Origin of the sequence: Clostridium aciditolerans, assembly GCF_016316925.1 — a bacterium.
GTDB lineage: Bacteria > Bacillota > Clostridia > Clostridiales > Clostridiaceae > Clostridium_AM > Clostridium_AM aciditolerans.
On the sequence record NZ_JAEEGB010000011.1, the window covers coordinates 1 to 57,671 of the forward strand.

The following is a 57,671-nucleotide window of genomic DNA, read 5'->3' on the forward strand; positions in this document are numbered from 1 at the left end:
TTTTGCCTATTTCCTCTAAGGTTGTAGCAAAATCAATATTACTATTGCCCCAACCATCTATAGATACAATAGCTCCATCAGCTCTCATTCCTTCTATCCAAGCAGCTGCTCTTTGAGCAACAAAAACCTTATCTTCATTTTCCTGCGGCGTTCCTGCCACTATAATTCCAAGAAGGTCTACATCTCCATCATTGGATACAATTTCAACTAGCGGGTCCCTAAAATGATGAATAGTTGTTTCCTTAGTGGATGGTCCGATTCCCACACTTATCACCTCTGATTAGCAGATTAGTGCATAGCTCTCAATGCACCATCTCTATACTCATTAGGACTTAATAATATAGGCATATTACCCATATCAATTATCGATCTGCATCCTAAGAAACCACCTGGCTCTTTTCCTAGAAGCCCTGTATCATACATACAGCCTTGTCCTGCTACTTGTTTTAAAATAACAACTTTCTTCTTATCAGGTTTTACTTTATCAAAATATTCGAACTTTTCATCGCATAGTCTTCCATTTAACTTTTTTAGAACTTCTCTTATTTCTTGTATTATGACATCACATGCTCTATGAGCTGCCATAGGACCAGGTCTCCTACTGCCCTCTCCATCTTTTAAAATAACATCCACATGTATTATAATGTCATTCTCCGAAGGTGTACCTCTTCGACCAAACTTAACTTGTTCCTTTAATATTCCTTCAGAAGATCCAAACTCCGCAACCTGTACTCCTTTTTCATCAACACCTGTTAACATTACCGTTACTCCTGTTAAAACATGAGTAATCCCTTCACCTAATTTTCCCAATACCTTTGTAGCTATTGGAGAAAAATCCATTATTGAATTCACAAATATGTTATGGTTGTCTGGATACAAAATATTTATTTTTAGCTTATCAATTAAATCTTCTTCTTTTATTGAGTCTATTGATGCGTTATTTCTTATATATAGTACCCCATCTTTTATATAGGTTTTTTCTGCAAGTTCAACCTTTTCAATATGAAAAGTTTTTATTACCAGACGTCTTATTTCCTTTTCCAAGCAAAACCACCACACTTTTATTTAGTACCCAGAAACCAGCACTAGATGCTGATTTCTGGCTTATAAATTAAACTTTAGCTATATATTCATATGGAAGTGGAACTATTGTTCCTGCTGTAGTTATCTTTGTTAATTGGATCAACGAATCCTTTACTATACCTGTTTGCATTTCTATATCATGTGGCTTTCCTGCATTAGCGCCCATTGGAACTCTTGGAGCAACTGCTCTTGGAGTACCTGTTTGTTTAACTACTGGAGGTAACGCTGCTATTATTATAGTAGGTATTCCAGCTTCTTCTATTGCTCTCTGCACCAATACTGCAGAGCGGTGGCAAGTTCCTCATCCAGCAGTCATTAAAACTGCATCCACGCCTTCGTCTTTTAATATCTTAGCGATAGCTGGACCTGTTTCTTCTCTAAATTTTTGTTGGTTTCCGCCGCCGCCCATGAATCCTACATGAGTTTCAGCAACTTCTTTTATAAATCCTTCTGCTGCAAGTTCTCTTAATCTATCTATTGGGAACATACTGTTGATGTCTTTATTAACATCGCCATTATCATATCCACCGTGTGACACCATAAGCTCTCCTGATGGAGTATCACCTGGTACTGTTCTAAATGTAAAATCTCCTGCTAGGTTAAATCTCTTGTCTGACTTCAAGTGTACCCCTGCTGCTGTAGCCAATGCTATTTTCATATCTTTAAGTTCTTTTGTCACAGGAGTCCAAACTGGTGGAGGTGTTATAGGAACAAATATTTCTGATTGTAATCCCTTAACAACAGTTAAACTCATTATAAATTACCTTCCTTCCGATTTTTTATATCTATATTACTAACGTATTTTTCGTTAGCTTCTTCTGATAAAACTTCTAAAAAGCTCATTTTAAAGCCAACCTCCTGACCAACCTTTAACGGATAGTCAGTTATTAACATCCTCATAGGTACTTTTAAGTAACCCAATCTTCCTTTAAGATCTAATGCTACGCATCCATCATGTATTTCGACGATAATACCTTGCATTTCTATAATCTTGTCACCATATTTTAAATCCATTCTATCTCCTACTTTGTTGAGTATTTTTCTAATCTCTTTTGACTCATAGGGACAGCTGTTTCGTTTTCAACTCTTTCAATTGATTTTCCTGCAGCCTTTTCTAATAACTCAAGATTGCTTTCCTTAACGTTTGGATTCCATTTTCTTTCTGAAGCCTTAACTTCTTCTCCAGACATAGCTGTCTTTAACATTCCTAATGCTCTTACAGCATCTTCTGGGCATAAAGTGTTGCATGATAAAACTTCGTTTTCTATACCAGCTTCTGATTTGTTGTTATCAACCATATATTTCATGTATGGGTTACCAACAACTAGAGCTCCTTGAACTGCACAGAATGACATACCTACGCAAGGTATTCCTCTCATACCGATTTGCTCAATGTGGCTTGCAAAATCGATGTGGTTGTTTCCAAATCCTTCTGTTGTAACAACTGCTCCATCAACGTCCATAGCTTCTACAGTCATACCTAGTCTTTCTGATACATAGAACTTTTCGCTGTTTATTTGAGGACTTCCTACGAATATAACTCCGCAAAGGTCTACTTCTGGATCATTCATAGCTTCTATTACTAATGGCTCTCTCCAGTAGTGTCTTGAACACTCTTTTGATGCAGGTCCTATACAAGTTAATGCGTGGATACCTCCATCTAATACTTCAAGTGGTGATAAAACTACTGGAACGTTTCCTAAGTCAACGTTTGGTTTTCCACCAAGTACTCCAACTGGTTCAACTGGTAGTATTAAGTTATCGTGCATAGCACCTTGACCCATTATTTCCTTAACAACTACAACTTTTTTCTTTCCTGGTCTTCTCTTTTGCTCAAATACTTCTGTTCTTACTACTAAAGAGTCATCAAGTTTCTTTAACGCTTCTCTGATTTCTTGAGTAATAAAATCAGTTGCAGTATGAGCAGCAAGTGGACCTGGTCTTTCCATGTTTGTTCCAGCTGCAATTATAACTTCAGTCTTTATGAATATTTCTCCTTTGTCTGGAGCTCCTGGTCTACCAAATTGGATGTTTTCTTCTAAAATACCTTCTGATGAACCGAACTCACCTATTTGAACTCCATTTTCATCAGTACCTGTAACTACTACTATAACACCATCAATTACTCTAGTGTTTCCTACACCTAGTTTGCTATCTGCTTCTTTAGTTGCTATTGGCTGAACATCCATTATTGTTTCACTGTATGTGTTGTACTTATCTGGAGTTATAATATCAATCTTTATAGATTTAACTAAGTCTCTTACTTTTACAGCATCATCACAAATATTTTCTCTTATATAAAGAGTTGTACCTTCAATCTTTGTTTCTGGTCCAAATTCTACTTTGTCAATTTTATAATGTTTTCTTGTAAGAGTTCTTAAAACTTTTTCTTCAAGCTTTACTTCACTAACAGCATCTGCTGCAGCAGCTTTTTCTACTTTTACAGCTTTATCAGCCTTTACAGAAACTGGTGCTGCACATTGTGCTGGTGGTGTGCTTATAGAATTTAAAGGTACTTCGATATCTATACCCTTACCTTCTGCTATCTTAATTCTTAAGATACCATTGGTTACACTTGATGTTGCTTTTTGTGCTTCTCCCATATCAACTTCCTCCTCATATCCTTCTAGCAATTCAGGCTTCACAGGTGTTAGAGCTGGAGTGTCAAATTTTAATGCTTGTCCAACAACTTCTCCTCTGCTTAGAACCCTATCAGTTAATTCTATCAGTAATGAGTCCTCAAGTTTTTCAAAATTAATTGGATTTTCTAAATCCTCTATCCCTATAATCTGACCTGCTTTTTTATTATATTTTAAAACTGCCTTTTCCTCCGCCTCAGTTAACTCCTCTACTTTTTCTTCTTGAGCTGTAACTTTAATGCCTTCTAAAATATCTGGAGTTAATGGAGTAAGAGAATCGATAGTTTTTAAAAGCTTTGCTCCTAAAACCTCTCCTATTTTAAAACAATTATCTGGTATAGTTAAAAGTCCCGAATCAACCATATCTGGAAATATAGCCGGATCTTCTAAATTAGCTGCTGATATTATTGTTCCTTCTTCAGTTCTACAGCATACTACAGCTAATTCATTTTTAAGCTGTTCTGCATGTTCAGCACTCATTGACATAAGTACATTACCTCCTTCTATTCTTCTAATCTTCTTGTTAATTTATGGTCAACTGTCCTAAAAATGTGGTCTGTATGGTGATATACTCCAAGACCAGCTTTTGGGGCACAACTCATAACTGTATTTGTGCAATCACTACAATTAGATATTAATATTCTTTCTGATCCTGCCTTCTTTAACTGCAAAACTGCAGCTGTTTGGCCCGGTCATTCTCCCGGAGTTTTACACTTTAGAGCACCTTTAACATGTTCTACATTCTTACATTCAACAGCGGTAACTATATCTGAGTTCATTTTTTCTGCTATTTCTCGCAATCTTTCTTCGTTAGCACCACAAGCACAAACTAACAGTCCTAACTTTCCTTTGTATTCTGGTAATGATATAGTTACTATAACTCCGCCTGAAATCTTTGTTACGGTTGAATTTTCTAATTCTCCTGATTTTCCTGTATATGGTCCACCTATTACAATTTCACCATACTCTCCATCTATGCCACCACACTTTTCTATAAGGCTCTTTATACTACTTCCCACAGGCACATCAAAGAATACATTTGGTTCTTTTCCTGATTTAAGTTTTCCTATTACAGTTATATCTTTATCTATTACTGGCTTTCTTTCCTCAACAGCCATAGTTATATTTGCTAAAGTTTCTCCATTCAAAACTACACACTTGGCATCAAGTGGTAATTGAGTAGGCTCTAGCCACATCCCAAATATTTCATGTATAATAGCTCTTTCTTCCCCCATTGGATACATATCTCTTAGCTTTTTAATTTCTATTGAACTATCACCATTTAAGCATTTTTCCAACGATGCTATAGCTTCTGGATGTTTGGCCTTTATAGCTATGTATGCTTTTTTAGCTCCAGTAGTCTGCATGGCATATCTTATACCTTTAACTACTAACTCTGGATTTTCTTCTATTCTTTTTATGTTATGATGAAGTACAGGTTCACACTCAACACAATTAGCAACAATATATCCATCAGGTATTTGTGCCTTTAATTTAACATGAGTTGGGAAGCCTGCTCCTCCAGCTCCAACAATTCCAGCTTCGTATACTGAATCTACGATGCTTTCACACTGTTTTATTTTTACATAATCTTCTGATTGAGCTTCATCAGCTTGTATAACGATTTCATTAGCTGTAATCTTAGATACTGTTCCAGAAATACTGCTGTGAATCTTTGCTCCTAGCCCATTTGGATCTGCAATGCATTCCCCTCTTTTAACCAGCTGACCTTCTTTAACCGTAGGGACATCTGGTGCACCTACATGCATTTTGAGAGGGAAATAATAATAAGCTCCCATGTCATCCCTCCTAGTAATTTATATTTCATAGTAATTTATATTTCATAATTAATAGCCAGCATATTCCATGCCAATTATATGTACATTGTTTAAAATTTTTATAAGTATTACAAATACTGTATTTGAAAGCTATAAGCAAATCTTATAATTTTTATCCATAATATACTTTTTTCAAAATATTGACACAATTCTATCTGTAATTTATTTACAGATAGCTATATTGCTGGGATAAGAATAAAAAAACAGCTATGTCCAAAAATAGACACAACTGTCAAAAACTTAACAAATTAGGTGTATAATTTATCCTATGTTATATTTTCCTAATTTATAATATAGAGTACTTCTTTTAATATTTAATATTTTAGCAGCTTGTTGTTTATTACCATTAACCATACTCATTACATCTTTAATGGTCCTTTTTTCAACATTCTCAACAATTCTTTCAAGGTCATGTTGATTTTCTCCCATATCTTCACTATCAGATGCACTTTCTAAAATATATTCGGGAATAGAGTCTACTGTTATTTTTCCGTCATTGGACAGTACAACCATTCTTTGAATTACATTTTTTAGTTCTCGTATATTGCCATCCCACTTATAACTAGTTAATATTTTGTATGCTTTTTCATCTATATCATTTATTTTAATGTCTTCTTGTTTTGAGACTTGTTCTAAAAATAGATTGCACAAATCCTTTATATCTTCTTTTCTATCTTTAAGATCTGGGAGATGGATTTGAACCACTGCTAGTCTATAAAATAAGTCTTCTCTAAATTTATCTTCAGATATTAATTTTTTTAAATCTCTATTAGTTGCGGCTATTATTCTAGTATCCGTAGTTACAGACTTTTCACTTCCAAGCCTATATATAATCCCATCCTGTAAAACTCTCAAAATTTTTGCCTGCATTTCCAGAGGCATGTCTCCTATTTCATCAAGAAATAAGGTTCCTCCATTAGCAAATTCAAATTTACCTATCTTCCCTTTTCTTATAGCTCCAGTAAATGCACCTTCCACGTATCCAAAAAGTTCACTTTCAAACAAACTCTCAGGTATTGCACTACAGTTAATTGCTACAAAATTGCCAGTTCTACCACTGGCCTCGTGAATGGATCTAGCAAAAACTTCTTTACCAGTTCCGCTTTTACCAGTGATAAGAACACTAGTTGATGTTGGTGCTACCTTCTCTGCAATAGCAATAGACTCTATTATCTTCTTATTTTTCCCAATAATAGATGGGAAATTATATTTAGATGCTATTTCCTTTTTGTATGCATGTTCTAAAAGTTCTACCTTTTTCTTCTCATACTCCAGCTGCTTTGTTAAATTTTCAGCATCAGTGATATCTCTATCTGTAGATACCACGGCAATTAAATTACCCTTCGAATTATATAGCGGAACCGCACTTAAGGCCACTAATTTCCCTTCTACCGGCTGATGACACACGTTATCTACTCTTTTTTCTGTTTTTAGCACTTGTATGCTTAATGCATTTGGAAAAAAATCCTCTAAATTCTTGTCTATTATATCCTCAACAGTTACTCCGTAGAGCTTCTCTGCACTTTTATTCCAATATCTTACTATTCCATTTTCATCGCATATACACACAGCTTCATGTAAGTTATCAAACACATTACTTTGAAGATTAAACAACTCATCCATCTTTAAGTAAAAGGTGTCTCTTATATTATTACTAGTTACAATTCCCACTACTCTTTCATCTTCTATTACAGGTAGTCTACCTATATTATTTTCTAGCATAATATCTCTAGCTTCTCTTGCAGATGAGTCTAAATCAATGGTTATTACATTCTTATGCGCAAAATCAACTATAGGTGAGTCAAAGGATATATTTTTCTTTTTAATTTTTGCCATATCATTCATAGTAAAAATCCCTTGTAACTTATGTCCTTCGTCTGTAATGACAACTTCTTCTTTATATCCTTCTATCATCATATACAGTGCCTCTTTTACACTTGTATCAACATCAACTTTTATAAAGTCTTTTGTCATTATATCCTTAACTCTATATATTAACTCAGCTATGCTCACTTCTTCACCTACTTTTTTTACTTATATGATTTAATTATATTAATAACTGTTATATAATACAATTAAAATTTTATTCTGTAGCTGTATCACTTAACTTAGTTTCTATTTCGAGTTTTTCATTATGATAAATGTGCCTTAATATATGTTTGATATTTATTCTTTTATTATTCATATATATATTAGCATGATATTTTGAATAAAGCTCAAAAATTTTTCCTACTTTAATTAAAGTCTTATCTAATAGGCCTAGATTTCCATCATTTAGTTCTAAGTAAGTTCTCTTAAATTCTAATTCCACTACTTCCATAAACTCATTTATGCTTATACTTCCTAAACCAAGACTATTTTGGGACCTTGCAACTATAACTAGGTCATAATTCATCTTATCTCTTCTATTATCTATAAGCCCTGCTCGCAGCTCTGTATGGATTGGGTAGGTTTTTTCTACTAAAAAACCTGATTCAATTAAAGCTTCTATTAATACTTGCCATCCTTCTACAGTACTATTATTGTAAGTAAGTATTAATGGAGATTCATCTTTTAGTACTCTTCTGGTTTCCTTAAAGCATTTAGTTAATTTGAATTGAAATTGCTGCATAGTTATCCCTCTTACATCGTTTACAGTAACTTCATTATTAAATAGTATATGCTCCTGACCAAAAAAATTATATTTGTTCTTTAGTATCATTCTATCCCAAACATAAAAAAACTCACTTATTTCACTATAGTTTATAGCCGAATAGTATGGGGGATCTGTAACTACAGCATCTATAGATTTATCTGGTAAAAAAGATAAATCATCTGCACTGCCGCACTCTAGCATAGTATTTTTATCAGAACTTATCAACTCTTGGAAATTATCAGTAAATTTCGAATAAAATTTTTCATCTTCTAATATTACATTCTTATTCTTTCCACCTATACTTTCTCTTTCGTAAGGACAATAATTGAACTTTTTACTTTGAATAAAAGATTTGAAATATTTCACAAAACTTCCTCTGCCAAGTTTTGTACCCCATATATTATTTTCTACGGGATTCATTACCGGAGCCATATGGTGGTCGCCAAATAATGGTTCTATCTTACCGCATTGCGAGTTATATATGCAGAACATATTATTGGCATTTATAGCGTTTGAAAATACGCATAAAAATAACTCCTTAATTTTTTCATCTTCAATTTTATCTATTTCTTCTATAAGCCTAGATAAGTAATAGAGTTGCCTATAGTTAAACATCTGATTCCAGTAATTATAATTATGATTTCTAATTTGCTTCGTATTATATCCATCTGGTATTTGAGCATCGGGAATAAATCTACCTATCCTATAACTTAAACTTTCATATTTCGTTTTAATATCCCTATATTTATTAAAATCATTTTTATCAGGTATTTTAAAGCCTTTCTCTCCTGTTTTAGGATCATAGTATTGAATTGCGTAGATCTCCGCTGAAAGTGGATCTTTTCTTTTTTTCATTATATCTTTCATCAAGTTCCACTTTCCACCACAATTATCACATATAAAGTTTCTACCTTTATAAACGCCTGTATCCTTATCAAATTTATAGTTACAGTCTTTACATATTAGAATCTTTTCATTTCCTCTTACTATTTTTCCACACTTAGGACATATATTATAGTTATCAAAATTTTTTTTAATTAGCTTTGTAATAGAATAGGATGGAAACAACTTAACGTATCTACCACAGCTAGGGCACTTAGCTTTCTTTACCCAAAGTACATACATTATATCAACTTTTCGATTTATATTTTCATTGTAATCATATATTTCAGTGGTGTATTCATCTTTTATTTCATTACCTATATTATTTTCTATCCTAGTAAACTCAACCTGCAGCTTCTTTATCATTTCCTGCTGCCAATTGTCTTTATCTAGTTCTGGTATTTGAAGTTCATTTTTTGTTATAAACCAAGCAACCGGATTGATATCTATGCCTATGGCTTTCCCACCAAGTCTAAGAGTATTTGCTAGTGTAACACCTCCCCCCATAAATGGATCCAGTATTACCTTTCCTTCTAGTAGCTTTGGATTATTCCTATAATATATTTTGTGAAAATCACTCACATTCTCTTTATCTAATTCCAATGATAAGAGAATGCTTCGAAATATAGCATCTGTTTTTCTGCCAAACCACTTATGTATTTGATATATGGGTTTCTTACTATTTGCTTCTTTTTTAGATATTTTTGATATAAATTCTATGGGAATATTACTATCTATAGACTTTAACATATCCAATCACCCTTATATAAAATAATAAAACACATTGAAATCACATATTGCTTTTCATGCAGAAACATGTCTGCACAAAAAGCAATATCATAAATTAATATATTCAGCAGTATATTTTGTCTACTTTTAATTATAAATGCAATAGCCATTATTTTAAATACAATTTATACGACTTTTAATTGTTCTGCTATTAAATTTTTATTTTTGTATTGTTCCATATCGTTATTCTTTAGCTTTTGCCATAACTTATCCATAGTCTTTTCAGGATTATAGTAAAACTCACTTGGTCTTATTCTTAAGAATGTCCACCCTATTCTTTCCAACTCCATCTGTACTTCCAACCTCGCCTCCCAGTCATAATTTTCGTTAAGCATCTCTCCCTCACATATGATAGCTACTTTATTTGTTGAGCCTTCTACTACAAAATCTATTTTGTATCTTCCTATTTTAACTTGAGAGGCTAATTCAATTCCTTTATCACTAATCATATTATATACGTCTTTTTGAAATCTCGTTTGAAAAGCATAATTAATATTTGTGTTATGACAATTAACTTTATCATAGTTTAGACAATAATTTAAAAGAGAATATCTAATACATTCTGGATTAAGCTCCTCTAAATCTATTGAATAAATTAGCCACATCTGATTTCTAGCCCTACTCGCTGCTACATTAAACCTTCTAATATCTGATTCCTTAGTCAGAGCTGTAAATTTTACGTTATTTGAAATAACCATTGATAAAAACATTATGTCTCTTTCATCACCTTGGAAGGAATAAGCATCTCCACATATAAGTTTTCTTTTTATCATCTCCTCTTCACCTATTTTTTCTCTTATCATACTTTCAATTAGTTCACCTTGAGATTCTCCAAGAAGAGATATAGCACCCATTGTCATTCCTTCATATCGCCTATCTCTGCAGCATTCCGCTACTTTATTTGCTATAAACTCTGCCTCCGGAATATTAATTGGCTTACCTTGCTCTCTGAATCCGTTGTCAATCTTTACTGGCACCACAGGAGGATAGAATGCCTCATAGGATTTAAGATATCTTAAAGGCTTTATATCTCCAGCGTAGCAGTTATCATTACTAAACTTAATTATTTCTGGTACACATCTAAAATGTTCTCTAAGCATTAATCTATTAGGGAAAACTCTTAGTGCAGTATCGTAAAGACTAGTCTGAAGATCAAACCATTCGTTTTGAGGTATATCCCTTAAATGTTTGTTAATCAACCCCTGTATAAACCCTTGATCTATTCCTACAACTTCTGGGCTTATCTGTTTATCATCTCCTACTATAATAGCTTTCTTTGCCCTCATTAATGCACATATTGAAAATATATCGCTTTGACTACTTTCATCAAATATAATTACATCAAATAAGTCTCTTGATAGTTTTATATTTTCAACTACTCTATTTAAAGGCATAATCCATACTGGAATTATTCTTTTACACTTCTCCATCTCATCCTGAGCTATTCTTCTATAGTTTGAGGCCATTTTCCCAGTACCTTTGCCAATCCTCTTTACCGCTTGCATCCATGCAAATAGACTTCTCTTTTCACTTTCTGTAGTTTTTAATATTTGATTATACCAAGTTCTTTTTGCTACTAGTTCTTTTATCAACATCTTCTCTCTTCTTTTTTCCTCAGATATGGCTGCTTCAATAGAGTCAATATTTAATTTATGAACATCTTTTAATAAAGAACTCCACTCCGCCCATTTCCATGCGCTAGCCCAATTTTTAAAGAGCAACCCAGCATTTTCCCACTGATTAAGTATCTTTTGGGTTGTATTCGGACAGGCTTCTTCTAATTTTCCTATAAGATTATCAAGCTCTATGAACTTGCTTTTTATAATTTTAAAATTATCGATTTCCTTTAGCGCATCATTAATCTTAACTAAATTCATCTCTTCAACAGCATCGTATAATTGTTCTAGCTTTCCTGTAGCCAAAATAAGCTTTTTCAAAACATCAATATATGCTTTTAGATTGTTATACTCATCTATTTTCTTTATACATTTAACACCTTCGATTAAGTATTCATAAGTTTCTTTTTTATACCAATCTATATTTATTGATATAGAGATTTTACCTAATGCTGCTATTACTTCTTTTTTGTAATTTTTATCCCACTGAACAATACTATTCAAGTGTTTTATATGCTGTTCTATTTTAATCATTTGAAGATTATTCTTATCATCTCCTGATACTTCACTTTCATATTCCTTAATCGTATTATTCCAAAGCGTTGTTAGCTCTCTAACTATAAGCTTTTCTTGAATATACAGTTTTAATATAAAAGCTTGATCTAAAGTCTCTAGAGGTTTGTAATCCACTATACATTCATTAATTATATAATTAAATTCAGGATGAATAATTCTAAAAAGCTTACCTACTTTTTTCTTTGAATTTATATTTTCATATAGGATATCAAAATCCTTATTAAGTTTATCTATATCAACCTTATCAGGTAATTCCACACTATGATTTCTTAATTCATTTCTTATTTTTCCCAGCACTAGCATATAATCATTAGATTTATGCCATAAATCAATCATAGAATCATGCACTATTTTACTTTCATAATACTTTGTAAATATATTGCTAAATATGCTATTTTCTAGATGACATATTGAATTTTTACATTGCACTAATAACTGTAATAATCTGTCATAGTTACATCTGTCTTTATCAGGTATACGCCAGTCCTTTATATATTTTATACAGTTCTCATATTCATTACTTATTTCTTTAAACCTGATTATTTTTTGGCATATTTCTTTGCTTTTAGGCAACTTATCTACCATAACCTTTAATGTATCAAAGTTGCTTTTTTCATCTTTACTAATTCTGCTCAATAAAAAAGTTAATCTTTCAAACTCTAATTCTGATATAGGCATTTTTTTCTCAAAGCTAACTTTATCTTCTATCCAAGAGCATTTTTCTTTGTTTCTTTTAACCCAAGCTGCAATATCTATAATCTTATATTTTTCATTGTTATAATTTATAGCTTCATTTTCTATATGCTGAATCTCCTTAAATTGGTCATACAGAAGTTCTTGATTTTTTTTACATTTGTCTAATTCTAACTTTAAGTCTTGGATTTCTTCATATAAATTTTTAGGATTTACAGAAAGATTGTCAGATATTTTTTTAACCGACTCATTAAGCTTTTTTAATGAAGCAGTATCATTCCCTAAAACACTCATGCATAATGGCTGAACCTGTTCAGGTATCTTATCTGTCAGAACCTTTAGTGCTCTATCCGTTTGGCTAGTTACGAGCACTCTCTTCCCATGAGCTAATAAATGGCATATTAGGTTTGCTATTGTGTGACTTTTCCCTGTTCCTGGAGGACCTTGTACTACTACTCCATAATTTTCACATATTCTTTTCACTACCTCTCTTTGCTCCGAATTAGATGGCAATGGAAATAGCACATCTTTATGTACTTCACTCCACTCCTTTAAATCTTCTTTACTTTGTTCTATTTTCTCATCACTGACTAAAGACTTAATAGTTTTAGGTATTGGTTGTCCATTATCTACCTCATTTATAATATTATTGAGTTCCAGCTGCCATAATCTCATATTGTTTTTTCTAATTATAATTACAGGTATATTATAAATTACAGGATCGCTTGATAAAGCTATTTTATCTATTGGAACTCTTAGCTTTTCAAATCTTCCATTAGGACTTAAGTATGATACTATTTCTGTCAAAATGTCTTCTATTTCATTCATATTTCGTGGATCAAAATTTATATCTTTTAATTTTCTTTCTATGTCAAGTATGCTGTATGAATTAGGTATGTCTATCCCATCGAATATGTTGGCTTCCATAATTGTTTTATTATCTGGAACCAATCTAAATATATTGCTGTTAGCATTAAAATCTAGTTTCATTCTTGTTGTTAGGACAGGATGCATTATTTTCTCATTGTTAAAATTCCAAGCTATGAGTCCATGGCCCCACACAATCTCTACACTTTCTCCTTTTTTCTGAAACTCCAGAAAAAGTTTAAAAAATTGTTCATATATACTTTTACACTTTTTACTTATTTCAAGCCACCAGTCTTTGTCATCACCTTTATTTATGTTACATCCAATAGTTTTGCAAAGCTCTTCCTCCCAGTATATCTTTTCATAATCCCAAACAGTTCTTATTATTTTCTCATTTAAATTCTTTACATTTAATAGATAAGAAAATAACTGTATTACTTTGTCTTTGTAGTCCATTATTTTCCCTCCCGTAATAATAACCTATAAGCATATTTGCCTTCTTGTAAAATTATACCATTTATAGTAATGTTATTCAAAATTTTCGTTAAACATATTTCAAATCTAACTGACAGCTTTTTTAGACTTATTTCTAAAAAAAATAGCTCAATGAACTATAAAGTTCATTGAGCTATTTTTATTCAGTAACATTTTTAAATTTTCCTATACCTATATATATTATGTATCCAACTATAGCAATTGCTACAACTATGTCTGCAATATGGAACCAAGGACGTATTGCAACCCAATTCTCTCCCATTTTATATCCAGCATATCCAAGAACTATACTCCATATTAATGATCCTAAAAATGTGTATATAGTAAACTTCTTAAAGTCCATCTTGCTTATACCTGCTGGTAAAGATATAAAGGTTCTTATTATAGGTAGTAATCTAGAATAAAAAACAATTTTTTCACCATATTTGTTGAAATATTCGTCACTTTTCTCTATTTTAGATTTAGATAGTCTTAATTTATCTGCGTATTTTTCAACTAATGGCCTTCCACCGTATTTTCCTAAGTAGTATGCTCCAATTGATCCTACTGTACCTCCTAAAGTTCCCATCATTATCATCCAGAATAAATTTAGTCTTCCGGTATAACTTAGATAACCTCCAAAGGGAAGTATGGCTTCGCTTGGTATTGGAATACATGCACTTTCTAATGCCATTCCAAAAAATATCCCTAAATACCCTAACTTATCTAGAACTAAAATAACTACATTTATTAAACTTTCTATCATATACAGCTTCCTTTCTTAAGGCACATGAAAATATACTGTCATGCTGGCTTGTCATTTGTTTGAGTGTGCCTAACTTTAGCATATTAAAATCTATATTAAACACCAATAACTTTCCAAATTGCTTATAGATTTACTCAATTATTAACCGTAAGATTATTTTTACAAATAACCTTACGGTTAAAACATACTTCTCAAATAAAATATTTTGTTATTTTTTACATGAGTTTCTTTCTACTAATTCATGATTTAAAACATAATTTTTAAGTTCTATCTCCTGCTTATTTATGATTTTTATAAGCATTCTCATACCTACTGAACCCATATCATACATAGGTTGAGCTATAGTTGTAAGTTTTGGATAGAAAACAGAAGCTGAGTAAATATCATCAAAACCTATAACATCTACTTCTTCAGGAACTTTTACATCCTTATCTCTCAATGCATTTATTGCTCCCATTGCGATTTCATCACTAGCACAAAATACAGCATCTAAGCTTTCGCTTTGAAGGATGTTATTCATACCTTCATATCCATCTTGTGCCTTTAATCCTCCAAAATATACAATTTTCTCATTTAATTCAATATTATTTTGCTCTAAAGCTTTCTTGTATCCTATGTACCTTAAGGCACTAGCATGCTCTGCATCTTCATGAGTTCCTATATAAGCTATCCTTTTGTTGCCCTTTCTAATTAGATAATCTACGCCATCAAAAGCAGCCTTTTCATTATCTATAGTTACACTTGGAATATCCCCTTCTCTACTTGTAGTTTCAACTAAAACCATTGGAAGTTCTAGTTGATTTATAAGTTCTAAAATATTCGGTTCAAGGGAAGTACTCATATATAGAACTCCATCTACCATCTTTTCTTTTAAAACTCTTAGATACTCTATTTCTTTTTCTGGATCTAAATCTGTATTACATAGCATTATATTATAGTTATATATATTAGCTACATCTTCTGCCCCTCTCACTATTTCAGGGTAAAACTGACTTGATATATCTGGTATTATTATACCTATTGTTCTTGTTCTCTGGGTCTTTAGACTCCTAGCTACTATATTTGGTCTATACCCTAACTTATTTATAGCTTCTAAAACCTTTTTTTTAGTTTCTTCATTTACTACATCTACATCATTTAGTACTCTTGAGACTGTAGCGATTGATACACCTGCTTCTTTTGCTACATCCTTAATTGATGCTGCCATTTTATCAACTCCCGATATATTTTCTTTTAAATATTATACTTATAAAACGTTTTTATTACAAGTTAGTTTGTGTTAATTCTGCAAATCGATGTTTCGACTTAGTGAAACTAGCTTAAAAATATGATAGTTTTCTGATGTAAGAAAGAAAACTCACCTTCACTGTCCTATGTCAATTGTCCTCTGTTCTCTAATAAAAATGTGTATAAGATACTATTATCTTATACACATTTTTTTGAATTATTACTTAACTACTTCTACTGATATATTAAAGTCTTCTCCGTTTATCTTGCATTGATTATACTCTACATCTGCATTATAAATAACTTCCGCTGCAAGAGTATCCCTTTTAATTTCTTCCTCATGCTTTTTAACTACTTCTTCAAGAGATTTATTTCCTGAAACATATAGTTTTATCTTATCAGCAACTTCAAATCCACTTTCTTTTCTCATATTTTGTACTTTGCTTAATATTTCTCTAAGATTTCCTTCTTCTTTTAATTCTTCTGTAATATGAGTATCTAATACTACACCAACTTCACCTTCACCAGCAAATGCAAATCCTTCTAATCCTTGCATTGTTACTAGTAAGCTTTCACTTGTTAACTCAATGTCCTCTTCATCTATTGTTATATAAACAATTTCTCCAGCTAGTATTCTTTGAGCTAAATCCATTTGATTCATTGATGAAATTTCTTTTCTTATAGCTGGTATTAGCTTACCATATGTTTTACCAAGCACAGGTAAATTTGGTTTTATGTCAAAATTAACATACTTTGAAAGATCCGCTCCAAACTTAACATCTTTTATATTAAGCTCTTCCTTTATTATATCTCCATAGTATTCTGGAAGTGACTTAGTACTTACAAGCATTTCCGAAAGTGGCTGTCTGTTCTTTATGTTAGCTGAGTTTCTTGCACTTCTTCCTAGTTTAACTATTCTATAAGCATCTTCCATGTCTTCTTCTAAATCTTTATCAACTAAAGCTTCATTGTATTGTGGCCAGTTGCATAAATGAAGACTTTCTGGAGCTGATGAATCAAGACCTACAACTAGGTTTTGATAAATTTCTTCTGTCATAAATGGTACAAATGGAGCTGCTATTAAACTTAGGGTATTTAACACTCTATATAGAGTTACATATGCACCTACCTTATCATCTGTTAATTCCTCACTCCAGAATCTAGCTCTATTTCTTCTTACATACCAGTTAGATAATTCATCTACAAACTCTGCTATATTCTTAGCAGCTTCTGTTATTTTATATCCATCTAGATAGTTTTCTGTTTCTTTAATTAAAGAATTCAGTCTTGACATAATCCATTTATCCATTACATTTCCACTTACAAAATCATTGTAATCTAATGGATTAAAGTTATCTAACTTTGCATATAAAACATAGAATGAGTATACATTCCATAGTGTTCCTAGGAACTTTCTTTGAGTTTCTCCAACATCATCAACTGAGAATCTTGTTGGTAACCAAGGTGCACTTGCAGTATAGAAATGCCATCTTGTAGCATCTGCTCCTTGAGCTTCTAAAACTTCAAATGGGTCAACAACATTTCCTTTTGACTTTGACATCTTTAATCCATGCTTATCTAAAACGTGTCCTAATACAATACAGTTTTCAAATGGATTTGTATCAAATATAGCTGTTGATACAGCAAGTAATGTATAGAACCAACCTCTTGTTTGGTCAACCGCTTCTGATATAAATTGACCTGGGAAGTTCTTTTCAAATACTTCTTTATTTTCAAATGGATAGTGATGTTGTGCAAAAGGCATTGAACCTGAGTCAAACCAGCAATCTATAACTTCTGCAGTTCTAGTCATTTCTTTTCCGCAATGTGGACATTTTAGCTTAACATTATCTATAAATGGCTTATGAAGTTCTACATCTTCAACATTACCAACAGATTTTTCTTTTAACTCTTCTTTACTTCCTATACATTCTCTGTGACCACATTCACATTCCCAAATTGGAAGTGGTGTCCCCCAGTATCTATCTCTTGAAATACCCCAATCGATAACATTTTCCAAGAACTTACCAAATCTTCCTGTCCTTATGTTATCTGGATACCAATTAATTTTATTATTATTTTCAAGAAGCTTATCTCTTAATGATGTCATTCTTACAAACCAGCTATCCTTTGGATAGTACAGAAGTGGAGTATTACATCTCCAACAATGTGGATATGAGTGAGTAAATTTCTCTGATTTATAAAGCATATTGTTTTCTTTCATATATTCTAGAATCTTAGGATCTGCTTTTTTAACAAACATTCCAGCCCAAGGCTCTACTGACTCTACAAATTTACCTTCTGCATCAACAAGATTTATTAATGGTATATTATGTTTTTTACATACTAGGTTGTCATCTTCACCATAAGCTGGTGCAGTGTGAACTATTCCTGTACCATCTGATAAAGTTACAAAATCACCATGAATTACAAAGAAAGCTTTTTCTTGTGGCGTTTCGAACTTGAATAATTGCTCGTATTCCGTTCCTAGTAATTCTTCACCTTTAAATTCTTTTACAATTTCGTAATCTCCTTCTATAACCTTTGAAGCTAAATCCTTTGCAACAATGTAAGTTTCTCCGTTATTTAAAACTTCAACATAGGTATAAGCCTTATTTATAGTTAAAGCCATGTTTGAAGGCAATGTCCAAGGCGTTGTTGTCCACGCTAGTATATATTTATTTTCTTCACCTTTAACCTTAAATTTAACAAATGCTGTAGCTTCTTTAACATCTTTATATCCTTGAGCAACTTCGTGTGATGATAAAGCTGTTCCACATCTGGAACAGTAAGGAATTACCTTATGTCCTTTATAAAGTAAGTCTTTATTCCACATTTGTTTTAAAGCCCACCATACTGACTCAATATAGTTATCATGATATGTTACATATGGATTTTCCATGTCAACCCAAAAACCTATTTGTTTTGTCATCTCTTCCCATTTGCTTACATAAGTAAATACGCTTTCTTTACATTCTTTAACGAATTTTTCCACGCCATATTCCTCTATTTGAGGTTTTCCTGAAATCCCAAGTTTCTTTTCTATTTCTAATTCAACCGGTAATCCATGTGTATCCCATCCAGCTTTTCTTAAAACTTTATACCCTCTCATAACTTTATATCTTGGAATTATATCTTTCATAACCCTTGTAAGAATATGTCCTACATGTGGTTTTCCGTTTGCTGTAGGTGGTCCATCATAGAAAGTAAAATATTCTCCATCCTTATTTGAATCAAAGCTTTTCTTTATTACGTCTCTTTCTTCCCATAGTTTCATTACATCTTTCTCCATTTGCACGAAACTTCTGGAGTTATCAATTTTTTTGTACATAATCTAAGCCCCTTTCTATTCATATTGTAATTTTTAACTATTTTTCTAGTTTTATACTAAAAGTAACCATTTTATAAATAAAAAAACTTCATCCAAAATAGGACGAAGTTAAATTCGCTATACCACCTATGGGTAACAATAATTCAAGCACAGACATACTCTATTCTCTAACGCAGAATTACGAAGAAACTTACTAAAGATTTAATCTTATTCAGCTACTTAACTCCCAGGTGATTTTCTTTAAATCTTTCCTGTGGATTTTCACCATTCTCCACTCTCTGTAAGTAACACAGATTTAAATACTTTTCCTGCTCAACATTTTTAATCTTATAATTTACATTATGTTTTTAATTTGTTTTTATTATAGTATAAGGTTTTTTCATTGTCAATTTATTTATATAAAAATTTGATATGAATTTTGCCTATTTTCCTAAACATTCTAAAATTCCATTAGCTATAGCCTCAGCATACTTTTGTCTGTAAGAATCACTTGCTAATTTTTCAGCATCATTAGGATTTGTTAAAAATCCTAGCTCTGTAAGCACTGCTGGCGAATTTGTATTCTTTACAACATAAAGCCAGTTTCCGTCTTTAAGACCTCTATTATACGTACCTACTCCACTAATTATGTTCTTTTGTATGGCTGTTGCTAACCTTTCAGATTCTGAATTTGATTCATTTCTTAGAGTTTCTGTACCATTTGCACTATCAACCTCAAAGGAATTACAGTGTATAGATACGAAATACTTTGCATTTGCATTATTAGATATATCACAACGTTTTTGAAGACTTTCTGTAACACTCATAGGTACTGATCTTTGATCTTCTGTTCTTGTATATACTACCTTTACACCTCTATCTTCAAGTATCTTTCCTACTTTTAAGCCTACAGATAATGTAACATCATCTTCTTGTAATCCACTTATACCTGTTGCACCTGTATCTTTACCTATTCCATGCCCCGGATCAATACACACTACGTTATTATCTGATGTATCTGGTTTTGAGAAAACAGTCAATATAAGACTTACGCTCCCACTATATCCAGCTACAGTACCTTTATATGTAAATGTACCTTCTTTGGATGTATCTACATCTTTTGAATCCCATATTACATTAACCTTTTTAGTACTTCCATCGCTCATAGTCGCAGTTACAGCCAACGGAAGCGTATAATTACTCCCAACAGCTACACTAACAGGAGTATCTGCTATTGAGCTTATTTTCAGGTTGCTTTGATTCTTTAAAGAAAGAGATTTAATTATTCCATTAGCTATAGCTGATGCACTTTTATTTTGAAAATCTGAAGTTCCAAGCAGGTCTCCTTCTTGCTGATTACTCATAAATCCTAACTGCACCATTACTGCATTCCCTGAAGCTCCTCTTAATATTTCATGTTGTGCAAGTCCAACTTTTATTCCTCTATTAGTAAGTCCAGTATCCTTTACCAATCCATCTTGAATAGCTTGAGCTAACTTTTGTCCTATAGCATCAGAATCATTATAATATGTTTCTACTCCATTTGCTGATGAGTTATTAGGAACTGAATTACAATGTATACTTACAAAGAAATCTGCTTTACCATTGTTAGCTATATCAAAGCGAGGTTTTAAATCATTATCTTTGCTCCATGTAATGCTGTCACTTTGTCTTGTATATATTACATTTACACCATTATCCTGAAGAATCTTCCCTACTTTTAAAGCTACAGATAGATCTACATCCTTTTCTTTTATTCCTGACACACTTACATTTCCTGAATCGTTTCCACCATGTCCTGCATCAATGCAAACAGTAAGCTTTTGATCATTGTTTACCGTACTGCTCTTAGTGGAAAATTTCATTTTAGCTGGTTTTGCTAAATTACTTTTATTTATACCCTTTATACCATCCTTAATAACTAAATCATAGTTTTTACCATAGGTATACTGACCCTTAGGTGATACTATAATAGAACTCTCATCACTTCCCAATTTCAGATCAACTGGTATCTGCTGTCCACTTTCATCCGTTACCATTATAAGAGAGCTATCAATTGTATTTTTATCTAGTTTTTGATTAAACCTTATTGTCCATGACTTATCTAGTTCTATATTTGTTTTAGTTCCTTTGTCGTTATAAACACCGTCAGCATGTACAACATTTGCTTTTATGAAAAAACTAAATATAAGTAATAACATTGAGATGAAAACAGCATATCTCCTTTTACTTTTCAAGTGACCACCCCACATTTACTAAAAATCATCATCATTTACTGTATATTTGAATATTCTTATATAATATTCACTAAATACTATTATAATATAAATTAACCAAATTTTATACAAAAAATCAAATATACTTTCATATTAAATTAAATTTCATTTCAATTTTTCACCATATAAGACATATGGATATTTAGATAAAACTTTATCCGATGACTTACCCGCTCTAATACTCCCACCTTCTCAAAGTGGGAGTAAAAAGCGGCTATGTCCCTGGATAACGACTTCTAAGCTTCAGATGGAGTCAAAACTCCACCTGAAGCCAAGAATTCTGTTTATAAAAACTAAGCTTGCTCAAGGACTTTATTTTTAATTTTTATGATTGCTAGGTTGGTGACAGGTACTAGATATAAGTAAAATAAATATGGAATACAACTGTTATCAGCATTTAAGTTCACCATAGGCAATAGTAGAGCTATATTCCATGGAATAATCGCTGATACTACTATAGCTGAGTTCTCTAAATCTACAGCCATATAACTTTTTCCTGACTTTTTATTCTCATAAGCTTTGCTATTAAGCATATGAGTTAAAATAACTGACAATGCTTGGCTACACCCAAAAATAGATGTAAATATACTAGTTATAACTGTATTCTTAAATAGATCAAATCTAGACTTGGACTTTTTAGTATAGTTCTCAATTTTACTCAGCATACCCGTTCCTTCAAATATTCCTGAAAATGCAGAGGAAATAAAAATAACTAGGGATGTTTTAAGCATAGAAATAATTCCGCCACCTTTAATTATGTGACTTAAGCTACTATTTTGCTTTATACTATATCCCCAAATGATATACTTCATATTTTCAACAAAACTATTATGCTGAACGAATATACTTAAAAATACTGCACATATTATGCTAAAAAACATTGAAGTCTTAACATTTATCTTAAGTAAAGATAAAATAAAAATTATAAACGCAGGTAAAAGAACAAAGATATTAATATTAAATACCTTAATTATCTCATTGTTTATTCCACTTCCTCCTGTACTTACAGGAAATTTCATAGATACTATAGTATATAAGATTATGGATAAAATAAAAGGTACTATGCTAGTCTTAATCATATTTTTTATATTGTCATATATATCTGTATCCGTTAAAAATGCTACTAAATTAGCACTTGAAGACATAGGCGAACATCTATCACCAAAGTAAGCCCCAGCAATTATTGCACCAGCAGCAGCTCCGATATTTTCTCCGCCGCCTCTTGCTACAACCATAAGCGCTATTCCAACTGTTCCTACTGTTCCAAAGGAAGTTCCTATAAGAAAGGATACAATACAACTTATTAAAAATGCCGATAGAATAAATAGATGAGGATTTAAAAATTCTACTCCATAGAATACAATAGCCGATACAGTTCCTGACGCCATCCAAATAGCAGTAATCGCTCCTATCAAAACAAAAATTTGTAATATCGTAACTGATTTTTTACCGCCATTATAAGCCATTCTAAGGGTTTCCTTTAGTTTATATCCCCTTTTTAGAGCACAAAATATAAATATTATTAATCCTACCGCAAGAGGATAACCTACAAATATCCCTCTATATACACTTGTAATTAACATAAAAAAACAAATTATAAAAGAAACTAAAATATCCATCATACTCACCGCCTTATAAAAAAATAATAACAAAAAATCTTCTATAGTTAAATAACAACAGTTGTATATTTTAATATATTCTAATAAGGATATAATATTAAATGAATAATAATGAAAGAGGTGCTTTTATGGAAATAACTTGGCTTGGACATTCATCTTTTTTGCTAGAGGATTCAAAGGGACGAAAAGTTTTGATGGATCCCTTTGATGAAAGTGTGGGATATCCTGTTTTTGAGGGCGAAGTAGATATAGTTACAATAAGCCATTATCATTTTGATCATAGTTACACTGAAAAAGTAAAATTTAGTCATATTGCAGACAAATCAGGTTTTTTCTATCTCTGCGATATACCTGTAGCAGGAATTCCGTCTTACCATGACAAAATGCAGGGTGCTAAGCGCGGAGAGAATATGATTTTTATCGTAGAAATGGATGGTTACAGAATTTGCCACTTAGGAGATCTCGGATATATACTATCTGCAGAGGAAATAAAAAGTCTGGGCAAGGTAGATATATTACTCATACCTATAGGTGGAAATTACACTATTGATGGAAAAGAAGCATCAAAACTAGCTCATAGTATAAATAGCTCCCTAATTATTCCTATGCATTACAATACCCCTATGCTTTCTTTTCAATTGGATGGTTTGGAAAACTTTTTAACCTATATGAAAAATGGTGAAAAAGTAGGCAGCAATAAGCTATCTATAGATGGGCCTTTAGAAGGAGAAAAACAAGTTAAAATACTTAATTATAAATAGTATTAAAGCAGCTAGTTTAAACTGGCTGCTCTCTAACTTATGATATTCAAAATCACAGCTTTCTTTAAATTAATGCTTCTCTTTACATCAATGATTCGCTGATTACTTGAACCTCTAAATTTTAGCTTAGAATCTTTTTTGTCCTCATCAAACTTTCCATCAACTAGAACATCTACACTATTTAGAAGCTCACTCCACTTATTGTCACTGTTCATAGATTCTAAAATATATTCAAAAGTATATCCTGTGTAACACCACACATTAAGTCCTAGATCTTTTACCCTTTTGGCAATTATACTAAATTCTTCTGCCTGCTCAAAAGGATCTCCTCCTGAAAAAGTAACTCCCTTTATCATGGTGTTGCTTTTAATATCATCCACAAGTTCATCTATATTTTTAAGTTCTCCCCCATCAAGATCATGAGTACTTGGATTAAAGCAGCCTTTGCAATTATGCTTACACCCTTGGGCAAAGAACACTCTTCTTAATCCTGGTCCATTAACTAAACTTTCATATGCTATTCCAGCTAACCTTACTAGATTAGTTCCCATAGACAACATCTCCTATACATAATTTCTATTAAGTTTTAAAAGACAGAGAATTTACTCTGCCTTTTAAAATATATAACTTATGTCAAGTTTTAAATTGTATATACGTGTTTACTAGTTCCCTGAGATATTCTATCTGATCTTTCCGCTACTTTTCCTGAACCAAATCGTTCATCTAGTGAAAGATATCCTGTTACTCTTGATATCCCTTGTATATTATTACTTTCACAGTTAGGACACTTTTCTTCTCCATGAAGATATGTTCCGCACTCTCTACAATATCTTATGTGAAAGTTAATACCTATATAATTAATATTTGTATTGTTATATGCATAGTTCAGTATATCCATAATCGTTTCTGCTGATGGGTAGTCATCTAACTCTATATAGCTTATATGCCCACCATTACACAACTTATGGTATGGTGCTTCTATATCTATTTTATCTTTTATTGATATAGCATGCCCTACAGGTACGTGATATGAATTTGTATAATAATCCTTATCAGTTACTCCTGGTAATTCACCAAATACTTTTTTATCTTGAACAATAAATCTGCCGCTCAATCCTTCTGCTGGCGTTGCATAACAACTCCAGTTTAAGTGAGTCTCTTCAACTAATCTATCTGTATACTGTCTCATATGAGAGACTATCTTAAGCCCAAGCTCTCTAGATTGTTCATCTTCACCATGGTGCTTTCCTGTTAATGCTATCAAAGTTTCTGCTAATCCTATGAATCCTATAACCCAAGTTCCTTGTAGTAAAATTGACTCTATTGAGTCATCAGCTTTTAAATTCTCTGACCCTTTCATAAGGCCTTGTCCAGCTACAAATGGCAAATCTTTTACTCTTAATCTTTTTAATACATCATATCTATGCATTAATGATTCTTTAGCTAATTCCAACTTGCTATCTAAAAGCTTAAAAAATTTATTTATATCTTTCTTCGCTAAAATACCAATTCTAGGTAAATTTATAGTAGTTGGAGCTATATTTCCTCTTCCTTTTGTTCCAGGCTCACCATTTACGTTAGAACATATATAAGTTCTACATCCCATTGTAGCAGGTACTACACCTTTGTCATAATAAACCTTATTAAAATCAGCATCTAAATTCATAAATGTTGGATTCATTCTCTTAGCTGCTACTCTACAAGCTAACTCAAATAAATAATAGTATGGATCTCCAACCTCTTTGTTAACTCCCTTTTTAACTCTAAATATTATATTTGGGAATATAGGTTGTTCTTCATTACCTAATCCTTTTTCATACTCAAGTAAAAATATTTCACATATTAGTGCCGCATCTTTTGAATCTGGTATTCCAAGATTTATAGATGAAAATGGTACCTGGCTTCCAGCACGGCTGTGCATTGTATTTAAGTTATATACAATCCCCTGCATAGACTGTTCTATACATCTTCTGAGCTTCTTCTCTGTAGCTTCCCTTATCTTTTCATCTTCAATACCTAGTTCTGTTAATTCTTTTATTATTTCTTTCCTAGTTGGGTTAACAAACACTCCCATGTCATTATCAAAATCCGGATGCGATTGTCCTCCGAACATATCATTTTGGGTTGATTGCAATAAAATACATGAAAGTTCTGCAGCAGACTCTATTCTCTTTGGTCTTCTTATAGTACCATATCCTGTATTAAATCCTCTTTCAAGTATTTCTCTGGTAGGTATATGTAAACAATTTGTAGTTAAATTGTAACTATCTAAATCGTGATAATATATATCTCCATTTTCATGAGCTTTAGCTAAATATTTAGGCATAGCAGATAAATTATGCCACTTATTTGACTCACTCGCTATTCTTAGTAGTTTTGAACTAAAGTTGTTTCCAACATTAGCATTATCTCTATCTGTTTCTACACCTATTTTTTCTATTGCTTTCATTAAATCTGATTTTATTTCTCTTATTTTAGTTCTTTCTCTTCTATAATTTGAATATGTAACCCCTATTTCTCTATAGTTATTTTCCAAAAGGGTATTTTCAACTATGTTTTGTACTTGTTCAACATTAAGCTGTTCTACGTTAATTTCTTCTATTTTTTTAATTACTTTTTGAGTTAGTTCTATAAACTCACTTTCTTTTAGATCATATCCTATCTCTTCAGTGGCGCCTTTAATAGCATTGGTTATTTTAATAGAGTCAAACTCTACTTTTCTACCATCCCTCTTCACAACATGTAGCATACTACATACCTCCAACCTACCATATATTGTGCTAAATACTTTGCTATTATACTATGAGAAAATTTTTTAATCAATTTTTAAATTAATGTTAAGAGTATATTATCACTGTTTACTTTAACTTACCTTCATATTCTTTTATTTTTTATTATAGTATATGACTTGATATTTAATATTAATGAATAATTGGTATATAAAATAGTCAAACTATGGTAGAGGTGATACTAAATGATTGGTAAGATACTTGATATGAGCGTTACAGATGCTTTCATAAGTTTCCAGGATGGCACTACTATGGATGTTGGAGTTTCTCATCTTCCTCCTGGTTCTAAAGTGGGAGATACTATAAATATTGAACCTAGGCCAACAAGAATGACAAATGATAAATTAGTAGATTTCTTCTAAGGGTTCTGTCAACACATCATTGCTTAAAATAAGTTAAAATACTGATTAGCTATTTTTGTAAAGATGCCTAAAATAAAAAACTAAGAAAGCGCTGACACCTTCTTAGTTTTTTTATTTTATTCTACTGATATTGCACTAACTGGACAACTATCTGCTCCTTCTTGTGCGCTATCTTCAACTCCTTGTGGAACATCTTCAGATATTGCAACTGCTTTTCCATCATCATCCATTTGATAAACTTCAGGACATATTGATGGACATAGTCCACAGCCTATACAAGTATCTTTATCAACTACTGCTTTCATTTGTATTCCTCCTGTACATTATTTAATTATAACTTATACAATTAATATTCTTTTCCAAAATACTTCTATTTATGCTAAAACAAAAAGATTGCTTAAGTAAAATTAAATACCTATTTTATTTTTAAAATTATCCAATAAAACTTCATATTCTTCAGATTTGCTTACATAATCCTCAACATTTCCATTTTCCATACTTTCTACAAGATCAAGATTTATTGGCATTTCAGCAAGAAGCGGTAATCCTAAATATTCAGCTTGTTCTTCTGCTGTTTTTTTACTAAAGACTCTAATTTTCTCGCCACACTTGCCACATATAACATAGGACATATTCTCTACTACGCCTACTATATTTACATTCATTTTTTTCGCCATTATAACCACTTTTTTAACTATCATAGATACCATCTCTTGTGGAGTTGAAACTATTACCATTCCCTCTAACGGAACTTCTTGCATTATAGTTAAGGCTATATCACCAGTTCCCGGAGGCATATCTATGAGAAGGTAATCTAGTTCACCCCACTCTGTATCACTGTACATTTGTTTTAAAACTCCGGTAATTACTGGACCTCTCCATATAACTGGAGCTTCTTCTTCCTCTGTTAACAGGTTTAAAGACATAACTTTAATTCCCATAGAAGTCTCTACCGGAGCAAATTTTACTTCACCACCATCGCCAACTTGAGAAATATCTGATCTCTTATCATTTATTCCAAAAAATCTTGGTATTGATGGACCAGTTATATCTCCATCTAATACGCCTACTGTATATCCTAATTTTCTCAATTGAACCGCTAATATCCCTGTAACTGTGGATTTTCCAACTCCACCTTTTCCACTTATAATACCAATTATGTGTTTTATCTTCCCATACTTAGGTACTAATCCTGAGCATCCACTATCACTATTGCAATTTCCTTTACTTGGGCAGCTATTACAATTTCCCATTTCAATTCCTCCTTTATACATCTTGCTAAAAGTGTTGTACAAACATTAATTCTTCCACATTATTCAATTTCAATACAATTATACCACTTCTTTTATTATTTTTACCATTTAAGCATAAAAAAAATACTATAGAATTAAATTCTATAGTACTTTAGAATTCAGAAGGTTTTTCTGATGATATTTTTACATTCCATCTGCCATTTTCATATTTATCATAAATATAGTACTTCTTTTCGCTTTTTTCAGCTTTATCCCAAAAGACCACTGTCGCTTTATATAAGGTTGATTTATATCCTTGAGTTTTCACTGTTACCCAAATATCATAGTTTTCTTTACCTTTATCTGCAACACTTGTATTATTAAACTTATCTTTCAATTCTCCTTTAAAATCTTCCAAGTCTGTAGACAATATAAACTTTGCTGCATCCACATCATCTTTCAGACTTACTCCTACACTCTTATTTTTGTCCTTACCTTTTAAATATTCGCTTAAGGTATCTATTATTGAGCCATAATATACCTCTTTAAAGTCTTTTGGCTTCCTTATTGTCCAAAAACTTTTTATTATATCATTGTCAATTCTTTTAGAAACAACATAAATTTTATTATCACTATAAAGATTTCCGGAATCTGACTTGTCAAGTCCTGCTACATAATTAAACTTATGTACTTTGTTGTTTCCTTCTACCATCTCAAAGACATAATCTGGTTCAAGAGAGGATTTTTGTGTCGCAGTTTTTGCAGCTGATAATATGTCATATAGCTCTCCTATTGTATTTGGGTCGGTAACTGTAAATCTAAACCCTTGATCTCTAGTACTTTGTATTACAATTTTCTGTATTTTACCCTGCTTTATATATTCAAAATCATTATTTTTAAGCCCAGATTTAATTTTTATATTATCTAAACTTGAACAACCAGTAGAGAATACACAAATTATAATAGAAATAATTAAGAAGAATCTTTTTATATTTAATGATTTATTAATTCTTTTTGTCAACTAATATTACCTCCTAGACTTCAATACTTACTTAAAGTTTTACTTTAGGCACCTGAAAGAAAATAGACTAGCATATTGGCTAGTTATTTTTTGAAGTTGCTTTATACATTATAACATATTTAATATAAAAAAACTCTCTTGTAATATATGTCACAAGAGAGTTTATTCTTACTTATTATTCTTTATAATTTAATGTTTGAACTATAGTTTTAAAAATAGTTGGCATATTCTCCTTAAAATTATTTTCCCTTACAAAAAAGGAGAACCTGAAAAATTTATCCTTATTTCTCAAAAAATATTCATATCCTTTAACACTTTCATTTGAGGGAGTAACTATAGTATAAGAGACTAAATAACCATCTCTATTATTTATAATTATAGGATTCATACTATAATCCTTATACAAATTTTGTTCACTAGATATTTTTTTACTTTCTTCTAAAAATGTTCTTAAATCCTTATTTAGATTCCAAACCTCTACAAAACCATAAATTTTAGAATCCTTTGCTATAAAATCATTATGATATATTATTTCTCCTCCTGAAAAGTTTCTTTGCTCCGTAGTCCATTCCGCTGGAAGTTTATAGCTCAATTTCTTATCTAAAGCTTCATACTTTTGCAGAGAACTTATATTGTTTTGTATAAGAGCAGTAAACTTAAGTCCTGCATCAAATTTTTTTTCCAATCCCAATAAAACAAACATAAGACCTATTATTATTACTGTAACCCCTAATCTTTTTCTATTTATTATTATAAGTTTCATATGCGTACCACCTTAAATAAAATATAGGTTTCATTTTCACCTCCTATGTTCTTACCAACTTGATTTAGTTAATTATATGAAAACAGCACCAAAAATATTAGATATTTTTGGTGCTACAATAATAAATCACGTTCTACTTTTTTACTGGCACAACGATAGTTGAGGTTCTAAAATCATAAAACATAAGCCAGTACCCAAAGTCGCTACGATCACCATATGCTGATTTTGCAGGTACCCAAGTAACAAATCCAGTCTTACCACCATAAGGTTGATGCTCTTTACCCCTTGTTCCTGGTATTCCATAAACCAGATATTTTACTTTTCCTTGCTTATCACACTTATAACCTATTACATAGTGTCCATGCTTTCTAAAATAAGGATAGTAACTTATCATAGGGTAATATAATATAGTATATCTATTATAATTTGATGCATCATACATATCTTCCACTTGATCTACTGAAACTCTATACCACTTAGCTCTTTTTATATCTGAAGCCATATCTGTAATTTCTTCAAATCCATCAATTAAGTTTCTAAAAAAGTCTCCTGTTGATCCTCTTGGATAATCGTAGGCTTCATCTTTACTTTCTCTTAAAAGCTCTTCACTTGAATCTTCTCTATTTTTTTCTTCTCTATTTGCTACTTGTACATCTTCATTTTCCAATTTTATGTTCTCTTCTTTAATATCTTGTTGTCTTTCTTCTTCACGAGTAAGCTCCTCAGCTTCAACATCTTGTTGTTTTTCTTCTTCACGAGTAAACTCCTCAACTTTAACATCCTGTTGTTTTTCTTCTTCATGAGCATGCTCTTCAACTTGATCATTTTTATTCTCTCTAGGCTGCTCAGCACACTCTTCTAATACCACGCTCTCAACTTCTTCACTTTCATCCTGTCTTATAGCTTCATTGTTTTCAATAATGCTTTCTTTATTCTCACTTAATTTTACTGCCTCTATACTCTCCTCATACTTATCGAATATACTTTTCGGTTCTTCCACTACCTCTTCTCTGGACTCTCTAGCCTTATCTTCAACAACAGCAAATGATTTCCAATTCGGTATTTCAGTACTTGCAAATCCACTCATAACACCTAGTATATTATTGTCTAATAATTTAACTATAGCTGCTCCTGAAACCTTGTCAACGGATATACCACTACCTGATACATTATCCATAGGATACTCGTAACAAATATCTGCTCTACCGTAATCATCTATGTTCATTTCTCCAATTTTAATTATTTTTTTTACTTCTTTTTTATTACATATTAACATCATATAATAAGGCGCTAGTTCTTTTTTGAGGTTTTGCACATAATAAGATATTTTACACTTTTCGTTTTTTACTTCTAACTTGGCATATCCTGAAACTACTTTATCAGATGATATAGAGTATCCTTTTTCATCTTCCTGTAATATTATGAAATACCTACTATAGCTCTTTTTTTGTACCAACTCCGTGTACCTCCATATATTTTATTCATTATAATATATGAGGTAACATGCAAAAAGTGAACAAATAGTACAAAAGTTGTAAAAAAGATTATAATAAATCATGTATAGAATCTGCTAATTTAGCAAATTCAGCTATAGATAATGTTTCTCCTCTTCTCTTTGGATCTATATTTGCGTTATTAAAGGCTCTTTCCATTGTCTCACTAGGTAACTTTAAACCTTTTAAAGCATTCCACATAGTTTTTCTTCTCATATTAAAACAATGTCTTACAACCTTAAAAAATAAATTCCTATCTTTAACCTCCGCTCTAGGAGAATCTAGCCTATTTAACCTTAAAACTATAGAATCTACTTTTGGCCTCGGTATAAATGAAGCTGGACTTACTCTTCTAACTATATCTATATCACAATAGTATTGTACGAGAATTGAAAGAGCTCCATATTCTTTTGTATTAGGCTTTGCTGCAATTCGCTCTCCAACTTCTTTTTGTATCATTATAGTTAATGACTTAAATTTATAATGTTCATTTAAAAGTCTTGAAATTATAGGCGTAGTTACATAATAAGGTAAATTAGCTACAACCTTAACGCTATTTTCTTCACCTATAATTTCATTAAAATCTACTTTTAGTGCATCTTTATGTATAAGTTGAAAGTTATCAAATTCTTTAAGCTCTTCATTTAAAATAGGTATCAAGTCTGAATCTAATTCTATTGCACATACCTTTTTAGCTTTTGTTAATAACTCTTTAGTTAAAGTACCAACTCCTGGTCCAATTTCTATTACAAAATCATCTTTATTAACCTCAGCACCGCATACTATATCTTCTAGGACAGAATTATCTATTAAAAAATTTTGTCCTAGACTTTTTGAAAATTTAAATTCATATTTTTTTACTATATCTTTAGTGGATAAGTTCTCCATACTATTTCTCCTTATCTATTTTATTTATAGCTTCTATAAACTCTTCTCTAGTAATTCCGTAATTATTAAGACGCATTAAAAATTGAGCTGTATTACAATATCCTATACCCAATTCTTTTCCTAGTATATCTCTTCTTCTCTTTGAATTATTGTTTCCTGTAAGACCAAAGAAAATCATATCTTCAACATTAAATTCTTCTCTTTTCTCCTTATTCTCACACTTAGCACACTCTAATGCTTTAATTATGGTATCTGGTTCTGCATTTTCTACACCAATGTCTCCATCTTTTATACCGTCTTTTTGAGAGATATATGCATGTTTAATTCCTTGTACTCTCTTAGATATTATTCTTCTTATTTTTTCACCAGCAAAATCGGGATCAGTGAGAACTATTACTCCCTGTCTTTTTTGAGCTTCTTTTATTCTATCAATTACTTTTTTGTTTATTCCAAATCCGCCAACAGCTATAACTTCGGCATCTACAGCTTTTTTAACTGCAGTAATATCATCTCTTCCTTCAACTACAATGACTTCTTTAATCATAGTTTTCCTCCTTTTAGTCGGAACACTGGGTAGTTTTGCTTGTTTCCCTTCGGGTACCGGGTAACTTAAGATTTTCGCTTCCGCTCACAAGTTACCCGTAAAAGTTCATTTAGAACTTTTACCTAGCAAAACTACCCGTTAAAGTCCATTTAGGACTTTAACCTCCATAAAAAAATAAAACACTTATAATATAATTATTCTCATAATATTATAATAACATAACTTCAATAAAACATTTGAAAAAAATAATAAGTCAAATAGACTACTATACTAACTAGTTATTTTTTAAAGATACCTAAACAATTTGCAGAAAAAAATAGGAGCATATGCTCCTATTTTACCACATAAACATTGACCCACTTTACACCCCAGTTCTCTGCTTCTGAACTTGAATTAAAATATACATCTATACGGTTACCCTTTATAGCACCACCAGTATCTTCCGCAACCGCGTATCCATATCCTTCAATGTAGAGTTTAGTGCCAAGTGGGATAACCCTCGGGTCAACTGCTACTGAACTATAACTATTGCTATTTCTTTTAGCCACAGTTCCAGTTGCTGTAATTCCAAACGCTGCATCACCAGGTCCTTTGCCTGTATCTGCATAACTTGAAGTATAAGCTGTAGCTCTCATTCTAATGGAGTCTTTATAAGTAACCTTTCCTCCACGTGAAGGAGTGTACACACCTACTGTGCCCATAGCTACAATTTTTTCAACAGGGTTCTTTTTTACAGTTTCACTTACTAATTTTCTTGAAATTTCTTTACCATTTTCATAAACTACTTTTGAAATAGTTTCTTTCTCTCCTGGTTGTCCTTCTTGTACAGTCTTTTTAGTCCCTTGTTCCATATCGTCGTCTTTTTTAACAACTGTTGCATAATCTATTGGTTTAGTTTCTTTTATTTCTTTTGTCTCAACTCTTACTACTGCTACTTTTAATCCGTCCTTAAGCGCTGCATCCTTTGATGGAGTTACCTTGTCAAACTCCTTAAGCCCTATACCCTCTTTTTCTAGCATTTTTTCAACACTATCTTCTGCAGATTGTATAGTTAATTGTTTTCCATCAGCATCCACATTAACATTTACTGCTTTCTTAATGGAAAGTTTAGCGCCTTTTTCAACTTTACTGTCTAAACTTGGAATTGCCTTGTCCTTAGGTCCTACAATTATGTTGTTGTTACTTAATGCACTCTTATAAGTACTACTTAAAGTAGTAATTTTCTGTTCTTTTCCGTCTATTGAAACTATAATTGTTTTTCTCATGCTGCAAATTACTACTGTTAAAATAGCTAAAACTAGCATTACTGCTGAAATAGCCTTAGGACCACTTGACAAATGTTTTTTAAAGTAATCTTTTAACTTTTCCACCATTACAATACCTCCTTCAGGCAAGAACGACAATACTGCTACAAATGCATACTTTATTTTTCTAAATATCGTTCATGCTTTTTAGACTGTTTACAATGCAACTCTGTGCATAAATCTTAAGAATATAAAAAATTATGATTGCTGTTTTCCAAAACAGTCTACGCTTATTTTTAGGTGGAACTTATAAAATTTATTATAGTGGAATTTATAAAATTTATTATAATTATATGCCTTAAAAAAGCATTTAATCACCTAAATATGGAAACGCAATTGAAGTTTAAAAATTGCATACCCATTTTACACTATTTTTTTATATTTAGCAAGTGTTTAATATTGGAAATGGTTAATTCGCTTACTTCATCAGCCTCTACACCCTTGATTTCAGCTACTTTTTCTATTATATATTTAATATAGTCTGATTTATTTCTTTTTCCCCTATACGGAACTGGAGCCATATACGGACAATCTGTTTCTACTAAAATTTTATCTAAAGGTATTTCTTTTACAACCTCAATTATCTTTTTAGCATTTTTAAAAGTCACAACACCAGTAATACCTATATAATATCCTAACTTTAAGCATTCTCTTGCAAACTCTAAGCTTCCCGAAAAGCAATGTATTTCTCCTGTAACCTCCGGAAACTGTTTTATTATATTTAATGTATCTTCGTGTGCATCTCTGTCATGTATAATTACAGGTAGATTAAGCTCTTTTGCAAGCTCCATTTGCCTTATAAATGCCCTTTTTTGTATTTCTCTTTCTGGATTTTCATCGTAATAATAATCAAGTCCTATTTCCCCTATAGCCTTAACCTTATCATTTTTCGCTAACCTTTTAAGTTCATCTATAGCAGCTTCATCTAATTTATCTGCATATTCTGGGTGTATCCCTACTGCTGCATAAAAAAAATCATATTTATCAGCAAGGGAAACTGAATCTATGCTACCTTTTAAGGATGCACCGCAATTTAGTACTCCAATTACATTGTTTTTTCTTAGTTCCTCAATAATCAACTCCCTATCTTCATCAAATTGCTCATCATCATAATGAGCGTGTGCATCAAATATATTTATTTTCTTATCTATTATTTTTATTTCTTCCATTGTAATTCTCCATTCAACTCATCTAGTAATTGTTGAACATATTACCATTTTATTACAATTAGGTATATAGTCAACTTTGTTTTTTTTATTTATTTAGCTAATTTCTTTATAAAGCTTTAATATTCTTTAATATTTTTCATTTTAATATAGCACTTGTCCATTGATAAAAAAATAAAAAATAGGTAACATTAAACTTTTATATATTAAAACCATTTTATAAGTATTTTATATCACAAACTTATTTTTTACAACTTTTATACTTATTATTCAAAGTTTACACTTTTATGGTATATTATATAGCTTTAAAAATATAAAGTCTCATCTGTACTGTAAAGTAAAGATGAGACTTTAAACAAATTAAATATTATCTAACTATACTTCCTGTTGGAAGTTCACCTGGAATACTCACCGTGAATAATTTACTATCATCATCTGTGGATGCGGCTAGAATCATTCCCTGTGATAATTCCCCTCTGAGTGTTACAGGCTTTAAGTTTGCTACAAGTACAACATATTTTCCAATTAGATCCTCCGGTTTGTAATACTTAGCTATTCCAGAAACTACCTGTCTTTCTTCTCCACCTAAATCTACCTTTAGTTTAAGCAATTTCTTCGCGCCTTTTACAGGTTCACACTCTATAACCTTTACTACTCTTAAATCAACCTTTTCGAAATCCTCTATAGTTATTTCATCTTTAATTGGTTGAATTTCAACTTTTTTAACAGCTGCCATTTGTTCTTCTTTAAGCTTATTTAATTCAGCTATTTTTTCTTCTACATCTATTCTCGGGAATAATAATTCTCCTTTGTTGACCTTATTTCCTGCTTGTGTTCCATCAAAAGAAGCTAGACTATTCCAAGTAGTAACATCTGCATTTAATTGTCTATTTATCTTTTCGCTAGTTTCTGGTAAAAATGCTGATATACATACTGATGCAAATCTTATCGCTTCTGCTAAATTATACAGAACAGTTCCAAGTCTTTCTTTTTTACTTTCTTCTTTTGCAAGTATCCATGGGGTTGTTTCGTCAATATATTTATTAGCTCTTCCTATAAGCTCCCATATAGTGTCTAGCGCTTCTGGAATTCTCAAATTATCTATTCTTTCTTCTACTTTCTTAGGCGTTTCTAATGCAAGATTGATAAGTTCATCGTCTATTGATTCTTTTGCTGTTGGAGCTGGGATTGTTCCATCAAAATATTTTTCTATCATTGCACAGGTTCTTGATAATAAGTTACCTAAGTCATTTGCCAAATCAGAGTTTATTTTCTTTATGAATATTTCATTATTAAATAATCCATCTGCTCCAAAAGGTATTTCTCTTAAAAGATAATATCTTACAGCATCTGCTCCAAAATGATTTACTAAAACTACAGGATCTACAACATTTCCCTTTGATTTTGACATTTTTCCTCCATCAACTAAAAGCCACCCATGACCAAATACTTGCTTTGGAAGAGGAATATCAAGAGCCATCAACATTATTGGCCAATAAATTGTATGGAATCTCAATATATCTTTACCAACTAAATGTACATCTGCTGGCCAATACTTATTATATAGATCGTTATTTTCATTTCCATATCCTAAGGCTGTTATATAATTTGCTAATGCATCTATCCAAACATATATAACATGCTTTTCATCAAATGTTACAGGTATTCCCCAATTAAATGAAGTTCTTGAAACACAAAGATCTTGAAGTCCTGGTTTTAAAAAATTATTTAACATTTCATTTTTTCTTGATTCTGGTTGAATAAACTCAGGATGATTTTCTATATATTCAATAAGTCTATCTGCATATTTAGACATTTTAAAGAAATAAGCTTCTTCCTTTGCCTTTTCAACAGGTCTTCCACAATCAGGACAATTACCATTTACCAATTGAGTTTCTGTCCAGAAGGACTCACAAGGTGTACAATACCATCCCTCGTAAGAATCCTTATATATATCTCCTTGATCATATAATCTTTTAAATATATCTTGAACTGCTTTTATATGATAATCATCTGTAGTTCTTATAAACTTATCATAGCTTACATTCATCATTTTCCATAAGTCTTTAATACCCGCTACAATTTCATCTACATAAGCTATTGGAGTAATTCCTTTAGCTTCTGCTAGTCTTTGAATTTTTTGACCATGTTCATCTGTTCCAGTTAAAAACATTACATCATATCCTGTAAGTCTTTTAAATCTTGCTAGTGCATCTGCCGCCACAGTAGTATAAGTATTACCAATATGAAGTTTTGCTGACGGATAATATATAGGTGTAGTAATATAGTATGTCTTTTTATCCATTTGTTTTTCCTCCCTTTATATCTTTCATATTAAAAAAGCCTCTATATGAAGAAGTTCTTCATATAGAGGCGTGATTACGCTTTACCACTCTATTTCATCTTTACTTCTCAGTAAAGACCTCAGTAAGTAACTCAAACTTTACTTTAAAATTCTAAAGCTTTTTATTACCCTGCAGTATAACGGCTGCTTCCGTATTATCTTACTATCTTTCAGATAACATGCTCAGGAGCCATGTTCATAAACTACACCGTCATCGGCTTTCACCTAACCCGACTCTCTTTAAGACACCTTCATTTACTACTCTTTCCTTCATAGCATTTTAACATTATAATATGTCATATATTTCATAGTGTCAATATGTTTATTGAAATTTTTTGCTCTAAAATAATAATGCCCAAAATTAGAATTTTTATTCGAATAAAATGTGCTTATGTTATTATAATTTATCAATGATACTGGCTCTCTTCTAAAACATCAATCTTGCGAGTGTTACAGCTAATATTACACACATCATGTCTGCCATAACTGCTACCCAAAGTGTATGTCTTATTTTTTTAATTCCAACAGCACCAAAATATACTGTAAGTGTATAAAATATCGTTTCCGTTGACCCTATAATTATTGATGCTACTCTCCCTATGTAACTATCTGCACCAAAATTATTTAGTATTTCAGCAAATATCCCCATTGCACCGCTGCCTGATAGAGGCTTGACCAACACAAGAGGCACTACTTCTGGGGGTAATCCTATAAACTTAACGACAGGCTTAACTATATAAATAAAATAATCCAAAGCTTTAGATTCTCTAAAGACTCCCACCGCCACAAGCATAGCTAATAAATACGGGAAAATTCTAACACATATTGAAAGCCCTTCTTTTGCCCCTTCTACAAAACATTCATATACTTTCACCTTTTTTATCATTCCATATGTAGTAATTGAAACTACTATAATAGGAATCATTGCTTTTATAATATAATCCATAAACTTCTCCCCTTACAGCACATTAATATACAATACAATACTGCTTGTCCGAACTTGTCTTTCATAGCTAAAAATATTTTTCTAATATTTTGCACAGTATAACCGCACATATAGCTACTATTCCAGTTGTAATTATAGATGGAATTATAGTTTCTGCTGGATTTTTAGAACCTACAGCTGCTCTTATAGATATGACAGTAGTAGGAAAGAGTTGTATACTAGCTGCATTCAAAATTAAAAATAGCGCCATATCATCACTGGCTTTATCACCTTTATTACTAAGCCTCTTTAATTCTTGCATAGCCTTTATACCAAAGGGAGTGGCCGCATTAGAGAGCCCCATCATGTTTGCTGTTAAATTCATTACTATTGCACCCATAGCTTTCTCATCTTTAGCTGCACTTTTGAACAATACTTTTAATATTGGTCTAAGAACTTTAGCAAGCTTATCAGTAAGCCCACTCTTTTCTGCAATCTTCATAATTCCACACCATAAACACATAATACCTGCCAATCCTATAGCAAGTTTAACCGTTGAATCTGTTGAGGCTACTATAGCTTTTGACACCTCATCACCTCTACCAGTAAAAATCCCAAATAATATACCAAAGGCTAAAATGAAAAACCATACAACATTAATCACTTAGTTTCTCTCCTTATAAATTTTTCCGTTAATTAATGTATATGAATAATACCTATCAGTATTACATACAAAATTTAAGGGATTTTAACTAATATGAATTTTTTATGTTGAAAATACACCTCAACAGTGCTACCATTTAATTTGTATATTATTTTTTTATTGGAGGTTTTATATGACCATCAGAGATATTATGAAGTACATAGAAAGTGAATTTTCAGTTATAAATGATACCCCATGTGAAATATGTGGTGGTGAATATGTAGCTGAAGATTTAAAAATAGATATAGTAGATGGCGTTCCTTATGATGTCTGCGATTGTATATGCTCAAATTGCGGCTATGAAAAAACCTTTGAATTTTGTGCACCTTTTGTGGATGAGGATAGCTTAAAAAAAGCTAAAAATATACTGAACTAAAGGAGAATCAGAATGAAAGAAAATAACTTAAAGTTAGCTCAAAAAGATATTGACGAAGCCTTAGTAACTATCGAGTCTATGGAAAAAACTCTTGTTAAAGAAGATCTTTCTAAAGACGATATAAAAGAAAAGTTTATTTTTCTTACAACTAAAATTCAAGAGCTTGAACAAATATTAAAAGATGAAGGAATCATTGATTAGGACTATAAATAATAAAAGGTTAAATTTCCGAAGAAATTTAACCTTTTATTATTTATATCACTTAAACTGGGGTATATCAAAATTTAATACGGCATTCTGTACCTGATCAAGAACAAGCTTTACACCATTAATAATATTAGGTACTTGTTTAAATGCCCAAGATATATCTGTAGCATATTGATGTTCTGTCGGTTTTTCTGGATTCCATCTCATTTTGTATATAGTATCTTGTTTAACATTAGGATTATTTATATATCTAGAAGCTATCCAGTTTGCTCCACCCTTAATTCCATCCTCTGGAGTAAGCCACTTGTTATCATAAGCTGTTTTAGTTCCACCACCAATAGGATCTGAATCAACAGCACCTATTCCAAAAAAGTTATATACAGGAACACCATAAGTATACTTACCATCGCTATCTTTAGCTCCGCCGTTAGCCAAAACCGATGTTCCATTTCCGCTCTCAAGTAAAGCATGTGAGACTAAATAAGCAACATTTATATTATTACTTTTAGCTGCATCTAAAAATACTTGTCCTTTTCCTTCTAATATTCCTTTTCCTTTTAAAATATTGTTTAAATCGTCAGCAGTAATACCCTCAGTATAATTTAATTTCAAAAATTGATATTTACCGTAAGCGTCTAAAAAGTTATTTGGATCTAAATAATATTTAATTTGATTTTTACTTGCTTCATTGTTAAATTTATTTGTTTCAACAAATACCGGCTTAACAGTTGAATTAGATTGAATATCAACCATTTGGTTAAGACTAACATCATATTTAGTATATGATACATTTTCAGTATTTACACCATCAACACATCTAAAATAGTCTACGTAATAATTATCATAATCAGTATTTGCATCCTTATGAGCACCTTGTACATTTTGTCTCTTAGCATATATAACAACCTCATATTTTTGACCGTTACTACTAGATTTAAGAGATTTTAATGCTGTTATTTTACCATCTGTCAACGCAGTATACCCGTTGGTTAACTCACTATAAACTTCCTTATCATCTGCATAACTATGTACAAAAATTCTATATTGAGCTTGGTCTGAATTTTTAGCAGTTATAAAAAACCCCTGTTTTTGGCTTGGTAAAAGTGGAGTATATTCAAATTTCACTGCTGTTATTTGTGGCAAATTTTCATAGCTTGTACAATCTACATATTTATTCGCTGTAGTAAATTGCAACTTTACAGGATTTTTTAGTTTCTTTCCTGCAGTAGATTGAACATCGGTACTAATTGTTAAATTATATGTTTCACCTGGATCATACCCTGAAACCGTAGGGCTTACAATGACTAAGTCTGGACTACTTCCTGGCGCTATATATGCCGGAATCGATTTACCACTTTTATCTGTAACTATAATGTTTTTATTATTAACAGTATCTGGCTTCAAGGAATTGTTAAACTTTACAACCCACTCTTTATTTACAGCTATATCAGTCTTAGAAGTGTTGTCCACAAAAGATTCCGCTGCTAATGCTTTAAACTGAGTAATGCCTAAAGTAAGAGCCAGTGTAAAAATAAATGCCCTCATGTTTTTATTCAAATTTATCCCCCCCAAATTATATATCCTTACTATACCATTATAAGAAATTTTAAACTTTTTTCCAACATTATTTTATACCAACTTATTATACCAAAATAGGTTATTTAATAAAACCTTGGGATTTTAAACTGAGCCCATAGAGCTTTCTAATTTATAGATAACATATTGAAATTTAGATATAATATAGGTAAAGTAAAATCAACTAGAAATATTAACCACATTGTATTTATCGTAGAAATAATTAAAAACAGAAGGGAGATTTTATTTAATTGGATAAAAATATAATTAACCATGAAGAACTTAGCAGCTCTATGAGAATAAATAAGTTTATAAGCGAAAAAGGAATATGTTCTAGAAGAGAGGCTGATAAACTGATAGAAAAGAAAAGAGTTACTATAAACGGAAATTTAGCTGGTATAGGCGATAAGGTAACTTCTCAGGATGAAATACGAATCGACGGAAAACTATTAAATAAAAAGGATAAACGTATATATATTGCTCTTAATAAACCAGTAGGTATAACTTGTACAACAGAAAGTAAAATAAAAGGTAACATAGTAGACTTTATAAATTATCCTAAACGAATATTTCCAATTGGCCGATTAGATAAAGATTCAGAAGGATTAATTTTTTTGACTAATGATGGAGATATAGTAAACAAAATATTAAGAGCTGGTAATAACCATGAAAAAGAATATATAGTTACTGTTGATAAACCTATAAATAATGAATTTCTAAAAGGAATGTCCTCTGGAGTGAAGATATTAAACACAATCACTAATCCTTGCAAAGTAACCAAGGAAAGTTCTCACGTATTTAGAATAATTTTAACTCAGGGTTTAAATAGACAAATCAGAAGGATGTGCGAAGCTTTTGGCTATAATGTTCTTAAATTAAAAAGAGTAAGAATTATGAATATCACACTTAAAGACCTTCCTATAGGTAAGTGGCGATATCTAACGGAAGAAGAGCTTACTGTCATAAATAAACTAACTTCTCAATCTGTAAAAACAGAAGAGGCTTCATTATAAAAAGCCTCTTAATGTTTTCCCCTTTAATTATTATTTGACTTATTATGACTAACATTATATTTAGGGTTTGTCAGACGTCTTTTAAATTCATTCATGTCATAGTTTGCACTTACATATACCCTATGCAATGTGTATATTCCCTGACTCTTATTTGACCATCCTCCTACTGTAGTAAATGCCATATCATATCCAGTTTCTTTCAATGCTTTTATGGTGTCATTATTCCACTTACCAAAAGGATATGCTATGTATTTTACCTTTTTATTTAATTTCTTTTCGATAAATTCTCTAGCTCCCTTAAGGGTTTCTACCTGTTTATCATATGGCAACTTATTTAATTCATCATGTGCCAATGTATGACTCTCTATATCTATCCCATTCTGTTCCATTTCCTTTAATTGAGCAGAAGTTATAAAGGGTTTCTCATTATCTATAGCATTAGTTATTACAAATATAGTTGCATTAAAACCAAACTCCTTTAAAATCGGATAAGCATTCGAATAGTTATCTTCGTATCCATCATCAAAGGTTATGACTACAGACTTTTCAGGAATAGGCTTATTGTTAACTAAAAAGCTGTATAATTCATCTAATGTTAGAGTTGTATAATCATTATCCTTCAAATATTGCATCTGCTCCTTAAATTTTTCTTTTGGAACCCTAAGCTCATTTCCCTTTTCATAATCTATGGAATGATACATTAGTACTGGGACTGAGATATCATTGTACTTAAGTTTTCCTTCTTTAAACTCTCTTTCTTTTTTTACTTCAGTGCTTTTATCTTTATTGGCGTTAGTTTGTTCTTTATTTTTTTCTTCTTGATTACTTTTTTTATTTGCACTAGTATTTTGATCATTGGTTAATTGATTCTCACTTTTAACTTTTCTATCATTAAATAATTTATAACCAACTAAGCCAACCATTAACACAATACATACCATTAATATAATTTTCTTATAACCTTTATTCATCTTATCACCGCTTTCCTAGTAATATATGTAAAGTTCTATATTAATTATAATATAAATTCTGTTATTCGTAATAAAAATATACTAAAAATAATCTTATCCACATTATTAACATAACACATGTGGATAACCTGTTATTCTTAGGTAATATCAATTATTGACAAATCTATTTATATTTTATAATCCTATATCGATAACAATATATATTATTCATGTTTTATCGCACTTTACTACAAATTTATCATTATATCTTTTATTTTAGAATATTCACTAAATTTTTACAATTCTCTTATGGTAATTACAGTTTATTCACACTATCCACAGAAAGCTTGTTCATAACTTGTGAAATTTACTATAAATCATAGAAAACATTAAACGCAGATTAATGTTTTTTGAAAATTAATCAATATTGCATAAAGTCTGTCCACATTATCCACAAAAATGTGGACAATATGTGGATAACATGAACTTCATCCTATCTGCTCATCTATTAGGTTTATGTATAATTATTTTGTCAAAATTTCGTTTTAGGCTTATATTAGTCGTATTTTATCACTTATTGTTTTACTAATTTATATTTTAAAATTTAAAAAATCATAATTAACTTTAACAGATTTGCTATGAACATCATATATTGTTAATATGAATCACTAGCAGTCCTAAGTTTGCATGATCCATCTTTATATTTAGAACTGTACCTTTTTTCTCTTATAATTATGCTAATGGGGGAGTTATTCCCCCAATCCTTTATTAAAGCCACCTAATATGGCATATCTTTCAATTGCGCTATGTAAAACTTATTAATTAAGCTTAACATAATAAATAGAAATTGATATCTTTTTAAAATTTTATTTTATTTTTTGGAATTTTCTTAACTTTTTATTATACTTATGGTATTATTTAGATATAACAATATTGTATAAAAGGTAGGGATGTTTATGAGAGATAAAGTTATCCATGTTGATTTCGCTAAAAATGCAAGAAAAAATAAAAATGAAACGTTTACCTCCTTCCTGAAAAACTTATTTAAAAAGTTATTTAGCTCTCCAAATAAACCTTCTGATCCTACTGACGGTAAAAAAATAATATATTATAATAAAGATATATCTTAGGTGCTTAAATATTTGCACCTTTTTTTATTTGTGTTATCATAAAAATAAATAAGAAATTGGAGGATTTTATTATGAGAGTTGGCACAGGTTACGATGTACATAGATTAGTTAGCGATAGGCCCCTTATCCTTGGGGGTCTTAGTATTCCTCATGAAAAAGGCTTACTAGGCCACTCTGACGCTGACGTTCTTTTACATGCTATTATGGATAGCTTGCTTGGCGCGTTAGCTCTAGGAGATATAGGAAAGCATTTTCCAGATACAAATGAATCCTATAAAAATATTTCAAGCTTGCTTCTGTTAGAAAAAGTAGCAGACCTTATTAATAAAAAAGGATACAAAATCGAAAATATAGACTCAACTATTATTGCTCAAAGGCCAAAATTAGCCCCTTATATAGCTCAAATGAGAGAAAATATTGCTAAAACGCTAAAAATTAGCATAGACAGCATAAGTGTAAAAGCAACTACAGAAGAAGGGCTTGGTTTTTCTGGAAGAGAAGAAGGAATATCATCTCAAAGCATATGCTTGCTTAGCAGAATTTAAAAAAGTCCCTTTTAATTTAAAGGGACTTTATACTACTAGCTTCTATTTAGATTTACATCTAATAAATCTAATATAAACATAAATAAAGGTATTCCAATTAATATGCCCCATATTCCTATAAAGTGCTCTGATATAATAAGTATTACAAATACAATGAATACAGGAATATGCGTTTTTACAGACATAAATTGAGGATTTAATACATAACTTTCAAGTAGGTAAAGTAGAGCAATAACTGCAAGCACATAGATTACCTTAACAATTCCGCCAATATTATATGCAATTATCGAAAGAGGAACTAATGAAACTATAGTACCTGCAACAGGTATTAAACTAAACATAAATATCATAAATGCTAAAGCTATTAGTTGTGGAAAACCCATTATACTTAGTGCAGTTATCGACAGAACTGTATTTGTCACTGCAATAAGTATTTGAACTTGTACGACTTTTCCAAATGATTTAAGGAAATTGATACCAAAACTTTTCAAATATTTACTTATGTTTGATATCCTGCTATTTTCAAATTTTTTTAAAAAATATTCTACTCTTGATTTTTCAAGCATAAAGAATAAACTAAGAATCAAGGATAGCAGTATATTTATTCCCCACTTTCCTATACTAGCAATAAATTGAAATATAGAATTTGCCTCATTTTTTATATATCCTTCTATATCAAATTTACCTATTAGAGGAAATAAATACTCTTCTATTTGATTTATATTAGTCTTAAACTTAACGTCGTTAAATTCATTAATAATACTTATGCTCTGGCTAATTATTATAGGAACGAATTTATATATAAAATAACCTAGTAATATAAAAATCACACTGTACACTGTAATAGTTATAAATAACTGATTAATTTTTATAAAAGACTTTAACCTATTAATTATAAATTCTTGAACATTATAAATTAAATAAGTAAATAAAAATGTTAATAAAAATAAATCTATTACTTTTCTTAGAAAATAAACAATAAATATGATTAAAATAAAGGCAAATAATTTTCTAGTTATTTCCTTTTCCCATAGGCTCTTAACAAATTCCATAAGTAATCATCTCCGAATTGCATAAATATGAGTATTACATTCTAAGTCTTTCAATATTTAATTTTACTTTTAATAGTAACATACGTCAACAATATTGCTTAGAACCTAATATATTTTTGCAAGTTTCGTCGCTTGATTTTCAGATCACAATGCTTTCTAACTTAAGGCATCTGAAAGAAAATAACAAGTCAAAGATGCGACGGATATTTTGTGTCAGACAAGGAGGCAGGTTCCGCAGATAGTCAGCACTATCTAAGGGTTCTGCGGTTGCAGTATGACGAAAAATAGACTAACATACTGACTAGTTATTTTTTTGAAGATGCCTAATTTCCTAAAGTAGCTAACATAATTGCTTTTATTGTGTGTAATCTATTTTCAGCTTCATCAAATACTGCAGAATACTTACTTTCAAATACATCATCCGTAACTTCCATTGCTTCAATTCCATACTTATCAAATATTACTTTTCCTACCGATGTACTAGTATTATGAAATGCAGGCAAGCAATGAAAGAATTTCACATTTTCATTCTGTGTTTTTCTTATCATATCCATATTTACCTGATAGGGTAATAGCACTTTTATTCTATTTTCCCACACTTCTTCAGGTTCTCCCATTGATACCCACACGTCAGTATAAATAACATCTACATTGTGTACACCTTCATCTATATCCTCCGTAATTGTTATACTTGATTCGGTTTTCTTGGCCTCTTCTCTGCACTTGTCTACTAAATTCTCATCTGGAAATAACTCTTTAGGTGATACTATTCTAAAGTCCATCCCCATTTTCACTGCACCAATCATTAAAGCATTAGCCATATTATTTCTTCCATCTCCAACATAAGCAAACTTTATTTTGCTTAATGGTTTATTAAAATTCTCCATTATAGTTAGAAAATCTGCTAGCACTTGAGTAGGATGATCTTCATCCGTTAGTCCATTCCACACTGGTACACCAGAGTGCTTAGCTAATGTTTCTACTGTAGTCTGGCTATATCCTCTATATTCTATTCCATCATACATTCTACCTAGAACCCTTGCAGTATCTTTAATTGATTCCTTTTTACCCATCTGGCTTCCGCTTGGTCCTAAATATGTTGTATGCGCCCCCTGATCAGCTGCGGCTATTTCAAATGCACATCTTGTTCTAGTTGAGTCCTTTTCAAATATTAAAGCTATATTTTTCCCTCTGAGCCTCTGCTTTTCAGTTCCTGTACATTTATTTTTTTTAAGTTCTTGTGCAAGATACAAAAAGTAGTGTATTTCTTTCTGGGAAAAATCCATTAAAGTTAAAAAGCTTCTATTTTTCAAATTAAACATTTTAACCACCTCAATATATAAACATAGTTATATTTATTCTTTTTTATGCATAAATATACATACATTATATATTATATTTTTAAAAAATGCCAGAGTTTATTTATAAAAAAATACTAATATAGTCAATATTGACTATATTAGTATTTCTATAATTAAGCTATTCTTCACTTTTATAGGATTCCACTATATTCTGTACTAATTTTTTTACCGCGCTTGCCTGGCATATTAAAGTCATCACTACAAAGAAAACTTTTATTCTCTCTTCTTCCTTTGGAGTTAAATCGATATCTTTTGTTGTTTCCTTAAACTTTTCCTCATCAAAATATTGTTTTGATAAGAATTCCTCAAAGCTATCCTGCTGAATATCGGAAAAAACTTTGTATGCCTTTTCCCATGATATAATATCATCATCTCCGTCGTTTATTTCATTAAATGCCAAACTAAATACTTTTTTTATTTCCTCTGTTGTTAGTATAGGTCTCATATAACTTAAAAGCACAAGTTGAGCTAAATGTAATTTAGTATATCCTCTTTTCTTGCCATCCTCTGGTTTAGATATAACCTCATTCTTTATATAATTTTGAACTATATTATTTGTGTATTTTTCACCTTCAAATTTATCATTTAAGTAATCAATAACCTGTGACAGAAATAAATCATACCTTGGTAAATCTTCAAATGGTACTATAGTAGTCTTTGATATTTCTTTAGCCATCTTATTTATATACTCTATTCCAAAATTACTCTCTTCCAATTTTACACCCTCCAATACAATACTTAATTTTTAATTTACTATACCATGAAAACCTTATATAACTTTTAACTAAAATTTATTTCTGATTTAACTCACCTTCTAAATCTATATTATACTAACATTATAAGGTACATATAACCCCTTTACAAGTTAAATATTATAAAATTAACACTATACATCATAAAGAAATATTAAGATATCTAAAGATATCTAGCGATTTATTTTTTTACTTTAATCAAATGGTTTGATATTACCCAAAATAAGTTTTACATCATATTGTAACATAGTATTTTATACTGTATAATATTATTATAACTTACTTCATAGAGATTAAATATTAATTATATAAAAATTTAATATTAATTATAAACAATAATGTCTAATAATATGCTAACATATAGTAAAAAGTAGCATTATTTTTGGGGGGTGAACAAAATAAATAAAAAACGGTTCTTTATCTGCCTATTACTTGCATTTTTATTTATATCAGTAGACATATTTAGCCCTCTCCTTGGAAACTTTACAAGTACAAGTAACATGACTGTATATGCTAAATCTGGGGGAGGCAGTCACAGTTCTGGTGGAGGCAGCCGCAGTTCTGGTGGTAGTTTTAAATCGGGAAGTTTTTCTTCTCCTAAATCTTCCAGCAGTACACCTAAGTCTTCTGGCAGTACACCTAAATCTTCCACTGACACAAATAAGTCTTCTGGTGGCGGTTTTAAATCAGGTGATTTTTCAAATACTCCTAAATCTTCACCTGACAGTTCAAAATCAAATGATAGCTATAAATCTCAATCGAATAATACACAAAATTCGTCATCTAAAAACTATGGCAATGGAAGTAAGCGGTCATTTTTGCCTATTCCTATACCTATTCCATGGGGACACAGTTATTATGGTCCTGGTTCAGGTTACGGATATAGCTCAGGAGGCTTTGTATTAGGCATATTTAAGCTTATAATTTTTATTGCTATAATAATATTTGTAATTAAGTTAATAAAAAAATATAGAAGAAAATAATTGAGGAGGATATTTTTATGGGAATGTTTAAAAGACTATCAAATATTTTTAGATCAAAGGTTAACAATGCCTTAGATGAGGTAGAAAATCCTATTGAATTATTAGACCAGAAAATAAGAGATATGGAGGAAAGTTTAAATACAGCCAAACTTTCTTCTGCTCAAATTTTAGGTAATGTCCATGAAGTTGAAAAAAAGATGGTAGAAGCTAAAAGAAGTTCTGAAGAATTTGATGAAAAAGTCAAACTAGCTCTAAGTAAAGGCAATGAAGATTTAGCAAAAAAAGCTTTAGCTAAAAAACTTGAGGCTGATAAATCTTATAGTTCATTAAAAGTTAGTTATGATGATGCTCAGAAAAAGGCTACAGCTATAAAATCAAAATTAAAAGATCTTCAAGATGAAATTGAAAAAACAAGAGCATATAGGGATGAGGCTGCTGCAAGATTTAACAATGCCGAAGCTAGCAAAAAAGTAAATGAAATTTTAGCAAACGTGGATACTGGAAGCAATAAAATAAACTTAGATGATATAGAAAGAAAAATTCAAAAGAAAGAAGCTATGGCTGAAGGACTTGAAGACCTAAGAGAAGATAACTCTTTAGAAAAAGAATTTGAAAAGCTAAGTGAAACAAACCTTGATGAAGAATTAAAAAAATATAAACAAAATTAAGGGGATAATATATGAGTAAAGTTGATGAATTTTTAAAGAGTGAAAAAAATAAATACGGAAAACTTTATGTGGATATAAATTATGCTATAGATAATGTATCTCCCTTCTTAGAAGAATCTACTTTAAGAAGTAGAAAGTATGTTGCAAAAGCATCTGTATTAAAAAAATATATTGACCTATTACAAGCAACTGAATCAGAAATTAGCAAAGGTGGCTTCTTCAGCAGATTCAATAACGATAAATATATTGATTTATTGAATGATTATAAAAAAGATAACTCTGAATCTTTAAATCAACTAGAAAAGTGTAGTAAGTGTAAATGTCTAAATTGTACTGCTGATTGTAAGTTTGATAGCTGCTTAGCTTGCCGTGATAACTCCTGTACAGTTTTTTGTGATCATAAAAAAGCCAATGTTTCTAAACCTGAAAACTTTATATTGGATTTAACCAATAATAGAACAGGTGGCAATGATAGATATATGGTGCTTGGTATACTTCAAGATGTAGAACTGGATACAAAGTATATAATAATTGAAAATATAATTACTAAAGAAAAGTTTATTCTATACTACTACCCTGGAATTTCTGAGGATAGTTATGGTGAAATAAGTAATCCTGAAGAATTCGATTTTATTGTTTCAACCTTCCAAAGCATAGAAGAATAGATTAATCCAATATCTTGAAAGAGTTCTGTAAAAACAGAACTCTTTTTCAACAATATTTATCATTCAAAAAAATGACTTATTAGCGATCAATCTCTTCAGTCTGTGGATTCTTCGGAGTATATTATAATTTGTCCACAGTTTTGATATTTTTATCAACACATTTTGTGGATAACTTGTACATATTGATACTATTAAGTTTTAGTAGTTTTTCTATATCTTTATTCACAGTGTGGATAATTTATCGTGTTAATAATCTTAGTATTTTTTGATAGAACTACTTATTCTTATCTTGCATAATTTTCTCATATCCTACTTTTTTCAAAAAATTTATTGCATTTTATACATAGAACTAGCGTTAATAACTGTCAGATTACGTAAATCATTATCAAAAAAACCTGATGTTTTATGCCATCAGGTTTTTAATATTTACAAACTATTTTTGTGACTTATTGTAATCTTCTATAAACTTCTCTATTCCTATATCAGTTAAAGGATGTTTTAACATTTGAACTAACACTTTATATGGTATTGTAGCGATGTCTGAACCAGCCTTTGCACATTCTAAAACATGTATTGGGTGTCTTACACTTGCTGATATTATTTCTGTTTCAATTCCATATATATCGAATATATCAGATATATCACTAATAATTGTAATTCCTTCATTTCCTATATCATCTAATCTTCCTAAAAACGGACTTACAAAGCTAGCACCTGCTTTGGCTGCAAGTAAAGCTTGTTGTGCAGAGAATATTAAAGTAACATTTGTTTTTATACCCTCTTTAGCTAATATAGCTACTGCCTTAAGCCCTTCTTCACACATAGGTATTTTTATTACAACGTTTTTATGAAGCTTAACAAGTTCTCTAGCTTCTTCTACCATTTTTTTTGATTCTAAGCTCATAACCTCTGCACTTATTGGTCCATCAACAATTGAACATATTTCTTCAATCACTTCTTTTAAATCTCTGCCTTCTTTTGCAATTAGTGAAGGATTGGTAGTAACTCCATCAAGTATACCCCACTCCGCTACTCTTTTTATTTCTTCAACATTAGCAGTATCAATAAATATTTTCATCCAGTATTCCCCCAGTCTATTAATTTTATTTGATTTTAATATTATAACATACTAAACCATAATCTAAAATTTTATTTTTCACCTAAATATTTAATAACATCTTCTCTAGTATTTATTTTCCCTAAATATCTAAACTTATCAATATTTTCTAGTAAAGAACCTACCTCAGGACCCTGTTTTCCAGTAATGCTTATTATTTCGCTTCCTGATACAAGCCTATGTTTTTTTATTTCTGTATATCTTTTATATTCACTTAGCATATTTTCTATAAATTCTTTATACCTCTTTTTTTCATTTTTAGGATCAAAAATCATACTAGCAGCATAATTATCACAAAAAGAAAGTACAAGTAATTGTAATGAAAACTTCTCATACTTGTTAAAGTATTTGTAAAATGATTTTTTAAGTTCTTTAATATCAGAATTAAATAATCCAAGTGGATACATATGACCTTCCACAAGCTTCTCAATAAGTTCTGATGCCTCTTTAGGAAAATTCATATCTTCACAAACCGACTTAATAATTTTAGCTCCTTCTACATCATGACCATAAAAGCTAATCTTTTCATCTGTCTTCTTGTAGCATTTGAACTTACCTATATCATGCATAAAACATGCAAAAGCCACATACTCTTTTAATCTAAAGTTACCTATTTTCTTTTCAAATACACTTAAATCTAAGTTATTAATAGTTATTCTCTTATTTAGTAAATCTTTAAATACTCCATAGGTCAGATTCATATGTGTAAATGCATCTTCTATATGATATTTACATTTTCCAATAGTCTTTAATTCATCTATATATGGAAACATATTTCTTAGTATATTGTAGTTATCTAGAAACTCAAAAGCTTTGCCCTCTTTATCACTCTCTATTATTTTCATAAATTCGTTAAATACTCTTTCTTTTACACAACTTTTTAAATTAGGTGCTATTCTAATTAGATTATTCTCAGTATCAAAACTAAAATGCATCCCATAAGTTATATAAAATCTTATTCCCCTTAATATTCTAACTGGATCATCTTCTAAGCTTTTGTCACTTACATTTTGAATTATTCTAGATTTAATAGAATTTCTTCCTTTAAAGGGATCTATTATTTTATTTTCTAGTAGCTTTATGCATATCGCATTTATGGTGAAATCTCTTTTAGCCAAATCTTCTTCAATTGATTTTCCTTTCATTGCAGCTACATCTATTGTCAAATTTTCAATTATGCATCTATATATTCCTATATCCTCTTTTATAGAAAAAAACTTATAGCCTAAGTTATTAAATTCATTAATGAGTTTTGAGATATCGCCACTATATATTATATCAATATCGTTAGGCTCAATTCTAGAACTTATTAATTTGTCCCTAACGTAACCTCCTACTAGATAAGCATCTCCACCTACACTTTTTAGCATACATTTAAACTGATTTATAAATTCATTTGAATTACTCATATATTTCACCCACTATATATTATTTGAAGTGCTTGTAATGACACATAACAAATACATATTTAACCATATAAAAAACTCATATTTTACAACTTTAACTCCATATCAACATAGTTTCGACATTGTTTTCTGGTTATCCATATAATTACTATTTTATTTATAAAATTCACACTTCGTTTATTTATTAGGAATTTAGCATATAATTTCATGTAATTTTCTAACAATCCCTTGATTTATCTATATTTAATGATACAGTAAAAAAATGTATTTTGCAATAAAAATATATTGACATTTGTATATTTTGGGAGTATATTAACTATAGATGGAATTTAATAAGAAATTTGTAAACTAAATTTAAAAATGTTATTGACTTTAAATGTAATATTTGCTATTATTTAATTAAACATATGTCGAATTATGGGATTAGAGGAGGAAATTTAAATGAAATCAACAGGTGTTGTAAGAAGAGTAGACGAGTTAGGTAGAATAGTTATTCCGATAGAGTTAAGAAGAACTCTAGATATCGCAGAAAAAGATGCTTTAGAAATATATGTAGATGGCGAACAAATAATACTTAAGAAATATGAACCAGCATGTATTTTCTGTGGAGATGCAAGAGATGTTGTAAATTACAAAGGAAAAAATATATGTAAAAACTGTATGAACGAATTAAAAGGGGACAAGTAGTCCTTATTAACCCACATAATTTATGTGGGTTTTTTATTCTTTATCCGATGTCTATCGCCACTAACACCCCAACGCACTCTGTGAAAGCGATTCGCACCAAATCGGAGATTTGGGATCTCTGCTTTTCTTAAAGTTGGGGATGATAAGTGGCGATACGACCCTGGATAACGGCTTCTAAGCTTCAGATGGAGTTTAAAATTCCACCTGAAGCCAAGAATCCTGTTTATAATAAAAATCTATTTCCTATACAAAAATAATATTAAATCAATTATGTTGTTTTTCTTTAAATATAAGAAAAGGCTTACAAATACAAATCTGTAAGCCTTTTTTTTATTTAACTCTTGTTCCTCCAGTAAAATCAGATCTATCATCTAATGAAGAAATCTTAACTACATCTCCAGTTCTTGGCGCATGAATATAGCATCCATTGCCTACATATATTCCAACGTGGTGTGCAGGTGATCCAAAGAAAACTAAATCTCCTGGTTGAAGTTGATCTCTAGACACAGCAGTACCAGCTCCCTGCTGATCTGCTGCAATTCTTGGTAATCCTACTCCAAAGTGGCTATAAACATAACTAGTAAATCCTGAACAGTCGAAAGTACTTGGTCCATTACCTCCCCATTGATAAGGAGTGCCCAAGAAATTTGAAGCATATGCAACAACTGAACTTGATGAAGCAGGCGTGGAAGTTGTTCCACTTCCTCTTGAAAGCCTTGGAGCCTCTGATCTAACTTTTTGAACTTGGTTTGCTGCAGTTGCAACTATTCTTGCCGTAGCAGTATCTTGTGCTGCTACTACTTTTTCTTTAGCTTCTAAATCAGCTATTAACTTAGTTTGTGAAGCCTTATCGCTGTTAAGCTTGGACAATTTTTTTTCATTATCAGTTTTTAATGCTAAAAGCTTTTTATTTTTATCGTTTAATGCTTGCTTTTCCTCAGCTATAGCGCCCTGTTTATCTTTCAAATCTTTTATTATTTTTTGATCAAAACCTACTATTTTCTTTACAGTATCCACTCTTGTAATAAAATCACCTAGACTATCAGCTTGTAATACAACATCAAGGTAACTATTTGCCCCATTTATGTACATTGCTCTTACTCTTTTTCCAAATAAGTCCTGTTGTCCTTTTATATTTTGCTCAGACTTTTCTAACTGAGCTTGAGTATCCTTTATATCTTTATTTGTTTTCTCTATTCCTTTTTTATTATCATCTATTTGCTTTTTAACTTGTCCAATTTGTTCATCTAGTTTTTCCACTTTGGTCTCTAAATCTTGTCTCTGATTCTTAATTTGCTGTAATGAAGTAGATGAGCTCGTCGGTGCTGCTAAAGCATTTCTACCAGTTACCAGCACCACTGATAAAGCAATAACAGCAGATAAAATTCTTCTATTCAATTTCCAAACCTCCCCAGTGTCGAATAACTTTTGTATATTCTTGTTAAATTTAAATGCTAATTTTTATGTACTCTTTACTTAAAGCTTTGTTAATATGTCAAGTATTTATATTATAGCACTAAAATACATAAAATCTCAACGTTATCATACTATTTTTTTCAAAATATTAAAGTTTATATGTTTAAGACACAAGTTTATCAATAAATTTCAAAAATTTATTCATATATATGTATTTATTTTCCATATTTTTACTTATTATAATTTCACAATGACAATTGCTGCCAGCCATCTACAAATCAATAGAGTATTTGTAAATCTCCGATTTTGATAGCTTTCTATCCTTAGCTACCTTTTTAATAGCTTCTTTTTTGCTTAATCCTTCAGAAATATAATTCTTGATATGCTCTTCAATAGACAGCGCTTCCCATTTTGCCCTTTCTTCCTGTAATATTTCTTCCTCTCCTTTTCCTTCAACTACAAGTACAAATTCACCTTTTATATCTTTTTCTGAATAGTAAGATATGGCTTCATCTAAACTAAACCTTAATATTTGTTCATGTAGCTTAGTAAGTTCTCTACAAATAGAAATTCTTCGATTACCTAAATTGCTTCTAAGAAACTCTAAAGTTTCCCTAATTCTATGAGGTGACTCATAAAAAACTAGTGTTTCCTTCCTATCTTTCAATTCTTCTATAATAATTCTCTTATCTTTGTTCTCCCTAGGTAAAAAACCTCTAAATATAAACTTGCTAGTATCTAATCCCGAATATACTAATGCTGTAGTTATCGCTGTAGCTCCAGGTAAAACTTCAAAGTCTATATTTTCTTCAATACATTTTGATACTATAATGCTTCCTGGATCTGATATTCCTGGAGTTCCTGCATCACTTATTAGTGCTATGCTTTTTCCATCCTTAATCTTTTCTATTAAGTCCATACTTTTACCTTGTTCATTGTGTTTATGATAACTTATTAATGTCTTTTTTATATTAAAATGATTTAGTAATTTAAGACTTTGTCTTGTATCCTCCGCTGCCACTAAATCAACATTTTCTAATACCTCCAAAGCCCTTAATGTTATGTCTTTTAAGTTTCCTATAGGTGTTGGCACTAAATACAGTTTCCCGAAGTTCATAGTTATCCTCCTTTTAGTCGGAACACTGGGTAACTTAAGATTTTCGCTTCCGCTCACAAGTTACCCGTTAAAGTCCATTTAGGACTTTAACCTCCAAACTTTATCTACCATATATTTTATCGATTTCCTCAGTATATCCACCTTCTATATTGTATATACATAGTGGCGCTTCCCATTTTAAGAAAGTTCCTCCATTATTTTGTCCTTCAACTAACACCATATTAGGAGCCTTTTTAAAATTAGGTTGAATCATTCTTATAAGTTTAGGCTCAATTTTATATTGCCTCATAGTACAAATAATATCTGCTAGTCTATCTGGTCTATGTATCATGTATATTCTTCCATTATCCTTTAAGACTCCTTTAGCTGCCTTAATCACATCTTCTAGAGTACAACATATTTCATGTCTTGCAATAGCATTTTCATCATTCATGTTTATAATACCTGAATTTTTAAGTTTGTATGGTGGATTTACAGTTACTACATCAACTTTAGGTAACTTCTTTAAAAATTCAATATCCTTAAGATCCTTATTTATGAACTCTAATCTATGTTGCAGCTTATTAAATTCAACAGATCTTTTAGCCATATCTACCATTGGTTCTTGTATTTCTATTCCTATAATATTAGCAGCATCTGTTTTTCCTGCTAGTATAAAAGGTATTATTCCTGTACCACTGCATAGGTCTATAACTCTAGCACCTTTTTTCACTTTAGCAAAGTTTGCAAGCAATACTGCATCTACACCAAATCTAAATGCATCTTTTTTCTGTATGACGCAAATCCCTTTTAACTGCAGATCATCTAATGTTTCGTCATCCTTTAACCATTCTTCATTCATAATTGTTATCCTCACTTTTATTAAAAATGCATATAAGAAATCTATAATTAATTATTAAATCTGCTTATATAATTATGATTTATATATATAAAGTTGTCAAATCAATATAATAAAGCCTTAAGGCTTTGGCTACCTTAAGGCTCTTATTTCCCGGAAATAACTATAAATTTATATTGAAATATTTACAAAGTATCTTAATAATTATTTAGCTTTATTATTTTCTAT

Annotated in this window: 50 protein-coding genes and 2 other annotated features (1 of these 52 running past the window's edge); of the genes, 11 read left to right on the plus strand and 39 right to left on the minus strand. The window is 30.9% G+C overall.

Annotated elements, in window-relative coordinates; genetic code table 11:
• The 14 genes from I6U51_RS25085 to I6U51_RS10455 form a co-directional block, all read right to left on the minus strand.
• Positions 1–265, minus strand: a 265-nt coding sequence (locus tag I6U51_RS25085; RefSeq protein WP_343069616.1) for a glycine/sarcosine/betaine reductase component B subunit, incomplete at its 3' end; no start/stop codon positions are given.
• Between the two features lie 23 nt (positions 266–288).
• A complete protein-coding gene (prdD, locus tag I6U51_RS10390) occupies positions 289–1,044 on the minus strand; it encodes a proline reductase cluster protein PrdD (RefSeq protein WP_211142588.1) in 756 nt (251 codons plus the stop codon).
• 67 nt (positions 1,045–1,111) lie between these two features.
• Entirely contained in the window at positions 1,112–1,837 is a 726-nt protein-coding gene (prdB, locus tag I6U51_RS10395; RefSeq protein WP_211142589.1) for a D-proline reductase (dithiol) protein PrdB, read from the minus strand.
• Positions 1,837–2,097 carry a CBO2463/CBO2479 domain-containing protein gene (locus I6U51_RS10400; protein ID WP_211142590.1) on the minus strand — a complete coding sequence of 87 codons (261 nt, stop codon included), beginning with the start codon at positions 2,095–2,097 and terminating at the stop codon, positions 1,837–1,839. The genes prdB and I6U51_RS10400 overlap by 1 nt, the downstream gene beginning before the upstream one ends.
• Before the next feature lie 8 nt (positions 2,098–2,105).
• A complete protein-coding gene (gene prdA, locus I6U51_RS10405) occupies positions 2,106–4,208 on the minus strand; it encodes a D-proline reductase (dithiol) proprotein PrdA (protein WP_211142591.1) in 2,103 nt (700 codons plus the stop codon).
• A gap of 17 nt (positions 4,209–4,225) precedes the next feature.
• A complete protein-coding gene (gene prdC / locus I6U51_RS10415) occupies positions 4,226–5,521 on the minus strand; it encodes a proline reductase-associated electron transfer protein PrdC (protein ID WP_246517245.1) in 1,296 nt (431 codons plus the stop codon).
• A 300-nt stretch (positions 5,522–5,821) separates the two neighbouring features.
• Positions 5,822–7,573 (minus strand): sigma-54 dependent transcriptional regulator PrdR, encoded by a 1,752-nt coding sequence (prdR, locus tag I6U51_RS10420; protein ID WP_343069618.1) that lies wholly within the window; start codon positions 7,571–7,573, stop codon positions 5,822–5,824.
• A 70-nt stretch (positions 7,574–7,643) separates the two neighbouring features.
• Complete coding sequence (locus tag I6U51_RS10425; RefSeq protein WP_211142594.1) at positions 7,644–9,827, minus strand: DNA methyltransferase; 2,184 nt, start codon at positions 9,825–9,827, stop codon at positions 7,644–7,646.
• Positions 9,828–9,991: 164 nt separating this feature from the next.
• Positions 9,992–14,074: an AAA domain-containing protein gene (locus tag I6U51_RS10430; protein WP_211142595.1), complete on the minus strand. Its 4,083-nt coding sequence runs from the start codon at positions 14,072–14,074 to the stop codon at positions 9,992–9,994.
• Positions 14,075–14,252: 178 nt separating this feature from the next.
• Positions 14,253–14,858: a DedA family protein gene (locus tag I6U51_RS10435; protein ID WP_211142596.1), complete on the minus strand. Its 606-nt coding sequence runs from the start codon at positions 14,856–14,858 to the stop codon at positions 14,253–14,255.
• Between the two features lie 208 nt (positions 14,859–15,066).
• Positions 15,067–16,065 carry a LacI family DNA-binding transcriptional regulator gene (locus I6U51_RS10440; RefSeq protein ID WP_211142597.1) on the minus strand — a complete coding sequence of 333 codons (999 nt, stop codon included), beginning with the start codon at positions 16,063–16,065 and terminating at the stop codon, positions 15,067–15,069.
• Positions 16,066–16,305: 240 nt separating this feature from the next.
• On the minus strand, positions 16,306–19,416 hold the full coding sequence (ileS, locus tag I6U51_RS10445; RefSeq protein ID WP_211142598.1) for an isoleucine--tRNA ligase: 3,111 nt from the start codon (positions 19,414–19,416) through the stop codon (positions 16,306–16,308).
• Between the two features lie 95 nt (positions 19,417–19,511).
• Positions 19,512–19,741 (minus strand) — a binding site (T-box leader).
• Positions 19,742–19,838: 97 nt separating this feature from the next.
• Positions 19,839–21,596, minus strand: a complete 1,758-nt coding sequence (locus I6U51_RS10450) for an N-acetylmuramoyl-L-alanine amidase (protein WP_211142599.1) — start codon at positions 21,594–21,596, stop codon at positions 19,839–19,841.
• Between the two features lie 368 nt (positions 21,597–21,964).
• A complete protein-coding gene (locus I6U51_RS10455) occupies positions 21,965–23,254 on the minus strand; it encodes a Na+/H+ antiporter NhaC family protein (RefSeq protein WP_343069620.1) in 1,290 nt (429 codons plus the stop codon).
• Positions 23,255–23,418: 164 nt separating this feature from the next.
• Here I6U51_RS10455 and I6U51_RS10460 point away from each other — a divergent pair, with 164 nt between their 5' ends.
• Positions 23,419–24,051, plus strand: a complete 633-nt coding sequence (locus I6U51_RS10460; RefSeq protein WP_211142644.1) for an MBL fold metallo-hydrolase — start codon at positions 23,419–23,421, stop codon at positions 24,049–24,051.
• Between the two features lie 32 nt (positions 24,052–24,083).
• Here I6U51_RS10460 and nrdG read toward each other — a convergent pair whose 3' ends face one another.
• Complete coding sequence (gene nrdG / locus I6U51_RS10465; RefSeq protein ID WP_211142601.1) at positions 24,084–24,602, minus strand: anaerobic ribonucleoside-triphosphate reductase activating protein; 519 nt, start codon at positions 24,600–24,602, stop codon at positions 24,084–24,086.
• Between the two features lie 89 nt (positions 24,603–24,691).
• Entirely contained in the window at positions 24,692–26,800 is a 2,109-nt protein-coding gene (gene nrdD / locus I6U51_RS10470; RefSeq protein ID WP_211142602.1) for an anaerobic ribonucleoside-triphosphate reductase, read from the minus strand.
• Between the two features lie 225 nt (positions 26,801–27,025).
• Between nrdD and I6U51_RS10475 the strand changes: the two genes are divergently transcribed.
• Positions 27,026–27,202 carry a hypothetical protein gene (locus I6U51_RS10475; protein WP_211142603.1) on the plus strand — a complete coding sequence of 59 codons (177 nt, stop codon included), beginning with the start codon at positions 27,026–27,028 and terminating at the stop codon, positions 27,200–27,202.
• Positions 27,203–27,318: 116 nt separating this feature from the next.
• Here the strand turns inward: I6U51_RS10475 and I6U51_RS10480 are convergent, their stop codons facing one another.
• The 12 genes from I6U51_RS10480 to I6U51_RS10535 form a co-directional block, all read right to left on the minus strand.
• Positions 27,319–27,507 carry a ferredoxin gene (locus tag I6U51_RS10480; protein ID WP_178907781.1) on the minus strand — a complete coding sequence of 63 codons (189 nt, stop codon included), beginning with the start codon at positions 27,505–27,507 and terminating at the stop codon, positions 27,319–27,321.
• A gap of 102 nt (positions 27,508–27,609) precedes the next feature.
• Complete coding sequence (locus I6U51_RS10485; RefSeq protein WP_211142604.1) at positions 27,610–28,455, minus strand: Mrp/NBP35 family ATP-binding protein; 846 nt, start codon at positions 28,453–28,455, stop codon at positions 27,610–27,612.
• 151 nt (positions 28,456–28,606) lie between these two features.
• On the minus strand, positions 28,607–29,455 hold the full coding sequence (locus I6U51_RS10490) for a YhfM domain-containing protein (protein WP_246517246.1): 849 nt from the start codon (positions 29,453–29,455) through the stop codon (positions 28,607–28,609).
• A 175-nt stretch (positions 29,456–29,630) separates the two neighbouring features.
• Positions 29,631–30,218, minus strand: a complete 588-nt coding sequence (locus tag I6U51_RS10495; protein ID WP_211142605.1) for a hypothetical protein — start codon at positions 30,216–30,218, stop codon at positions 29,631–29,633.
• A 133-nt stretch (positions 30,219–30,351) separates the two neighbouring features.
• The gene (locus tag I6U51_RS10500) at positions 30,352–31,674 is read right to left on the minus strand and encodes a DUF7922 domain-containing protein (protein ID WP_211142606.1); all 1,323 of its coding nucleotides are present in this window, start codon (positions 31,672–31,674) and stop codon (positions 30,352–30,354) included.
• A gap of 88 nt (positions 31,675–31,762) precedes the next feature.
• Complete coding sequence (gene rsmA / locus I6U51_RS10505; protein ID WP_211142607.1) at positions 31,763–32,599, minus strand: 16S rRNA (adenine(1518)-N(6)/adenine(1519)-N(6))-dimethyltransferase RsmA; 837 nt, start codon at positions 32,597–32,599, stop codon at positions 31,763–31,765.
• Between the two features lies 1 nt (position 32,600).
• Entirely contained in the window at positions 32,601–33,143 is a 543-nt protein-coding gene (gene rnmV / locus I6U51_RS10510) for a ribonuclease M5 (RefSeq protein WP_211142608.1), read from the minus strand.
• 332 nt (positions 33,144–33,475) lie between these two features.
• Positions 33,476–34,516 carry a resuscitation-promoting factor gene (locus tag I6U51_RS10515; RefSeq protein WP_211142609.1) on the minus strand — a complete coding sequence of 347 codons (1,041 nt, stop codon included), beginning with the start codon at positions 34,514–34,516 and terminating at the stop codon, positions 33,476–33,478.
• Between the two features lie 299 nt (positions 34,517–34,815).
• Positions 34,816–35,616: a TatD family hydrolase gene (locus I6U51_RS10520; RefSeq protein ID WP_211142610.1), complete on the minus strand. Its 801-nt coding sequence runs from the start codon at positions 35,614–35,616 to the stop codon at positions 34,816–34,818.
• A 364-nt stretch (positions 35,617–35,980) separates the two neighbouring features.
• Positions 35,981–37,918 carry a methionine--tRNA ligase gene (gene metG / locus I6U51_RS10525; RefSeq protein ID WP_211142611.1) on the minus strand — a complete coding sequence of 646 codons (1,938 nt, stop codon included), beginning with the start codon at positions 37,916–37,918 and terminating at the stop codon, positions 35,981–35,983.
• Between the two features lie 61 nt (positions 37,919–37,979).
• Positions 37,980–38,240, minus strand: a binding site (T-box leader).
• A gap of 144 nt (positions 38,241–38,384) precedes the next feature.
• Positions 38,385–38,903, minus strand: coding sequence for a spore maturation protein (locus tag I6U51_RS10530; RefSeq protein WP_211142612.1), 519 nt, complete (start codon positions 38,901–38,903; stop codon positions 38,385–38,387).
• Positions 38,904–38,970: 67 nt separating this feature from the next.
• Entirely contained in the window at positions 38,971–39,546 is a 576-nt protein-coding gene (locus I6U51_RS10535) for a nucleoside recognition domain-containing protein (protein ID WP_211142613.1), read from the minus strand.
• Positions 39,547–39,718: 172 nt separating this feature from the next.
• On the opposite strand from I6U51_RS10535, the gene I6U51_RS10540 reads away from it, so the two are divergent.
• Both I6U51_RS10540 and I6U51_RS10545 read left to right on the plus strand, forming a co-directional pair.
• Positions 39,719–39,961, plus strand: a complete 243-nt coding sequence (locus I6U51_RS10540; protein ID WP_178908098.1) for a metal-binding protein — start codon at positions 39,719–39,721, stop codon at positions 39,959–39,961.
• A 12-nt stretch (positions 39,962–39,973) separates the two neighbouring features.
• Positions 39,974–40,162 carry a hypothetical protein gene (locus I6U51_RS10545; protein ID WP_211142614.1) on the plus strand — a complete coding sequence of 63 codons (189 nt, stop codon included), beginning with the start codon at positions 39,974–39,976 and terminating at the stop codon, positions 40,160–40,162.
• A gap of 57 nt (positions 40,163–40,219) precedes the next feature.
• Here the strand turns inward: I6U51_RS10545 and I6U51_RS10550 are convergent, their stop codons facing one another.
• Positions 40,220–41,725: an N-acetylglucosaminidase gene (locus I6U51_RS10550; protein ID WP_246517249.1), complete on the minus strand. Its 1,506-nt coding sequence runs from the start codon at positions 41,723–41,725 to the stop codon at positions 40,220–40,222.
• Between the two features lie 311 nt (positions 41,726–42,036).
• Between I6U51_RS10550 and rluF the strand changes: the two genes are divergently transcribed.
• Positions 42,037–42,756: a 23S rRNA pseudouridine(2604) synthase RluF gene (rluF, locus tag I6U51_RS10555; RefSeq protein ID WP_211142647.1), complete on the plus strand. Its 720-nt coding sequence runs from the start codon at positions 42,037–42,039 to the stop codon at positions 42,754–42,756.
• A 23-nt stretch (positions 42,757–42,779) separates the two neighbouring features.
• Here the strand turns inward: rluF and I6U51_RS10560 are convergent, their stop codons facing one another.
• Positions 42,780–43,727 (minus strand): polysaccharide deacetylase family protein, encoded by a 948-nt coding sequence (locus I6U51_RS10560; protein ID WP_211142615.1) that lies wholly within the window; start codon positions 43,725–43,727, stop codon positions 42,780–42,782.
• 935 nt (positions 43,728–44,662) lie between these two features.
• Here I6U51_RS10560 and I6U51_RS10565 point away from each other — a divergent pair.
• Positions 44,663–44,836 (plus strand): hypothetical protein, encoded by a 174-nt coding sequence (locus I6U51_RS10565; protein ID WP_211142616.1) that lies wholly within the window; start codon positions 44,663–44,665, stop codon positions 44,834–44,836.
• A gap of 71 nt (positions 44,837–44,907) precedes the next feature.
• On the plus strand, positions 44,908–45,381 hold the full coding sequence (gene ispF, locus I6U51_RS10570) for a 2-C-methyl-D-erythritol 2,4-cyclodiphosphate synthase (protein ID WP_211142617.1): 474 nt from the start codon (positions 44,908–44,910) through the stop codon (positions 45,379–45,381).
• A gap of 35 nt (positions 45,382–45,416) precedes the next feature.
• Here ispF and I6U51_RS10575 read toward each other — a convergent pair whose 3' ends face one another.
• From I6U51_RS10575 to I6U51_RS10585, 3 genes are all read right to left on the minus strand, one after another.
• Positions 45,417–46,433: an AI-2E family transporter gene (locus tag I6U51_RS10575; RefSeq protein ID WP_211142618.1), complete on the minus strand. Its 1,017-nt coding sequence runs from the start codon at positions 46,431–46,433 to the stop codon at positions 45,417–45,419.
• A 323-nt stretch (positions 46,434–46,756) separates the two neighbouring features.
• Positions 46,757–47,755, minus strand: coding sequence for an ornithine carbamoyltransferase (gene argF, locus I6U51_RS10580; RefSeq protein ID WP_211142619.1), 999 nt, complete (start codon positions 47,753–47,755; stop codon positions 46,757–46,759).
• Positions 47,756–47,912: 157 nt separating this feature from the next.
• Complete coding sequence (locus I6U51_RS10585) at positions 47,913–48,470, minus strand: DUF1836 domain-containing protein (protein WP_425489761.1); 558 nt, start codon at positions 48,468–48,470, stop codon at positions 47,913–47,915.
• Positions 48,471–48,935: 465 nt separating this feature from the next.
• Here I6U51_RS10585 and I6U51_RS10590 point away from each other — a divergent pair, with 465 nt between their 5' ends.
• From I6U51_RS10590 to I6U51_RS10600, 3 genes are read left to right on the plus strand one after another with little or no spacing between them, the layout of a single operon-like run.
• Positions 48,936–49,529 carry a hypothetical protein gene (locus I6U51_RS10590; protein ID WP_211142621.1) on the plus strand — a complete coding sequence of 198 codons (594 nt, stop codon included), beginning with the start codon at positions 48,936–48,938 and terminating at the stop codon, positions 49,527–49,529.
• A gap of 17 nt (positions 49,530–49,546) precedes the next feature.
• Positions 49,547–50,197: a PspA/IM30 family protein gene (locus I6U51_RS10595; protein WP_211142622.1), complete on the plus strand. Its 651-nt coding sequence runs from the start codon at positions 49,547–49,549 to the stop codon at positions 50,195–50,197.
• Positions 50,198–50,208: 11 nt separating this feature from the next.
• The gene (locus I6U51_RS10600) at positions 50,209–50,862 is read left to right on the plus strand and encodes a DUF1292 domain-containing protein (protein WP_211142623.1); all 654 of its coding nucleotides are present in this window, start codon (positions 50,209–50,211) and stop codon (positions 50,860–50,862) included.
• 433 nt (positions 50,863–51,295) lie between these two features.
• Here the strand turns inward: I6U51_RS10600 and fsa are convergent, their stop codons facing one another.
• Both fsa and I6U51_RS10610 read right to left on the minus strand, forming a co-directional pair.
• Positions 51,296–51,940 (minus strand): fructose-6-phosphate aldolase, encoded by a 645-nt coding sequence (fsa, locus tag I6U51_RS10605; protein WP_211142624.1) that lies wholly within the window; start codon positions 51,938–51,940, stop codon positions 51,296–51,298.
• Between the two features lie 71 nt (positions 51,941–52,011).
• Positions 52,012–53,388 carry a tRNA nucleotidyltransferase/poly(A) polymerase-related protein gene (locus I6U51_RS10610; RefSeq protein WP_211142625.1) on the minus strand — a complete coding sequence of 459 codons (1,377 nt, stop codon included), beginning with the start codon at positions 53,386–53,388 and terminating at the stop codon, positions 52,012–52,014.
• A gap of 438 nt (positions 53,389–53,826) precedes the next feature.
• Here I6U51_RS10610 and I6U51_RS10615 point away from each other — a divergent pair, with 438 nt between their 5' ends.
• Entirely contained in the window at positions 53,827–54,072 is a 246-nt protein-coding gene (locus I6U51_RS10615; protein WP_211142626.1) for an AbrB/MazE/SpoVT family DNA-binding domain-containing protein, read from the plus strand.
• A 330-nt stretch (positions 54,073–54,402) separates the two neighbouring features.
• Here I6U51_RS10615 and I6U51_RS10620 read toward each other — a convergent pair whose 3' ends face one another.
• The 4 genes from I6U51_RS10620 to I6U51_RS10635 form a co-directional block, all read right to left on the minus strand.
• Entirely contained in the window at positions 54,403–55,470 is a 1,068-nt protein-coding gene (locus I6U51_RS10620) for a C40 family peptidase (protein ID WP_211142627.1), read from the minus strand.
• 289 nt (positions 55,471–55,759) lie between these two features.
• Complete coding sequence (gene rsmI, locus I6U51_RS10625; protein ID WP_211142628.1) at positions 55,760–56,605, minus strand: 16S rRNA (cytidine(1402)-2'-O)-methyltransferase; 846 nt, start codon at positions 56,603–56,605, stop codon at positions 55,760–55,762.
• Positions 56,606–56,705: 100 nt separating this feature from the next.
• The gene (locus I6U51_RS10630) at positions 56,706–57,446 is read right to left on the minus strand and encodes a tRNA1(Val) (adenine(37)-N6)-methyltransferase (RefSeq protein WP_211142629.1); all 741 of its coding nucleotides are present in this window, start codon (positions 57,444–57,446) and stop codon (positions 56,706–56,708) included.
• 201 nt (positions 57,447–57,647) lie between these two features.
• Positions 57,648–57,671, minus strand: the 3' portion of a protein-coding gene (locus I6U51_RS10635; protein ID WP_211142630.1) for a flagellar motor protein MotB. 720 nt of this gene lie beyond the right edge of the window; only the last 24 of its 744 coding nucleotides appear in the window; its start codon lies beyond the right edge, outside the window; it ends in the stop codon at positions 57,648–57,650.

Excerpts from the sequence above, each read along its gene's own strand:
- argF (WP_211142619.1), bottom strand. The coding sequence starts at position 47,755 with ATGTTTAATTTGAAAAATAGAAGCTTTTTAACTTTAATGGATTTTTCC.
- I6U51_RS10565 (WP_211142616.1), top strand. The coding sequence starts at position 44,663 with ATGAGAGATAAAGTTATCCATGTTGATTTCGCTAAAAATGCAAGAAAA.
- I6U51_RS10560 (WP_211142615.1), bottom strand. The coding sequence starts at position 43,727 with ATGAATAAAGGTTATAAGAAAATTATATTAATGGTATGTATTGTGTTA.
- nrdD (WP_211142602.1), bottom strand. The coding sequence starts at position 26,800 with ATGCTACATGTTGTGAAGAGGGATGGTAGAAAAGTAGAGTTTGACTCT.
- rnmV (WP_211142608.1), bottom strand. The coding sequence starts at position 33,143 with ATGATTAAAGAAGTCATTGTAGTTGAAGGAAGAGATGATATTACTGCA.
- I6U51_RS10540 (WP_178908098.1), top strand. The coding sequence starts at position 39,719 with ATGACCATCAGAGATATTATGAAGTACATAGAAAGTGAATTTTCAGTT.
- I6U51_RS10400 (WP_211142590.1), bottom strand. The coding sequence starts at position 2,097 with ATGGATTTAAAATATGGTGACAAGATTATAGAAATGCAAGGTATTATC.
- ispF (WP_211142617.1), top strand. The coding sequence starts at position 44,908 with ATGAGAGTTGGCACAGGTTACGATGTACATAGATTAGTTAGCGATAGG.
- I6U51_RS10435 (WP_211142596.1), bottom strand. The coding sequence starts at position 14,858 with ATGATAGAAAGTTTAATAAATGTAGTTATTTTAGTTCTAGATAAGTTA.
- I6U51_RS10455 (WP_343069620.1), bottom strand. The coding sequence starts at position 23,254 with ATGTTAATTACAAGTGTATATAGAGGGATATTTGTAGGTTATCCTCTT.
- I6U51_RS10600 (WP_211142623.1), top strand. The coding sequence starts at position 50,209 with ATGAGTAAAGTTGATGAATTTTTAAAGAGTGAAAAAAATAAATACGGA.
- I6U51_RS10450 (WP_211142599.1), bottom strand. The coding sequence starts at position 21,596 with ATGTTATTACTTATATTTAGTTTTTTCATAAAAGCAAATGTTGTACAT.
- I6U51_RS10610 (WP_211142625.1), bottom strand. The coding sequence starts at position 53,388 with ATGAGTAATTCAAATGAATTTATAAATCAGTTTAAATGTATGCTAAAA.
- I6U51_RS10575 (WP_211142618.1), bottom strand. The coding sequence starts at position 46,433 with ATGGAATTTGTTAAGAGCCTATGGGAAAAGGAAATAACTAGAAAATTA.
- I6U51_RS10515 (WP_211142609.1), bottom strand. The coding sequence starts at position 34,516 with ATGGTGGAAAAGTTAAAAGATTACTTTAAAAAACATTTGTCAAGTGGT.
- rsmI (WP_211142628.1), bottom strand. The coding sequence starts at position 56,605 with ATGAACTTCGGGAAACTGTATTTAGTGCCAACACCTATAGGAAACTTA.
- I6U51_RS10585 (WP_425489761.1), bottom strand. The coding sequence starts at position 48,470 with ATGGCTAAAGAAATATCAAAGACTACTATAGTACCATTTGAAGATTTA.
- I6U51_RS10460 (WP_211142644.1), top strand. The coding sequence starts at position 23,419 with ATGGAAATAACTTGGCTTGGACATTCATCTTTTTTGCTAGAGGATTCA.
- metG (WP_211142611.1), bottom strand. The coding sequence starts at position 37,918 with ATGGATAAAAAGACATACTATATTACTACACCTATATATTATCCGTCA.
- I6U51_RS10545 (WP_211142614.1), top strand. The coding sequence starts at position 39,974 with ATGAAAGAAAATAACTTAAAGTTAGCTCAAAAAGATATTGACGAAGCC.
- I6U51_RS10630 (WP_211142629.1), bottom strand. The coding sequence starts at position 57,446 with ATGAATGAAGAATGGTTAAAGGATGACGAAACATTAGATGATCTGCAG.
- I6U51_RS10485 (WP_211142604.1), bottom strand. The coding sequence starts at position 28,455 with ATGGGAAATTGTAATAGCTGCCCAAGTAAAGGAAATTGCAATAGTGAT.
- I6U51_RS10480 (WP_178907781.1), bottom strand. The coding sequence starts at position 27,507 with ATGAAAGCAGTAGTTGATAAAGATACTTGTATAGGCTGTGGACTATGT.
- I6U51_RS10430 (WP_211142595.1), bottom strand. The coding sequence starts at position 14,074 with ATGGACTACAAAGACAAAGTAATACAGTTATTTTCTTATCTATTAAAT.
- I6U51_RS10615 (WP_211142626.1), top strand. The coding sequence starts at position 53,827 with ATGAAATCAACAGGTGTTGTAAGAAGAGTAGACGAGTTAGGTAGAATA.
- I6U51_RS10530 (WP_211142612.1), bottom strand. The coding sequence starts at position 38,903 with ATGGATTATATTATAAAAGCAATGATTCCTATTATAGTAGTTTCAATT.
- I6U51_RS10520 (WP_211142610.1), bottom strand. The coding sequence starts at position 35,616 with ATGGAAGAAATAAAAATAATAGATAAGAAAATAAATATATTTGATGCA.
- ileS (WP_211142598.1), bottom strand. The coding sequence starts at position 19,416 with ATGTACAAAAAAATTGATAACTCCAGAAGTTTCGTGCAAATGGAGAAA.
- I6U51_RS10425 (WP_211142594.1), bottom strand. The coding sequence starts at position 9,827 with ATGTTAAAGTCTATAGATAGTAATATTCCCATAGAATTTATATCAAAA.
- rsmA (WP_211142607.1), bottom strand. The coding sequence starts at position 32,599 with ATGGAGAACTTATCCACTAAAGATATAGTAAAAAAATATGAATTTAAA.
- fsa (WP_211142624.1), bottom strand. The coding sequence starts at position 51,940 with ATGAAAATATTTATTGATACTGCTAATGTTGAAGAAATAAAAAGAGTA.
- I6U51_RS10440 (WP_211142597.1), bottom strand. The coding sequence starts at position 16,065 with ATGGCAGCATCAATTAAGGATGTAGCAAAAGAAGCAGGTGTATCAATC.
- nrdG (WP_211142601.1), bottom strand. The coding sequence starts at position 24,602 with ATGGGAACTAATCTAGTAAGGTTAGCTGGAATAGCATATGAAAGTTTA.
- rluF (WP_211142647.1), top strand. The coding sequence starts at position 42,037 with ATGAGAATAAATAAGTTTATAAGCGAAAAAGGAATATGTTCTAGAAGA.
- prdA (WP_211142591.1), bottom strand. The coding sequence starts at position 4,208 with ATGTCAATGAGTGCTGAACATGCAGAACAGCTTAAAAATGAATTAGCT.
- I6U51_RS10475 (WP_211142603.1), top strand. The coding sequence starts at position 27,026 with ATGATTGGTAAGATACTTGATATGAGCGTTACAGATGCTTTCATAAGT.
- I6U51_RS10495 (WP_211142605.1), bottom strand. The coding sequence starts at position 30,218 with ATGAAACTTATAATAATAAATAGAAAAAGATTAGGGGTTACAGTAATA.
- I6U51_RS10595 (WP_211142622.1), top strand. The coding sequence starts at position 49,547 with ATGGGAATGTTTAAAAGACTATCAAATATTTTTAGATCAAAGGTTAAC.